46 protein-coding genes and 1 tRNA gene are annotated in these 46,574 nt (G+C 34.5%); 16 read left to right on the top strand and 31 right to left on the bottom strand.

The window, feature by feature from the left end:
• From H7U22_RS12445 to rpsU, 4 genes are all read right to left on the bottom strand, one after another.
• Positions 1-71: transfer RNA gene (locus H7U22_RS12445), tRNA-Thr, on the bottom strand.
• Between the two features lie 230 nt (positions 72-301).
• A complete protein-coding gene (gene hpf / locus H7U22_RS12440; RefSeq protein WP_187071689.1) occupies positions 302-649 on the bottom strand; it encodes a ribosome hibernation-promoting factor, HPF/YfiA family in 348 nt (115 codons plus the stop codon).
• 14 nt (positions 650-663) lie between these two features.
• Entirely contained in the window at positions 664-1,548 is an 885-nt protein-coding gene (locus H7U22_RS12435; RefSeq protein ID WP_187071688.1) for a tyrosine-type recombinase/integrase, read from the bottom strand.
• 157 nt (positions 1,549-1,705) lie between these two features.
• Positions 1,706-1,900, bottom strand: a complete 195-nt coding sequence (gene rpsU, locus H7U22_RS12430; RefSeq protein ID WP_123205457.1) for a 30S ribosomal protein S21 — start codon at positions 1,898-1,900, stop codon at positions 1,706-1,708.
• Positions 1,901-2,125: 225 nt separating this feature from the next.
• Here rpsU and H7U22_RS12425 point away from each other — a divergent pair, with 225 nt between their 5' ends.
• A complete protein-coding gene (locus H7U22_RS12425) occupies positions 2,126-2,512 on the top strand; it encodes a hypothetical protein (protein ID WP_187071687.1) in 387 nt (128 codons plus the stop codon).
• 182 nt (positions 2,513-2,694) lie between these two features.
• On the opposite strand, the gene H7U22_RS12420 is transcribed toward H7U22_RS12425, so the two are convergent.
• Both H7U22_RS12420 and H7U22_RS12415 read right to left on the bottom strand, forming a co-directional pair.
• On the bottom strand, positions 2,695-3,846 hold the full coding sequence (locus H7U22_RS12420; RefSeq protein ID WP_187071686.1) for an acyl-CoA dehydrogenase: 1,152 nt from the start codon (positions 3,844-3,846) through the stop codon (positions 2,695-2,697).
• 243 nt (positions 3,847-4,089) lie between these two features.
• Positions 4,090-4,989 carry a ComEA family DNA-binding protein gene (locus tag H7U22_RS12415; RefSeq protein WP_187071685.1) on the bottom strand — a complete coding sequence of 300 codons (900 nt, stop codon included), beginning with the start codon at positions 4,987-4,989 and terminating at the stop codon, positions 4,090-4,092.
• A gap of 97 nt (positions 4,990-5,086) precedes the next feature.
• On the opposite strand from H7U22_RS12415, the gene H7U22_RS12410 reads away from it, so the two are divergent.
• From H7U22_RS12410 to H7U22_RS12390, 5 genes are all read left to right on the top strand, one after another.
• Complete coding sequence (locus H7U22_RS12410; RefSeq protein ID WP_187071684.1) at positions 5,087-6,838, top strand: lysophospholipid acyltransferase family protein; 1,752 nt, start codon at positions 5,087-5,089, stop codon at positions 6,836-6,838.
• A gap of 301 nt (positions 6,839-7,139) precedes the next feature.
• Complete coding sequence (locus H7U22_RS12405) at positions 7,140-7,349, top strand: hypothetical protein (protein ID WP_187071683.1); 210 nt, start codon at positions 7,140-7,142, stop codon at positions 7,347-7,349.
• Positions 7,350-7,684: 335 nt separating this feature from the next.
• Entirely contained in the window at positions 7,685-8,512 is an 828-nt protein-coding gene (locus H7U22_RS12400) for a lysophospholipid acyltransferase family protein (protein ID WP_187071682.1), read from the top strand.
• A gap of 152 nt (positions 8,513-8,664) precedes the next feature.
• The gene (locus H7U22_RS12395) at positions 8,665-9,831 is read left to right on the top strand and encodes a hypothetical protein (protein ID WP_187071681.1); all 1,167 of its coding nucleotides are present in this window, start codon (positions 8,665-8,667) and stop codon (positions 9,829-9,831) included.
• Positions 9,832-9,969: 138 nt separating this feature from the next.
• Positions 9,970-10,245: a hypothetical protein gene (locus H7U22_RS12390; protein WP_187071680.1), complete on the top strand. Its 276-nt coding sequence runs from the start codon at positions 9,970-9,972 to the stop codon at positions 10,243-10,245.
• On the opposite strand, the gene H7U22_RS12385 is transcribed toward H7U22_RS12390, so the two are convergent.
• On the bottom strand, positions 10,242-10,400 hold the full coding sequence (locus H7U22_RS12385) for a hypothetical protein (RefSeq protein ID WP_187071679.1): 159 nt from the start codon (positions 10,398-10,400) through the stop codon (positions 10,242-10,244). The two genes, H7U22_RS12390 and H7U22_RS12385, sit on opposite strands and share 4 nt — an antisense overlap.
• 136 nt (positions 10,401-10,536) lie before the next feature.
• Here H7U22_RS12385 and H7U22_RS12380 point away from each other — a divergent pair, with 136 nt between their 5' ends.
• On the top strand, positions 10,537-10,833 hold the full coding sequence (locus tag H7U22_RS12380; protein WP_187071678.1) for a hypothetical protein: 297 nt from the start codon (positions 10,537-10,539) through the stop codon (positions 10,831-10,833).
• A gap of 58 nt (positions 10,834-10,891) precedes the next feature.
• On the opposite strand, the gene H7U22_RS12375 is transcribed toward H7U22_RS12380, so the two are convergent.
• The 15 genes from H7U22_RS12375 to rpsT form a co-directional block, all read right to left on the bottom strand.
• Positions 10,892-14,134 (bottom strand): TonB-dependent receptor, encoded by a 3,243-nt coding sequence (locus H7U22_RS12375; protein WP_187071677.1) that lies wholly within the window; start codon positions 14,132-14,134, stop codon positions 10,892-10,894.
• Positions 14,135-14,448: 314 nt separating this feature from the next.
• A complete protein-coding gene (locus H7U22_RS12370) occupies positions 14,449-15,951 on the bottom strand; it encodes an Ig-like domain repeat protein (RefSeq protein WP_187071676.1) in 1,503 nt (500 codons plus the stop codon).
• Between the two features lie 38 nt (positions 15,952-15,989).
• Positions 15,990-18,794, bottom strand: a complete 2,805-nt coding sequence (locus H7U22_RS12365) for a TonB-dependent receptor (protein ID WP_187071675.1) — start codon at positions 18,792-18,794, stop codon at positions 15,990-15,992.
• 111 nt (positions 18,795-18,905) lie between these two features.
• Complete coding sequence (locus H7U22_RS12360; RefSeq protein ID WP_248284740.1) at positions 18,906-19,406, bottom strand: Mpo1 family 2-hydroxy fatty acid dioxygenase; 501 nt, start codon at positions 19,404-19,406, stop codon at positions 18,906-18,908.
• Between the two features lie 154 nt (positions 19,407-19,560).
• A complete protein-coding gene (gene rny / locus H7U22_RS12355; RefSeq protein WP_187071673.1) occupies positions 19,561-21,132 on the bottom strand; it encodes a ribonuclease Y in 1,572 nt (523 codons plus the stop codon).
• A gap of 289 nt (positions 21,133-21,421) precedes the next feature.
• On the bottom strand, positions 21,422-21,712 hold the full coding sequence (locus H7U22_RS12350; protein WP_187071672.1) for a cell division protein ZapA: 291 nt from the start codon (positions 21,710-21,712) through the stop codon (positions 21,422-21,424).
• A gap of 34 nt (positions 21,713-21,746) precedes the next feature.
• Entirely contained in the window at positions 21,747-22,037 is a 291-nt protein-coding gene (locus H7U22_RS12345; RefSeq protein ID WP_187071671.1) for a hypothetical protein, read from the bottom strand.
• A gap of 31 nt (positions 22,038-22,068) precedes the next feature.
• Positions 22,069-24,468 carry a phenylalanine--tRNA ligase subunit beta gene (gene pheT / locus H7U22_RS12340; protein WP_187071670.1) on the bottom strand — a complete coding sequence of 800 codons (2,400 nt, stop codon included), beginning with the start codon at positions 24,466-24,468 and terminating at the stop codon, positions 22,069-22,071.
• Between the two features lie 132 nt (positions 24,469-24,600).
• Positions 24,601-24,795, bottom strand: a complete 195-nt coding sequence (locus tag H7U22_RS12335; RefSeq protein ID WP_187071669.1) for a hypothetical protein — start codon at positions 24,793-24,795, stop codon at positions 24,601-24,603.
• Between the two features lies 1 nt (position 24,796).
• Positions 24,797-24,985 (bottom strand): hypothetical protein, encoded by a 189-nt coding sequence (locus H7U22_RS12330; RefSeq protein WP_187071668.1) that lies wholly within the window; start codon positions 24,983-24,985, stop codon positions 24,797-24,799.
• Between the two features lies 1 nt (position 24,986).
• A complete protein-coding gene (locus tag H7U22_RS12325) occupies positions 24,987-26,381 on the bottom strand; it encodes a radical SAM protein (RefSeq protein ID WP_187071667.1) in 1,395 nt (464 codons plus the stop codon).
• Between the two features lie 8 nt (positions 26,382-26,389).
• On the bottom strand, positions 26,390-27,148 hold the full coding sequence (locus H7U22_RS12320) for a prolipoprotein diacylglyceryl transferase (RefSeq protein WP_187071666.1): 759 nt from the start codon (positions 27,146-27,148) through the stop codon (positions 26,390-26,392).
• 5 nt (positions 27,149-27,153) lie between these two features.
• Positions 27,154-27,993, bottom strand: a complete 840-nt coding sequence (locus H7U22_RS12315) for an endonuclease/exonuclease/phosphatase family protein (protein ID WP_187071665.1) — start codon at positions 27,991-27,993, stop codon at positions 27,154-27,156.
• A 68-nt stretch (positions 27,994-28,061) separates the two neighbouring features.
• Positions 28,062-28,760 carry a RadC family protein gene (gene radC / locus H7U22_RS12310; protein ID WP_187071664.1) on the bottom strand — a complete coding sequence of 233 codons (699 nt, stop codon included), beginning with the start codon at positions 28,758-28,760 and terminating at the stop codon, positions 28,062-28,064.
• A 71-nt stretch (positions 28,761-28,831) separates the two neighbouring features.
• Complete coding sequence (rpsT, locus tag H7U22_RS12305) at positions 28,832-29,086, bottom strand: 30S ribosomal protein S20 (RefSeq protein WP_187071663.1); 255 nt, start codon at positions 29,084-29,086, stop codon at positions 28,832-28,834.
• A gap of 241 nt (positions 29,087-29,327) precedes the next feature.
• Between rpsT and purN the strand changes: the two genes are divergently transcribed.
• Positions 29,328-29,906, top strand: a complete 579-nt coding sequence (gene purN, locus H7U22_RS12300; RefSeq protein WP_187071662.1) for a phosphoribosylglycinamide formyltransferase — start codon at positions 29,328-29,330, stop codon at positions 29,904-29,906.
• Between the two features lie 10 nt (positions 29,907-29,916).
• On the opposite strand, the gene H7U22_RS12295 is transcribed toward purN, so the two are convergent.
• Positions 29,917-30,564, bottom strand: coding sequence for a response regulator (locus tag H7U22_RS12295; RefSeq protein ID WP_187071661.1), 648 nt, complete (start codon positions 30,562-30,564; stop codon positions 29,917-29,919).
• A gap of 141 nt (positions 30,565-30,705) precedes the next feature.
• Complete coding sequence (locus H7U22_RS12290; RefSeq protein ID WP_187071660.1) at positions 30,706-31,338, bottom strand: response regulator transcription factor; 633 nt, start codon at positions 31,336-31,338, stop codon at positions 30,706-30,708.
• A gap of 173 nt (positions 31,339-31,511) precedes the next feature.
• Between H7U22_RS12290 and purH the strand changes: the two genes are divergently transcribed.
• From purH to rodA, 7 genes are all read left to right on the top strand, one after another.
• The gene (gene purH, locus H7U22_RS12285) at positions 31,512-33,038 is read left to right on the top strand and encodes a bifunctional phosphoribosylaminoimidazolecarboxamide formyltransferase/IMP cyclohydrolase (RefSeq protein ID WP_187071659.1); all 1,527 of its coding nucleotides are present in this window, start codon (positions 31,512-31,514) and stop codon (positions 33,036-33,038) included.
• Positions 33,039-33,420: 382 nt separating this feature from the next.
• Complete coding sequence (locus H7U22_RS12280; protein WP_109927103.1) at positions 33,421-34,443, top strand: rod shape-determining protein; 1,023 nt, start codon at positions 33,421-33,423, stop codon at positions 34,441-34,443.
• A gap of 36 nt (positions 34,444-34,479) precedes the next feature.
• Complete coding sequence (locus H7U22_RS12275) at positions 34,480-34,851, top strand: four helix bundle protein (RefSeq protein ID WP_187071658.1); 372 nt, start codon at positions 34,480-34,482, stop codon at positions 34,849-34,851.
• Positions 34,852-34,910: 59 nt separating this feature from the next.
• Complete coding sequence (mreC, locus tag H7U22_RS12270; protein ID WP_187071657.1) at positions 34,911-35,750, top strand: rod shape-determining protein MreC; 840 nt, start codon at positions 34,911-34,913, stop codon at positions 35,748-35,750.
• Positions 35,743-36,258 carry a rod shape-determining protein MreD gene (locus tag H7U22_RS12265; protein WP_187071656.1) on the top strand — a complete coding sequence of 172 codons (516 nt, stop codon included), beginning with the start codon at positions 35,743-35,745 and terminating at the stop codon, positions 36,256-36,258. The genes mreC and H7U22_RS12265 overlap by 8 nt, the downstream gene beginning before the upstream one ends.
• Positions 36,258-38,267, top strand: coding sequence for a penicillin-binding protein 2 (mrdA, locus tag H7U22_RS12260; RefSeq protein ID WP_187071655.1), 2,010 nt, complete (start codon positions 36,258-36,260; stop codon positions 38,265-38,267). The genes H7U22_RS12265 and mrdA overlap by 1 nt, the downstream gene beginning before the upstream one ends.
• Positions 38,268-38,272: 5 nt before the next feature.
• The gene (gene rodA / locus H7U22_RS12255; RefSeq protein WP_379017619.1) at positions 38,273-39,535 is read left to right on the top strand and encodes a rod shape-determining protein RodA; all 1,263 of its coding nucleotides are present in this window, start codon (positions 38,273-38,275) and stop codon (positions 39,533-39,535) included.
• Positions 39,536-40,069: 534 nt separating this feature from the next.
• On the opposite strand, the gene H7U22_RS12250 is transcribed toward rodA, so the two are convergent.
• The gene (locus tag H7U22_RS12250) at positions 40,070-41,239 is read right to left on the bottom strand and encodes a hypothetical protein (RefSeq protein ID WP_187071653.1); all 1,170 of its coding nucleotides are present in this window, start codon (positions 41,237-41,239) and stop codon (positions 40,070-40,072) included.
• A 248-nt stretch (positions 41,240-41,487) separates the two neighbouring features.
• On the opposite strand from H7U22_RS12250, the gene H7U22_RS12245 reads away from it, so the two are divergent.
• The gene (locus H7U22_RS12245) at positions 41,488-41,805 is read left to right on the top strand and encodes a hypothetical protein (RefSeq protein ID WP_187071652.1); all 318 of its coding nucleotides are present in this window, start codon (positions 41,488-41,490) and stop codon (positions 41,803-41,805) included.
• A gap of 487 nt (positions 41,806-42,292) precedes the next feature.
• Here the strand turns inward: H7U22_RS12245 and H7U22_RS12240 are convergent, their stop codons facing one another.
• From H7U22_RS12240 to H7U22_RS12215, 6 genes are all read right to left on the bottom strand, one after another.
• Positions 42,293-43,054 carry a TlpA family protein disulfide reductase gene (locus H7U22_RS12240; RefSeq protein ID WP_187071651.1) on the bottom strand — a complete coding sequence of 254 codons (762 nt, stop codon included), beginning with the start codon at positions 43,052-43,054 and terminating at the stop codon, positions 42,293-42,295.
• A gap of 97 nt (positions 43,055-43,151) precedes the next feature.
• Entirely contained in the window at positions 43,152-43,538 is a 387-nt protein-coding gene (locus H7U22_RS12235) for a DUF1573 domain-containing protein (protein WP_187071650.1), read from the bottom strand.
• Between the two features lie 9 nt (positions 43,539-43,547).
• The gene (locus H7U22_RS12230) at positions 43,548-44,156 is read right to left on the bottom strand and encodes a bacteriocin fulvocin C-related protein (protein ID WP_187071649.1); all 609 of its coding nucleotides are present in this window, start codon (positions 44,154-44,156) and stop codon (positions 43,548-43,550) included.
• Between the two features lie 164 nt (positions 44,157-44,320).
• Positions 44,321-44,743 (bottom strand): phage holin family protein, encoded by a 423-nt coding sequence (locus tag H7U22_RS12225; protein WP_187071648.1) that lies wholly within the window; start codon positions 44,741-44,743, stop codon positions 44,321-44,323.
• A complete protein-coding gene (locus tag H7U22_RS12220) occupies positions 44,743-45,186 on the bottom strand; it encodes a lysozyme (protein ID WP_187071647.1) in 444 nt (147 codons plus the stop codon). Before H7U22_RS12220 ends, H7U22_RS12225 begins: the two co-directional genes overlap by 1 nt.
• Positions 45,187-45,197: 11 nt before the next feature.
• On the bottom strand, positions 45,198-46,325 hold the full coding sequence (locus tag H7U22_RS12215; protein WP_187071646.1) for a hypothetical protein: 1,128 nt from the start codon (positions 46,323-46,325) through the stop codon (positions 45,198-45,200).
• Positions 46,326-46,574: the final 249 nt, after the last annotated feature.

Raw genomic sequence — 46,574 nt, 5'->3', positions numbered from 1 at the left:
CCTCCTATCGGAATCGAACCAATGACCTACTGATTACAAGTCAGTTGCTCTACCAGCTGAGCTAAGGAGGCTTTTAAATTTTGTGCAATGATACGAAAAATCTTCATTTTTCATATTATTAGCGTGTTTTTTAAAAACTTTAAACTTTTAAAAGAACTAACCTTTTCTTATTGGCATAACGCCGTTTCCGAAAGGGAATGCAAATCTACACAATTATATTTCACTTCAAAATAAATTTGAAAAAAAATAGCGGACATTGCTGTCCGCTACCTCTAAAATTATGTTTTAAACTAATATTTACTTAGTAATCAGTCGCTTCGCTCTCGCTTAAAATTGCTTTATGTTCAATTAATTTTGCACGAGTTTTATCTTTATGCTTAGTGATCTGCTTTCTTAGCGATTCAATTGCCAAATCTGTGGCTTCTTCAAATGATTTACATTGTTCTTTAGCGAACAGGGTTCCACCCGGGACAATGAGTTTTATCTCACTAACCTTATTGGCTTCATCTTCTACATTCTCTAATTTTAAATACACTTCACCGCTAATAATCTGGTCAAAAAACTGATCTAGCTTGTTTGCCTTCTTCTGTATAAAATCTAACAACTTACTGTCTGCACTGAAGTGGATTGATTGAACTCCGATTTTCATTTTTCCTCCTTTTTTTATGCCTTTGGATGGGCTTGTTTATAAATTGTTTTTAATCTTTCGATTGAATTGTGTGTGTAAACCTGGGTGGCCGCTAAACTAGCATGGCCTAAAAGTTCTTTAATTGCATTTAAATCTGCGCCAGCATTAAGTAATGTTGTAGCATAGCTATGGCGCAATACATGCGGGCTTTTTTTATTATTAGTAGATACGTGGTTTAAGTATGATGTTACCACTCGGTATATCAACTTAGGATAAGCCACTGCGCCCATATTTGTAACGATTAATATAGGCAAATTGTTATTAAAGTTTTGCAACTTTTTTAACTCAAGATAGTTATTTACTTGATTGATAAGCTGTTTATTTATAGGGATAATTCTCTCCTTATTCCTTTTACCCAAAACTTTAATTGTTCCTGAATATACATCCACGTCCAGCTCCTTTAATTGGAGCAATTCTGTTAAACGCATCCCCGTTCCAAAAAGAAGTTCTATTATTAAATGATCTCGAACAGAGGAAAAGCTATCATCAAAATAACGATCAGAATCTAGAAGTTGATTCATCTTTTGGTCATCGATAAAAACGGGAAGTCTTTTGGGGATTTTGGGTGCTTTAATTAAAACGGTGGGGTTTTGATCAATTTTTTCTTCTCTTAATAAGAATTTATAAAAACTCCTCAAAGCTGAGATCTTTCTATTAATTGTACTTTCTGATGTTTTCTTTTCCATCAAATCGACCATAAAACTCCGAAGATGGGTATGTTTAATTTCTTGAAAACTTAGTTCGAATGTGGTATTAATATATTCTTCAAACTGATCTAAATCGGTTTGATAAGAGGTTACGGTATGCGGAGAATAGCGCTTCTCGTGAGTTAAATATGTTATAAAACTTTTTAGCAACATTCAATATATTTTGCAAAGGCATTAATATGAAGTTACAAATAGTTTTGATATAAAGAAATCATTAATTAATTGTTTATTGTAAAGATTTCGATTGAGGCAAAAACAAAAAAGCCTTCAGAAAAATCCTGAAGGCTTTAATAAGTATATAGTAAACAACTTATACAGTTGTATCTAAATTCATGTTTTGAATATAAACAGCATGTTTAATTTCAGTACGACGAGCTACGGATTTTTTCTCGTATGCTTGGCGACTACGTAGTTCTCTCAATACACCAGTTTTTTCAAACTTTTTCTTGAAACGTTTTAGGGCTTTATCTAATGATTCGCCGTCTTTAATGTTAATAATGATCATAACGCTGAAATACCTCCTCTCGTGGTTTTTTAATTTCCCGTGTTATCGGGGATGCAAATGTAAGTAAATTATTGAAAATGAGAAAGGTTTTATAAAAGAAATTATTTGGTTGTCATAATCTTTAAACACCTTATATATACAGCATATATTCCCGTAAAATATTTATTCGATCTTGTAATTGTTTTATTCTATTCTTTCCCTACATTTATTTATAACATTAAATTTATGACTAAAGGCAAAAAAGTAATTTCAATCATCTCCGTAATCGTTTTATTAATATTGGTTGGCATCGGCTATTATCGTTATTTCTTTGTTTTTGGAGAAGGCGTGAAAGCTGGAGAATTAAATTACGTAGTAAGGAAAGGATATATATTTAAAACTTATGAAGGTAAATTAATTCAAAGTGGAATTAAATCACGCCAAACTGGAACATTACAAAATAACGAATTTGAATTTTCTATTGCCAATAAAGATATAGCCGATAAAATGATGGCCAACAGCGGGAAATTTTACGAGCTACATTATAAGGAGTATAAAAACACTTTGCCATGGAGAGGCTTTAGTGTGTATGTTGTAGATAGTATTTTAACCTCTAAAGATATACCGCAGTAAGTTGCAAATTAATTGGTTAATTGGTTAATTGGTTAATTGGTTAATTGAAAAACATTCGCTGAAAAAAATTGGTTTTAAAATTTGGCCAAAAAAAATCCGGAGGCGTGGTTACGCCTACCGGATTGCTCATAATATTTATTTGGTTTGTTGTTTCTAATCTGACAAAGCTTTTCTGCTTTGGTCTAATTTAATATTTCTCTAGCGATAACGATCTTCTGTATTTCGGATGTTCCCTCACCTATTGTGCATAATTTACTATCGCGATAGAATTTCTCTACCGGGAAATCTTTTGTGTAACCATAACCACCAAAAATCTGTACGGCTTCTGTTGCAACTCTCACCGAAACTTCTGAGGCAAAATATTTCGCCATTGCCGATTCTTTTGTCATTGGCAAATGCCTATTCTTTAAATCTGCAGCCTGACGAATTAATAACTCAGCCGCTTCAATTTCTGTCGCCATATCTGCCAATTTGAAACTGATTGCCTGAAAGCTTGATATTGGTTGTCCGAATTGCTGACGCTGTTTTGAATAAGCTACAGCAGCATCAAAAGCACCTTTAGCAATCCCCAATGCTAATGCCGCAATAGAAATTCTTCCTCCATCCAATACTTTCATAGCCTGTTTAAAGCCTTCCCCAACATTACCCAAGAGGTTGGCTTTTGGAACACGACAGTTATCAAAAATCATTTCAGTGGTTTCTGAAGCTCGCATTCCTAATTTATTTTCCTTTTTTCCTGCAGTAAAACCTGGCGTTCCTCGTTCTACAACAATTGCAGAAATCCCTTTTGAACTTCCCTGTTCTCCTGTTCTTATCATTACAACGGCAACATCTCCACTTTTGCCATGGGTAATCCAATTTTTTGCCCCATTAATAATGTAATCGTCGCCATCTTCAACAGCGGTTGTCATCATTCTCAAAGCATCCGAACCTGTATTTGCCTCAGTTAAACCCCAAGCGCCAATCCATTCTGCAGATGCCAATTTTGGTAACCATTTTTGCTTTTGTTCTTCTGTTCCGAAAGCCAAGATATGACCCGTACATAAAGAATTATGCGCTGCCAATGATAAACCGATTGAGCCACAAACTCTGGCTACTTCTACAATTACATCAACATATTCCTGATAACCCAAACCTGAGCCACCATATTCTTCGGGAACCAATACGCCCATTAAACCCAACTCTCCCAATTGTTTGAACAATTCTACCGGGAAATGCTGTGCCTCATCCCACTCCATTATATTTGGACGAATGTTTTTCTCTGCAAAATCGCGGACCATGGCCTTTACACTCTGCTGAGTTTCTGTTTCTGAAAAGTTAAAGCTTACGCTCATTAGTTTATATTTTAAGCTAGTTGAGGCAATTATAAACAATTATTTGATAGTTACTTACCATTAAATATTCGTTTAATTGTAGAATGAAATGGTATTTGGTTCAATAAGTTATTCGGTTAATTTTAAACCTTGAAATTGGCAGATGAAAGTTTTTTAATTTTTTTCTGCGTCTTTCGGCAAATAAACAAGGTTGGAGTAGAAAATGCCTGATCCCAACGCTTTCCAGAAAAAAGCTAGCTTCTATTAATAAGAAATGTATGGTGTAATTTTATCAATAATCTGTTGATTAAGGATGACGATCTTTTTTAAATCGGCAGGGCTTGAATAATTGCCGTGTTGTTTTCGATACTGAATTATAGCGCTAATTTGTTTGTAAGATAAATATGGATTAGATTTTAAATCGTTAAAAATCGCCGTATTAATATTTACAGTTTTAAGCTTTATTGGGCTAAGCGAAATTTGATTTTTGATTTCTTCATACTTAACAGAGTCTAAACCATAAACTTCCATTAGTTGTTCTTTTTTATAGAAACCACCCAAGCGCTCACGATATTTTAAAATTCGATTGGCGAAAGCACCTCCAACACCCTTGATTTCATCGAGCTGAGCAGAATCGGCCACGTTAATATCTATAATCGCCAAAGGTTTCTTAACATATTCTCTCTTTTCGAAATTAAAATCTTTTTTCGGATAATTAGATTGCTGATTTTCAATTTGAACGTAAGGCAAAAGCTTTTTGTACATTTCAGGCGAAATGGTGTACATTTTCTGTAAATCTTCCGCTTTATAAAATTTACCACCCTTATTCCTATAGTTAACAATAGAACTGGCTTGCTTTGGGGATAATCCTAAGGTTTGCCAGCCTTCTTCATCAATTTTATTGGGGTCGAATGTAAAAAGTTTACTTGTTTTGCTGGGGCTAGATTCTTCTATCCGATCTCTTGTATAATGAAAATTATTTTGATCCGTTACTTCTATTTTTTGAATTTGTGCTAAAAGGTCAGGGCTATCTTTTTCTAGAGATTTAAAGTGATCGTAAATATAGGGAACGGCTTTAAGTGCTATAATTATAAAGATAAGAAAGAGTAGCCCATTGAACTCGCCTTTACTGAAACCAAAATGTTTGTTAAGCCAAATTCTCATTAATACGATATGACATGTGTATTATAAATATAAATCTTATTTTTGGAATTGCGAAACTCAACGGGCTTTGCAAATCAACAACCTAACAATTATTTATATGAAGATCATTACGACCTCAGAATTTGCTAAGGCGACAAAGATTGATAAACTTGGTGTGCCTGGATTAGCAGGTTTGATGATGGAACTGATGAAATTGAACGACATTAACGATGTTTTCTCTCAAAATCAGCACTTTAAAGGTTTAGAGTTTGTAGATAAAATTTTAGAAACAATTGGCGTTTCAATAGATTTTGACGAGGATGATTTAAATAGTATTCCAAAAACAGGTCCTTTTATAGCCATTGCTAATCACCCTTACGGTGGTGTAGAAGGATTGGCGCTTGTAAAGCTTTTGTGTACAGTTAGACCGGATGCTAAGGTAATGGTTAACTTTATTTTGAAAAAAATCCCCAACCTGGATGAATTTTTCGTCGCTGTAAATCCTTTTGAAAATGTTCAGCATTCATCGAGCATTAGCGGTTTAAAAATGACTTTCGATTTGTTGAGAAGCGGTACACCGATAGGTATTTTTCCTGCTGGTGAGGTTTCTACCTTTAAATTAGATGCGCAACAAGTTACCGATAGAATGTGGCACCCTGTTGTTGGAAAACTAATTGCGAAGGCAAAAGTTCCAGTTGTACCCATTTATTTTCATGGCAATAATGGCGTATTCTTTAACATTTTAAGTTTTATTCACCCAACATTGCGCACTGCTAAATTACCTTCAGAATTTTTGAATAAGCAAGGTTTAACCATAAAAGTTAGGGTTGGCAAGCCGATTTCAATTTCGGAGATTTCGCACATGAACAGCACCAATAAGTTAATGGACTTTTTGCGTGCTCGTACTTATGCTTTGGGAATAGGTTTGGATAAAGAGAAAAAACTTTTTAACCCACTTAACCTATTTAAAATTAAGAAGAAACCTGTTGAAATTATTGAAGAAACACCTCGAACATTAATTAAACAAGAGGTTGAAACTTTAGAAGATTTTAAAGTTTGGACAGAGAAAAATTACGAAGTTTATATTGTACCGACCTTAAAAATACCGAATACGCTAAGGGAAATTGGTCGTTTGCGAGAAATTACTTTCCGTGAGGTTGGCGAAGGCACAAACAAAAAGATAGATTTAGACAATTACGATATTTATTATAATCACTTATTTATTTGGGATAGAGATCTTGAAAATATTGTAGGTGCTTATAGAATTGGCAAAGGAGATGAGATTTTAGAAAGCATGGGCAGACGCGGTTTCTACCTTTCTGAATTGTTTAAAATGAAAGATCAGTTTTACCCAATGTTAAGACAGGGAATAGAGCTTGGCCGATCGTGGATTAGAAAAGAATATCAGGGCAAACCACTTCCACTATTTTTACTGTGGAAAGGAATTTTGAAATACCTAATAGACAATCCACAATACCGTTATATGTTTGGTCCTGTGAGCATTAGCAACAATTTTTCTAAATTCAGTAAAGCGTTGATTGTAGATTACATTACCAAAAACCATTTCGATTATGAGATGGCTAAATATGTAAAACCCAAAAATAAATTCAAGGCAGATCTTTTACCTATTTCTACTGATACTCTGGTAGATAGCAGTGAATCTTTTAAAGATTTGGATAGCATTATTGGAGATATTGAAAATTCGCACATTAAGATTCCTGTATTATTAAGACAATATATGAACCTAAATGCAAAGATTATCTCATTTAATATCGATCCTAAATTCTCTGATTGTTTGGATGGATTTTTAGTGGTAGATACGCATAATATCCCACCAGAAATGCTCGAGAAACTCGGCAAGAACTTGTAATTTTTAAACATAAAAAAACCCAGACATCCATCTGGGTTTTTTATTATCAACTAACCTAAACTTTATAAATACTAACCAAATATTTATACGCAAATATGAGGTTATCATGTTAAATCTGTGTTAGCTAAAAGTTATTAATTCATTGTTTTTATTAGCTTAAAGGCTGTTTTTAGAAAACTAAGAAATTATTTGTAAACCTGTAAAAAAGAGATCATTCCGTAAATTTTCTACTTTTAATTTATAAAATACACCTACCAATTAATTATCTTTAATAAAAAATAAAGACTCAATAATTACTTCTATGATTGGAATACCAGAAATAATTGTAATAGTTCTTGGTTTATTAATATGCTCTATAATAGCATACCTTTATTGGGCTGTAGCAGATTACGGCAGGAATACTTCATTAGGATTTTATGGTTCATTTTTCTTGGCATTATTCACCAGTCCAATTATTGCCTACTTTATTTTATTATTGTTTTTCGAAAGAAATGATTCAGAAGATTACTAAATCAGGGAACATTTTCGTTAGTTCTTTAATCTTTTGCAATGCTTTTGGTTCATTTCCAATTTAACTAAATGTCGTCAAACTAACCCTGTTCTATTAAAGTTCATATTAATGAAATGTTATTTTATGAATCTTCTTTAACCAATTTCCTTAACAATAAGTTGTAATTAAATTACTTGCTTATTAACAATAATCTTTTATCTTTAGATACTCTGTATGAGCTACGACAAACATTTGATTTATGAGAATCGATTGTTTCCCACCTTGTATTTTGCTCAAAATATTTTAATCCCTTAAGCAGGTTGATTTTCATTTAATCAATTTTTGAATTACAATTTATGACAGTCATATCTAAAGAAAATTTTTCTAAGGCAACCGGTATATGTAATGTTCCTATTCCGGGTTTAGCTTCTTTTTTAATGAAGTTTTTAAAAATTAACGACTTTAATGGGATCATAAAAAACGCGAAGGAGTTGGAAGGGCAAGAATTTGCAACGCACTTACTCGAAACATTAGGCGTTCGCATCGAGTTGGATGAAAGAGATTTGATTAACATCCCGAAAGATGGATCTTTTATTGCAATTGCCAATCATCCTTATGGCGCTATAGAATCGCTCGCTTTACTAAGCACTTTAGCCAAACACAGACCAGACACCATGTTTATGGGAAATTTTTTACTGAAGAAAATCCCGAATTTAGAAAAATGCATCATTGCCGTTAATCCTTTCGAAAAGGTTATAGATGCATCAAGCATCAGCGGTTTAAAAACGACATTGAAAGCACTAAAAGATGGAACTCCAGTCGCCATTTTTCCTGCCGGGGAAGTTTCATCCTATAAAATAAAAACAAATCAAATTACCGATAGAGAATGGCATCCGGTAGTTGGGAAAATTATTTCGAAAGCCAACGTGCCAATTTTACCCGTTTACTTTCATGGCAATAACGGTATATTTTTCAGCTTATTAAAGTTGATTCACCCTTCGTTACAAACTGCAAAACTAATCTCAGAACTGTTTAACAAAAAAGGGCATGTTCTTAAAATTAGAATTGGAGAACCAATTTTAGTTAAAGATATAGACTGCAAAAACTGTAACATTTCTTTGCTGAAATATTTGAGAACATCATTATATGGACTTGCTAAAACAAAAAATCCTTTAGCCAATTAATTGCCTACAATGTTAAATTAAAGTTACCTTCTGCCCTTCTTCTTCACATAAAGAAATTGTTGTTTTTATCTTATTTATGGGTAAATTTATTTTAGCCAAATATTTAAGCGTTGATGAGCAGGGGTCGAAAATATTTTTTAAAAACATTTTTTATGATGTGCATTGCTGCAAGTTTTTTTACTGCAAATGCGCAGAACCATTCCTTTGATTTCTATAATGGAACTTTCAATTTCAATATAGACTCTTCATCCTTAATTTCTACTCCAAAAATTGCATCGGCCAATGCAGTATCCAAGTTTTATGATCAGATAAGCTTAAGCAATACCGCTTCAATAATTACTTCACTAAAAGATTATAAAAATAAGTACAATTTAAACGATTGGATTTATTACCAGCTCATTAGAAAAACAGCTGAGCAGATTAGCCCTAAGGCAGATAATTATTTTAGATATACGCTTTACAAATGGTATTTACTTAACAAATGCGGTTACGATGCAAGAATTGCGGTTGGGAACGAACAGATTATTTTTTATGTCCGCAATGATGAAGACATTAGTGATATTCCATTTTTTATGGTTGATGGCAAAAAATATATGTGTTTAAATTATCATGATTATGGAAAATTATTTATGCAGGCTGATACTTACAAACCCATAAAAATCCTTTTTCCTGAAGCAAAAAATCCATTTTCGTACAAAGTGACTAGAATGCCCGATTTTAAGCCAGATAGCTATGAAGAAAAAGATGTAGAGTTTAGTTACCGCCAAAAAATATATCATTTTAAATTGAAAGTAAACGAAAGTGTGCAGACGATATTCCAAAATTATCCCGTGGTTGATTTCGAAACTTACTTTAACATTCCTTTAAGTAGGGAAACTTATAGTTCTCTAATTCCTATTTTGAAGAACAATTTAAAGGGAATGGATCAAAAAAAGGGCGTAGATTATTTAATGAGATTTACACGTTACGCATTTCTTTATGAGAATGATGAACAGAATTTTGGTAAGGAAAAGCGCTTATCGCCAGAGCAAACTTTATTAAATAAGTATAGCGATTGCGACGACAGAGCTGGATTATTCTTTTTTTTGGTAAAGGAAATTTATAATCTCCCGATGATTGCGATCCTCTACCCTACTCATTTAACAATGGCTGTTCAGTTTGAAAAGCCTGTTGGCGAGTACATTATTTACAATGGCCGAAAGTATTCTTTCTGTGAACCCACACCACAAGTTGAAGATTTAAAAATCGGCGAGGTTTCTACAAGCCTTAAAAACATTAAATATGAAGTTGTTTATGCTTATGAGCCTATAAAAAAGTAAATTTCATCGGTTTGAACAGCTTAAAAATCGTGTTAAATTAATGTTACCAAAGTGTTATCTTATCAATAACACGTTCAATCGTAGTGGATAGCGAGTATATTTAACCACTTAATTGAAATTAATTTTAAAACGATCCTTATGTCAGCTGTTATTTATACAATCTTAAAAGAATATTTTGTTGAGATTCATAATCACCCGGTTAAAGCTAGAATTATGTCTCCAATTTCAGATGAAAATGTATTTGTTTTCCAAACCAGTTTATACTATAAAAGTAAAAGCCATTTAGATGCAAACCAACCGGCATCTACTTTTACATCATTTGCAAATGCAGAGAGACACCTACTTCAATATTTGGAAGAGTTTCAAAATACGCTAGATTTAGGTGGAGAAATTGCCCAAGGATCAAACTTTTAGGTACTTTCTTTATCGTCTTTTTCCGGTCCTAATTCAGATTCGATTACATCCTGCTCAAATTTCTTTTCATCTTTCTTATTTCTGAGGATAATGAAAATAATTAATGCTAAAACAATTGCAACAACAATAGCTAGGATTACATAATTTATATTCATAATTTCAGTATTAAAAATAAGACTTTCTTAAACTTACCTTAAATATTCTATATGTTAACTACACACAAGCTTGTTAACACAATCATAATATGGATTTAATTTTACGATAACATATCTTTGAGCACACAAAAGGTATATGAAAAAAAATAAGTCTAAATTAAAAAGCCAATCGGCAAATAAAAAGCAGAAAAAAGAGTTAGAATTAACTTTAACAGAGAAAATCAAAGAGGTGATTGCTCAGTTCGGAAAGGTTAAAAAATCAGAAAAAGCGATTGAAAGATTCTCTAAAAAAATGATCAAAAAGCTTTCTATTGAAATCAATAAAGATGTTGCTCCAATTGCAGAAGAAAAAGCTCCTCAAGTAGAAACCAAAACTAAAGTTACTAAGCCATTGGTTGCTAAAAAGCCAAAGGCTGTGGTTGAAACTAAATAACAAAAAACAAGGAAGCCCTGCTGGTTGAAACTAGCAGGGCTTTTCCTTGTGCTTAATATTAGAAACTGTATCTCAATCCTAATTGCATTTGATATCTTGAGGCGAAGAAATCTTTAGAATAAGAGGTTACATCTTTCTGTGCAAAAGTATAAACTGGATATGCCGTTGGTGTTCCAGCTGTTGCAACTTTTACGCCAACACTAGCCATTGAATTATAGGTATTTGGAGAAAAATACTGAATTCCCCAATCCTTATTAACCAAATTTGTAAGGTTTACAATATCGTAAGTTAATGTAAGCACGTGTGGATGTTTGCCTTTTGCTACCTGAATATCTTGTGAGAAACGGAAATCTGCCTGAACATTCCAAGGTGTACGAGCACCATTACGCTCCGTAAAATCTCCTCGGCGAGTACTTAAATATTTATCTCCGTTAATATAAGCATCAAACGCTGCAGCTTGTGCAATTCCATCTGGTGTATTTGCAAAAAACTTAGTTGTTTCGCCCGCATTTGGAATATACAATAAGCTAACGGTTTGTCCTGTTCCATTGATTCTGGTATTAACTAAACCCAAAGAATATGGAGAACCCGATTGACCGCTGAAGAATAAGGAGAAGTTAGAAACGTATTTTCCGTTTTTAGCCCAATCCAATCTATAGTTGATGGTCGAAATAATACGGTTACGAATATCAAAATTGGAATAAGCAATCCCTGGATTATTTGGGCTCAAAGCTTGATTTAACTGCCAGTTAGATTCCATTGAGTTACGGATTCCGTTTGCAATATCTTTCGATTTTCCATAAGTATAAGCAACCATCACATCCAATCCGATAGGAAGTGATTTGCTAACCTGAGCCGTTAAGCTGTATTTATAGCCCTTATCTGTATTTGATAAAAGGTAAGCATTAGTGTACAAAGGATTAATTTTTGTTCCAGAATAAATTGGTTGTTGTTTCTGTGTATCGTAAATCATGTATTTAGGATTATCCACATAGTTGATTTGCTGAAACTGAACATCCTTAATTACTTGACTGAAAATCCCTTCTAAAGTAAATTTCCATTGATCATCAGTTTTATAATCTAAAGCCAAATTACTTCTCCATGCTTTCGGCATTTTAAAGTTATTATCAACTAAATCTACCTGGGTTGCACCTGATGCATCTTTAACATTTACACCCTGATTGGTTACAAAACCAGCTTCACCATTACCAGTTAAAGCATCTTTAATTGGATCTGAACCCACTGCCGGAACTACTGGAGTTGTACCAGTGTAAGTGTAGCTCTTATCAAAAGCGCCATAATTTACGCCATTATTATAGTAGGCATAACCAATCCAGGCGAAAGGAACACGACTCGTAAATAATCCAGTTCCACCGCGAACAATTAAACTTTGATTGCCAAGTGCATCAAAATTAAATCCTAATCGTGGCGAAATTTGAATTTTGTTTAAGAATTTCCCTGTAATTGATGATGGTTGAGTATACGTATAAGTTGTACCATAATTAGCATCAACAGGAGAATTTGTTGTTTTACTGCTTAAGGTTGGCATATCTGGTAAATTAGCCATATCGAAACGCAATCCCGGTGTTAACTTTAAACGATCGCCAACTCTAATCTCGTCCTGGCCATAAACGCTGTACATATTTACGTTAAATTCTGCCGTTGGATTTGCAATAATATTATCGCGACTGTTATTATCGTAATTGTAACTCGTACGAACTCTGTTAGGTCTGTTGTTTAAAAAATCTGCAACGCTTCCATAGGCAACACGACCGTTCCAAGAGTTTACAAAACCATAATTAATGTTGTAAAACTCGTTGTGTGTACCAAAGGTAAACGTGTGGTTGCCTTTGCTGAAGCTGTAGTTATCTGTAAATTCAAAAGTATTTTGCTTCATATTGAAGATACTGGCCTCACGATCTGTACCTAAAAATAATGTTCCACCATTCGAAGCAATTTCGATTTGTGGCAAAGCCGGATTAGAAGTTGGATCACGGAAATCGTGAACTGTAGAATAACCAATAATTAAATTGTTTGTCGCCGAATTGCCGAAACGAGTTTTTAAATCGAGCACTGTTGATGACTGATTGTTGTTTTGTTTAAAATCAATGCCACCAAATCTAAAGTTAGATTGATCTCTTTCTAAATTTGTAGCTTTTGAAATAATCGTATTGTTTCTAATCGTTAATTGATTATTCTCGTTGATGTTCCAATCTAAACGATTAAAGAATTTATTAGATTGAGAATAAATGTTGTAATTATCAAATGAGCCAGCATCGATGCCATAAGCTGTTTTCATACGATCTGAAATCTGTTGAGCCTCAGTTAAGGTAAGTAATTTCATATCAGAAGAACCAGCTCCCAAAATTACGGGATCTTGACGACGGGTAATTTCCTCATTGGTGAAAAAGAATAGTTTATCCTTTATAATTGGGAAACCAACACGGAAACCTGTTTGGTAATCGTGAAATGCAGATGGTTCTTTAGAGTTATCACCAATTTTATTTCTACCGATTAAGGCAGCATTACGGCCATAACCATAAACTGAACCCGTTACATCATTAGTACCGCCACGAGTTACCGCATTAATACTTCCACCCAAAAAGTTACCTACCTTAACATCATAAGGAGAAAGTAAAACGGTTACATCCTGGATTGCGTCTAAAGATACCGGATTGGTACGTGTACTACTTCCGGGCATACCGGAACTTCCACTTTGACCACCTAGTGATGGACTAAAGCCAATTGCATCGTTATTAATTGCACCATCAATCGTTACGTTATTGTATCTAAAGTTGGTTCCACCGAAGGTATTGTCTTTACTTCCTTGAGGCGTAACACGAGTTACATCCTGCAAACTGCGATTCATGGTTGGCAAAGTTTTAATCTGACCTTCGCCAATACTTGTACCTGCACCAGATTTTGTTCCACCTTTTTGGCCTTTAACACTTACCTCCGCCAGTTGGTTACCTTGTTCTTTTATATCGATATCCAGTTTTTGATCTGAACCAAGAGTTAAATAGATGTTTTCTTTAACAATTGGACTGTAACCAACATAGGTTACGGTAATTTTGTATGGTCCGCCAGGATTTAAGTTTCCTATACGGTAAAGACCTGTTTCATTTGATGATGCTTTGGATACAGTACCTGTTGGAACATGCACCATAACAATGGTTGCACCAGGAATAATGCCTTTTTCATCCTTTATTTTTCCATTGATACTAGATGTGGTTACCTGAGCCTGAACTGTGGTAATCAGTAACACTAAAATACTAAATAGGGATAGTACGCGTGATTTCATTTTAAGTTGTTTTATTTTGATACAAAACAACAGCCTTAATGTTAATTCAATATTAACAGTAAATTAAGTTTAACTATATTTTAACAAAAAAGACATAAAGAGAAAACATTGAGAATATAGCATCTTAACACCCGTTTTGGATGACCAGAAATAATGCTTACAGATTCTCCAAAGATGCTTTTGAAACATGAAGATTTGATGAAGATTTAAAATCATTAAACAAGAAAAAGCTAGAGATGCTCTAGCTTTCCAAAATTTTATCCAAAAAAAAACCGGAATTTACATTCCGGCTTAATATTATTTAGAGATTTCTTCTAATAAACATTTTGCTGTGGAGTAAAACTTGCCCAACCTGTAGTCCAATCTGTAGTACCAAATGCACCACGATAAGTAACAGTTTCGAAACCAGTTAAACCTGTAAAGCTTGCGCCAGAAAGTAATATTGATCCTGTGTTTGGTACCAATTTAGGTGTTGACCCTACATCAAATATAGAACCATCGATACCGATATCCTGCCATTTTGGATAAACCTGATTACCAAAAGCAGCAGTTTTAAACCAAACATCTACAGCTTCTGCACCAACATTACCTGTTCCTTTAATTTCTACACCAATTGGATTTGGAAATGCAGGCGTGCTTCCTGTTCCGTAACCGTTAGTTCCCCAACCATCTACACCGGCAAGAACGTTATTTTTCAAAACCAATTCTCCTGCAGCTGCATTAGCCAAAGTTACTGCTCCATCGATAAATAATCCGTTTGGATAAGCGGTAAATACTGAGTTATAAATTTTAATTTTATTGCTTCTTCTCAAGTGCATTGCATTTTGAAATTGAACAGAAACAGTTTTGTTTTTATCTTTCTTAGGACCGATGATGGTAACGTTTGAAAACTGAGGAGCAGTAAAAGGTGTATTTGTTGTACCATTTCCATCATTATCAACTTCGAAGCCATTCGATCCTGATTGATCTGCAGAGTTTGCATCACGGATCCCGATCGCGAATTGAACTGTTCCGCGGAAACCAAAATCAACATCAAAATCATCATCCAAACCACGATAAGCAATTAAGTGTTTAGCATTTACAGTACCACCGAACCATTCGAAAGCATCATCCAAACCATAAGAACATTGAACATAATCTATAACGGTTCCACTTCCTACCGAACCCATGGTTAAAGAGTTAACTTCTTGATTAGGATTAATTGGGGTACCAGCATAATCAATTCTAACATATTTAAGTACGCCAGAATTATCTGCATCATTTGTACCACCATGCCATCCATCATAACCACCTTCTAATTGTGCTTCGCCACCAACTTGGTTGTTTACAGCTTTACCACACAATACAACACCACCCCAATCTCCAGGCTCACGGAAACCAGCAGCTCTTTCTGATGTGAAAATAATTGGTGCAGAAGCTGTACCCTCAGCGATAATTTTATTACCACGTTGAACAACCAAAGTGCCCTGAGTTTCTCTATCACCAATAATTACTGTACCTGCTTCAATTTCTAAAGTTACTCCTTCTACCGCAGCTAATCCTCCTGTGTTTTTTGGATCTCTACCTACTCTAACAAATCCATTTAAACGGTAAATATTTCCTTTAGTCCATTTGGTATTGGCTGTAATACTTCCAGCAGCAACTTCTACAATAGGTTTTGTAGGTGTAGTAGTTGGAGGTGTAACTGTTCCGCCAGCTTCGATATATTCGATAACTGTTGTTTTTTTACATGAGGTAACAATTAATGTTCCCGCTAAAATTACAGTCATGATTTTGAATGATACAGAACCAAATTTTAGATTGTAAAGCTTTTGCATGTTCATATTTTTTTTATTTAGATTTTGCATTTTTTGATTTAAAATAATTTGTATGATAAGGTTAGGCCGATTTGGCGACCGCTTTTAAATTGAGAAAAGATTTGATCCGTATTTCTGTCAAAATTACCATCGCCATTTCCATCCTGTAGAAGCGTAGTATTTTGATTTAACAGATCGTTAAAGTTTGCCTTTAAGGAGATTTTGTTTGAGAAAGTTTTAGTGATCACTAGATCGATTACACTTTTAGGCATTTCATAAATATCTGGCACATCAACCGTTCCAACGTACGCAATTCGTTTACCTGCAACATTATACAATAGATTTACCTGAATTTTCGATTTTACATTATTATAAAAAACTGCTGCATTAACGATATAAGGAGATTGCCCCTGCATTGGCCTGTTATCTGATTGCCCTGTAGTATTGTCGCGGAGTTTAACTTTACTGTTAATGTAAGAAGCATTAATTAATAAGGTTAAATCGTTTAAGAATTTGGAACCGGTTAAACCAGCCAATGTTTTACGCAACTCTAGCTCAACCCCCAAGTTTTTAACAGATTCCGCATTTTGAAAACTGAAAGATTTAGCTCCAGTTCCCGGAACAATAGTCGTTTCTATTGCGTTGGTGAAATATTTGTAAAAAGTTGATACACTTATTAACTCTGAAGTGGTAGGATAAAATTCATACTTCAAATCATAATTATCGATTTTTGCAGTTTGTAAACCTTGATTTCCAGTATTTGTTAAGTTTAAATCGAAATCATAAAAAGTAAAAGGAGCCAATTCTCTAAACTCTGGACGGTTTAAAGTTTTTCCATAAGCCAAGCGAAATAACGATTTTTCACTTATGTTGTAGGATAAATTTGCAGACGGCAATACTCTGGTAATATCGTTAGCCAAATTAATCGGGCCAACATCATCTGCACTGTTTAGTTTCTGTAAATTATTTTCAACACGTACACCTGCAACCAATGTTAACTTATCCTTATAGGGTAAAATGAAATTGGCATAACCTGCAAATAACCTATTAGATGCATCATAGTTATCGCTCGGCTTTGATTTCTCATCAAGCTTAATACCATTTGTTAGATTAATATTTTCCCATTGGAAAAGTTGATCAATAGTCCCATTAAGCAAATTTGTATCAAACAAAGATGAATTTGCCCTAACGTAACCAATGTTTCGAGAATTAAATGTTCTTTGTTTATCTTCATAATACCCGCCAACTTTAACACTCGGTTTAAACGTTTCCGATTTAGGATTTAAATTCTGTTCAACGTTAAAAGCTCCAGTTTTTGCATTTTCATCCATTCTAGAATAAAAACGACCCAAAAATTCTGGTTGCGCACCACCTATTGGTACAAATAAGCTATAAGCCCCGTTGCCAGTAGCATCAGTTCTGTATCGCTTATAATCTGGTTGATCTCTATAAGATTTACTATAACCTAGAACCCAATCAAATTTGGTATTTTCGTTATTAAATTTATGTGTTCCAGTTAATTGACCAGAGTAAATCCCTCTATATAAAACGCTAGATGCATAATTAGAGTAATTAGCTTGATCTTCGCTACCGATTCTGTTGATATATTGAGAAGTACTTAACTGATTGTAAAGATTTTTAAACTCGAAAGTGTTGTTGTTATCTAATTTAAAAGCCCAGTTGTGCACAATTCCTAAACGCACATTGTAATTGTACTGATCATCATTATAGTTATAAACTTCTCTAGCAGATTGTGAAACAGGATCATACTTATCATAATTACCTCTAAAAACTGCATTATGCGTTTTGCTATTACTATAACTGATGGCCGTAATATTACCCAATAACTTGTTATTGATATTAAAGCGCTTACTTCCGTAAATATTTAGTTTCTGATCAACATTGGCGATATTGGTAACCGGCTGCCAATTATTGTTGAATGAATGACCGGCAGCATTTAACCTACTATCGGTTATACCTTTAAGTGTTGAAGGGAAATTAACAGCAAGATCATTGTCTCCACTATTAAATCCCGTAAAATATAAATCGCCAGATGATGGGCGTTTAAAATCTTTAAAGCTTGCGTTTTCACGATAATTTACACCATAATCTATGGTTAACTTATCCTCATCTGGTACGCTTTTTAAAAAAACCTTAACTACACCACCTGCAAAATCTGCTGGTAAATCTGCCGAAGGACTTTTATAAACCAAAACACGATCAATTTGGTTACTAGGAATTAAATCGAAAGAGAAAGACCGAACATCTGTTTCCAAACTAGGGGCAACAACATTGTTAAGTAAAACACTACTATAACGTTCTGATAACCCACGAATGTTGATGAAACGATTATCTACAATGGTAATACCAGGCACACGTTTAACCACTTGGGCTGCATCCGAATCTCCCGATCTTTGGATCGTTTGACTAGAAACTCCATTTGCAATAGATTGAGATTTTTTAAGTTCTCCCAAAAGCGAGGCCTCGGTTCCAGTTAATCTCTTGCCAGATACTACAACATCATTAAGCGTAGATTGGTCATCTTCCATAACCACATCAACAGTTGTTACTTTGCCTGCGGTTACTTTTACATTTGGTATGGTTTGCTTTTTAAATGAAATAAAAGAATATACAACCTTATAAGTACCTGCTTTTACAGTGTTTAAGGTGTAATTTCCCTCGGCATCACTCGTTGTTCCGATGGAAGTTCCCTCGATAAGTACCGATAAGCCCACCAGGGTTTGTCCTGTTGTTTTGTCGGTTATTTTACCGGAGATTTTCCCCGTTTGAGCATAAGAATATATGCTAATAGAAAGAGTTAGCACAGTAAGCGCCACTCTTTTAATAGTGTTTAGTAAATCCAATTTTGCCTTTATTTGATGCAGGCAAAGCTATTACCAGAGTATTAACTACAGGTTAGGTGTTAATTAATTTTAAAACACCTTAAGGTTAATACTATGTTAATGGATTAAGGTTTAATATTTTATTCCCGCTTTCTGGCAGATGAAGTGCAATAGCCAGATCGGACCTATTAACAGGAATTTAACATCATCTAAAAACGATGGTTTTTTACCTTCTATTTTATGACCGATAAATTGACCAATCCAAGCCAGTACGAAAATGATTAATGAAACTTGCCATAAAGCAGGTCCACCAACTTTTTCCCACGATTCGATTGATACAATCCCCCAACTCATTAAAAAAACCAATAACAACATCATATATGATAATACAGGAGAAAGTCGATAATAATAATAAATAGAAAACGCGATAAGAAAAGAAGCCCAGTTTACGAAGCCATTATATCTTCCAAGAAAATCAAAATGTGGAAAAGGGATAGACCAAACTAAGCCCAACAAACTAAAGATAATTAATGGTACACAAATCCAATGGATTGCTTCATTGGTTTGGTTGTTATGGCTTTCCTGGTATTTATCAAAATAAATATCTACAGGACGTTTGATTTCAGTTTTCATTTTTTGATTGCTCATCTACTGTAAAAATAAAAAAAGCGATGGAATATCCATCGCTTTTAATTTTGTTTATCACAATCGTCATGCTGATCCGATAGTCATCGGATTTAATTCAGCACCTTTTTAAGACTCTGAAACGTTCAGATTGACGGAAAACTTATTTAGCAAAAGCTACAGAACGAGTTTCTCTAATTACCGTAACTTTAATTTGACCTGGATAAGTCATTTCGGTTTGAATCCGAGTTGAAATATCTGCAGCAAGTAATTCTGCCTGAGCATCAGTAATGCGTTCACTTTCTACAATTACACGCAATTCTCTACCTGCCTGAATGGCAAAAGTTTTTTCAACACCAGGATAAGAAAGTGCTAACTCTTCCAAATCTTTTAAACGCTTAATATAACTTTCTACAACCTCACGACGAGCACCTGGGCGAGCACCAGAAATTGCATCACAAGCCTGAATAATTGGAGAAATCATTGATGTCATTTCGATTTCATCGTGGTGAGCTCCAATTGCATTACAAATTTCAGGATGTTCTTTATATTTTTCTGCCAACTGCATTCCTAAAATTGCGTGAGGCAATTCTGGATTATCATCGGGCACTTTACCTATATCATGTAATAAACCTGCACGTTTAGCCATCTTCGCATTTAAGCCTAATTCTGCAGCCATTGTAGCACAGAAATTGGCAACCTCACGCGAGTGATGCAAAAGATTCTGTCCATAAGATGAACGGTAACGCATACGGCCAACCATACGAATTAACTCTGGATGCAAACCATGAATGCCTAAATCGATCACCGTACGCTCACCAATTTCTACAATTTCATCTTCAATTTGCTTTTTCGTTTTAGCTACAACCTCTTCAATACGAGCTGGGTGAATACGACCATCTGTTACCAAGCGGTGTAAAGCCAAACGGGCAATCTCTCTTCTTACCGGATCGAAACCAGATAAAATAATTGCCTCTGGAGTATCGTCAACAATAATTTCAATTCCAGTTGCTGCTTCTAAAGCACGAATATTTCTACCTTCTCTACCAATCACACGACCTTTAATCTCATCGCTTTCGATGTGAAATATAGATACTGAGTTTTCTATCGCTGCTTCTGTAGCGGTACGTTGGATGGTTTGAATAACAACTTTCTTAGCTTCTTTACTTGCCGTTAGTTTTGCTTCATCTACAATATCCTTAATCTGGATCATTGCCTGCGTCCGAGCAACTTCTTTTAGGTTTTCAACCAATTGGTTCTTAGCTTCTTCTGCAGATAAACCCGCAATAGATTCCAGCTGAGACAAATGTTGATTTTTAAGCACCTCAACTTCTTCTTGCTTTTTAACAGCAATTTCAGTTTGTTTCTCTAAAAGCGATTTTTGCTTATCTAAATCTTGTTCTTTTTTATTGAAGTTTTCCATGCGTTGATTAACAGATTGTTCTTTCTGTTTCATCGTGTTTTCACGCTGGTTGATGTTGTTATTTTTAGCATTTACTTCTTGTTCATGCTCTGCTTTCATCTGCAAAAATTTCTCTTTTGCTTCTAAAAGTTTGTTCTTTTTTAAAATCTCAGCGTTGTTCTCTGCGTCTTTTAAAATCTTCTTCACTTTGTTTTGAGCAGCAACTTCTTGTTGCTTAAGCAAGTTACGCAGGAGGAATCTTCCTACCACTACTCCGATAGCTAAACCTGCTATTACGGCAAATACGTATCCTAATATTTCAACTATTTCCATTTTGTTTTTTAAGTAAAAAAAAACCGCAACTAATTTTTTTAAGTCTCATACATTTTAAACCTCAACTAAGCATAATTAGGGTTTAAGCCATTTTCAGGTGCCATAGCAGATGAAATACGCCCTCTTAACCCTATAGATATTGAAGTGTTAAGTTTTATAAAATTTGAAACTCAAAAAACTAGCTGCGGCTATATTTTTGTGCTAATGTTGTATTGTCTTCATTATAATTAAGCGGGATAAATTCATCCGGCGTAAATAATTATTAGACAAAAAATATAAAGAACGTACCTTATTTTGTAAAGAAATCGTTTAATAAAACATCCAATTCTTCAACTTTATCAGCAACGGCAGAATCTTGGTTTTGCACTTTATTTTCCGTTCTTAATACGGCCGTTGCATAGTGCAATACTGCCATAGAAAGTAGATCCTGTTTATCTCTAACCGCATAATTTTCTTGGTAGTCTTTTATGCGCTCATTGATCATTTTTGCTGCCCGTCTCACAATTTCTTCCTCTTCCATATTAACCTTTAATGGGTAAATACGGTCGGAAATGGTTATTTTAATCGAGATTTCTCCCATTTGTTTAGCTTAGTTTCTGATTCTTTTGCATTACTTATTTCTTAAGCATTGCAATACTCTTATCAATCTCCCGCACAAAATCGTTAATTTTTTGTTTAATGTCAATAGACTTTTCACTTGTTCCTTCAATACTTTTAGCCAATTTTGTAACCCTTAGTTTTTCATCTAATTCTACATTTTTGCCTTTCGCAGTATCAAGCGCAACTTTTAACGATTGATTTTCAAGCTTTAATAAATCATTTTCTTCTTGTAAAGCATTACATAACTCAATTACTTGAGCCGTTTTTTGTATTACCTTATCTAATTGATCTGCAACAGAAGTCATGAATTTATTTCTAAAAATACGAATTTATATTTTATTTCCTAATTTCTGCCCCTGCTTGTTGGGTTAAATTGGTTATTAATTTCTGCATGGTTTGCTCAATCTGCTTATCTGTAAGGGTTTGCTCCTCATCTTGTAGAATGAAGTTTAACGCATAAGATTTTTTACCCTCTGGCAATTTGTCTCCAACGTAAACATCAAACACGCCAACTTCTTTAATCAGCTTTTTATCGGTTTTAAAAGCAATTCCTTTTAAGGTATCAAAAGTTACGTTTTGATCGATCAATAAAGAAAGATCGCGACGTACCTGCGGATATCTAGAAACCTCTTTATTTATAATTTTATTCTTCTTAACGATATCCAACAATCCTGCCCAATCAAAATCAGCATAAAAAACTTCAGCATTAACATCAGCCAATTTACGATCTGCTTTCGTAGCCGCTCCAAAGCTTACCAATGTTTTATCTCCACGGAAATATTTTATTCCATAAGCGAAATTTTCATCGCTTAAAGTATCCGTTTGATAACTTGAAATACCCAAACGAGTAATTATGGCATCAACCGCAGATTTCAAATTATAAAAACTCGCAGATTTAGAATTCTGATTCCATTGCTCGCTTTGTTTTGCACCAGAAATAACCAAAAGTAATCTTGGTCGCTCTACATACTTCCCGTTAATTAAATGATATGTTTTTCCATATTCATAAAACTTAACATCAGCATTTTTACGATTTTGATTATACGCCACACTCTCCAAAGCTGGCATTAGCATGCTTTGGCGCATTACATTTAAATCGCTACTTAAAGGATTTAAAATCCGAACGGCTTCATCTAGATTTTTAGAATAAGCCATCTTGGTTAAGGAATTGCACCAAATTTCCGCATAACCATTGGCGGTTAACATATCCGCAATTACGTTTTGGGTATTTTCCTTTTCAGGCTTAATACTGTAAGAAAGTGACGCATTTACTTTAGCCGGAATCTCGATATTATTGTATCCATAAATCCGTAAAACCTCTTCAGTAATGTCACATTCGCGAGTTACATCTACTTTATAAGCTGGAACCTTTAAAGATAAACCTTCAGCTCTTTCTGCTGTTGCCTCAATGCCTAAAGCTAAAATAATTTCTTTTATCTCTTTTGCAGGAATATCCGCACCTATTAATTTGGTAATCCCATTATAAGTTACATCAAACTCAAATGGCTTAATCGGATTTGGATAAATATCAGAAACTGATGAAGAAATTTCTCCACCTGCCAATTCCTTAATCAACAGTGCTGCATATTTTAAAGCAACCACTGTAATTTCTGGATCGGTACCACGTTCAAAACGGAACGAAGCATCGGTTTTTAATCCGTGTCTTTTCGAAGTTTTCCGTACCGAAACCGAATTAAAATAAGCACTTTCTAGAAATATATTTTTGGTTTCTGCAGATACGCCAGAAGTTTTACCTCCGAAAACACCTGCAATACACATTGGCGCTTCAGTATTGCAGATCATTAAATCTTCTGCACTCAGCTTACGCTCTACATCATCAAGCGTTAAAAATGGAGTGCCTTCTGCAACTTTCTTAACAATTACCTGCCCGCCAACAATTTTATCAGCATCAAAAGCATGCAACGGCTGACCGAAACCGTGAAGAACATAATTTGTAACATCAACAATATTATTAATTGGGCGTAAGCCAATTACCTTCAATTTATCTTTTAACCAATCTGGAGATTCAGCAACGGTAACACCAGAAATTGTTAAGCTACTGTAACGTGGGCAAGCCTCTAAATCTTCAACCTTAACAGGAATAACCAAATTTTCGTTGTCTATTTTAAAAGCTGAAAGATCTGGCATTTCATATTTACTGCGGAAATATCCAGCCAAATCTCTAGCAACGCCTAAATGCGAAGCTGCATCAGCACGGTTTGGTGTTAGTCCAATTTCGAAAACAAAATCATCTTCCATTTTGAAATGCTCCTTAGCCAAAATACCAACCTGAGTATCTTCAGCCAAAATCATAATTCCATCGTGAGATTTTCCCAAACCAATTTCATCCTCTGCACAGATCATCCCTTGAGAAACTTCTCCCCTAATTTTTGATTCCTTAATTTTAAAAGGTTCACCCTCTAAAGGATAAACGGTTGTGCCAACTGTAGCAACCACAACTTTTTGACCGGCACCTACATTTGGTGCGCCACAAACAATTTGAAGATTTTCTGTTCCGCCAACATTTACGGTTGTTACTCGTAAGCGATCGGCATTGGGATGTTGTACACAGGTTAAAACTTCGCCAATTACTAAGCCTTCCAAACCACCAATAACGGGCTGAACTTGATCTACACTTTCTACTTCTAAACCAACATTGGTCAGAATTAACGAAAGTTCTGAAGGGGTTTTATCTATCTGTACGAATTGTTTTAACCAGTTATATGATATTTTCATTGTTAAAGTATCAAGTAATGAGTATTGTGTATCGAGATAATCTCGACAAATACTCAAATTTTATAAAATGCAAAGATATTATTAAAACCGCAAAGCAGGAAGCTTAACGAACAATCTTAATGAATAAATTAACTAATGACCAATATGAAGATTTGAAAGGATAACGGCACATGCTCCAGCACCGATTACAAGCATAACCACAGAGATGATAACTAAATTTAAACCAGGCTTTAAAGGTTTATTATTTGCTGCCTTAATGATAATTTGAATAATTCCGACTACAAACAATATTGCAACGATAATCCAATATAAAATAAAAATTTCCATACTAAGATTGGCTAAGAATTACTGCACAGGCACCAAAACCTATCACAACCATAATTACAGATATGATAATTAATTTCAAACCTGGTTTAACCGGTTCGTTATTAGTCGATTTCATAATTACCTGAATAACTCCAACAATAAAAAGAACAATTGCGGTTAAGGCATAAAGAAACAAAAGGACTATAAGCATATCAATTCATATTTAATTTCTCTCTTATTGCATCTATTTTGTTATCGCGATAAAAAATATTCATGGTTTCAAAAGGTACAATTTTGTATTTATCGCTCACAATATGCACACAGGATTTTTTCACCCCACGCACGTCAAAATCCAGCGGATCCATAAAGTTCATTATAATAATACGAAAAAGATTATCATAACTCAAGTTATCAGATTTAACTCTGGGTAAACAGCACATCAATTCTCCAAAGGTATCTTCGGCACAATCTACAGAAACACCGGTACTAAATAAATTGAGCATGTGCTCTTTCAGCTTCTCATCGTGCTCGAAAACAATGGTGTTTTTTGAATTGTTCAACAAATCTTCAGGATTGATCAAATGCGTCATTGGAATTACCTCATCGCCAATTTTTAGCGCATAAGCCATACAAAGAGCATCTGGATTGCATGGAACTGGAATTAAATCTTGAGGCGTAAATACTGGGTATTGCTCGTAAATTTTACGTCTTACTTCGGTTAAGGTAATTCTTCCTTTTTGATCATTATAATCGTCGTTTCTTCCAGCAACCTGCGTTGGCTGAAAAGTTACTCCCCGAACACATTTTTGCTTCAGTGCATAATCCAGAATATCGCCAATTTCATGATCATTCAATCCATTTTGAAGCGTAACCACTAAGGTTGTTGAAACATTGAATTGATTTAAATGATCTATGGCTTTTTTTCTAACCTCCGTTAGATCTTCACCTCTGAGCTTGGTTAAAACCTCGGGGCTGAAACTATCAAACTGTAGATAAATCTCAAAATCGGGCATATAGCTGGCCAACTTCTCCACAAAGTGGATATCCTTTGCAATTCTGATTCCATTAGTGTTGACCATTAAATGTTTAATGGGCTTTGTTTTGGCCAAATCTAGAATTGCAAAAAAATCAGGGTGAACGGTTGGTTCTCCGCCAGAAAGCTGAACAACATCCGGTTCGCCCTCATTAGCCACTACCACATCCATCATTTTATTAATTTCCTCAAGTGTTCTATGCCTTCCATAACTCGGAGAAGACATGGCATAGCAGGTTGGGCAAGCCAAGTTGCATCGATCAGTAACTTCGATTACTGTTAAGCAAGAATGCTGCTCGTGATCGGTACACAAACCGCAATCGTATGGGCAACCATAATGCACCTTGGTATTAAATTTTAGGGGCATTTCAGATTGCTTGTTGTAATTTCTGATCTGCTTGTAATATTCTACATCATCAGCAATCATAACCTTGCTATCGCCATGCGTTCTGCAGTTTTTCAGCATAAAAACCTTAGCATCCTGAAATACAATTTTGGCATCACAAAGCTGTAAACATTCAGGGCAAAGGCTTTTTGTATAATCGTAGTAAATATAATCTCGGGTATTTGCCATAAAGTTGATTAGCTAAAACTGACCTTAGTTATTCTAATTATAAACTTATAGTAATATATAAAAATAAAAATTGCAGACCAATGAATACTGCTTAAATTTAAGAATAATGGATGATATGGCTTAATGAATTCAATTAGAAACCGAAATAAAAAGTACAAAACCATAAAGAGTTTAAAACGATCGCCGTTGATTAAATGCTTCATTTTGATGCTTTGAAATAGCAGGAATAGCATTATCAAAAATATCATTTCGTAAAGCATGATCGGATGCCTCAGTTTACCATCTCCCAAATCCATCCTCATAATAAAGGTTGTTTCGATCCCATAAGTGGGCTCATCAATCCCCATAGAAAAGCACCCTATCCGACCAATAAACAGCGCAACCAAAATCGGAACAATGTATATATCGCCAGAAGCGATTTTAACACCAATTATTTTTTTGATAAGCTCTACCCCAAATAAACCGCCGAGTAAACCACCAATAATGGTTTTACTTTGGTAAAGCATTAAAAAGGTTAGATGTTTTAAAACTTCTGGTGTTTCTAAAATTGCGATAACTCTCGAACCGATTAATGCACCAAGCATGGCACCCAACATAATCCACAATCGGTTTTCATCGGATATTGGATCGATGATACCCTTTTTTAAATAGTAATATACGCGAACACCGATTATAAAGGCTAAGGTTTCAAAAATGTAATGCCAATGGTAAAACTGACCAAAAAGCTCAAACTGAAAGGGAAAATATGATGAATGAGCTGTTTCCAAATGCCTTATTTAAAGAAAAGTTTAACGAAGACAGGAAGATGATCAGAAAAATATCTTTTGTCTTTACTATCTGTAAGTACGGCAAATTTTTGCACTTTGAAGTCTTTATTTACAAAAATGTAGTCAATTCTATTTTTTAAGTCGCTGTTAAAATCAAAAGAATTAAAAGTACCAGATGGCCCATAAGGAGGCTCAACAGTAATATCCTTAGCATCAGTTAAAAAAGATTTTATGGTAGAAATGGCTTCGGTTTCTGGGGTAACATTTAAATCGCCAGTAAAAACCACGGGCAAAGTTGGTGCAATTTCCTGAATTTTCTTTTTGATCAATTTAGCAGATTCAATCCTTGCTTGAACGCCAATATGATCGTAATGGGTATTAAAAACAATGAATTCTTTTTTGTTTAGTTTATCGTATAATTTCGCCCAACTACAAACTCGATTTAAAGCTGCATCCCAACCTTTTGATGGAACATCTGGTATTGGAGAGAGCCAAAAAGTGCCTCCATCCTTTTTGGTAAATCGAGATTTATCGAAATAAACAGCAGAAAACTCCCCCTTTCTTTTGCCATCATCTCTACCTACGCCGACAACATCGAAATTTGAATTTTCTAAAAGCGCATCAAACTGTTCGGGTAAAGCTTCTTGCACACACAGAATATCTGCATCGTGAAACTTTACCAAGGCCTTAACGTTTTCTTTGCGATTTGGCCAAGCATTTATTCCATCAGAAGCTACATTTAAACGAATATTATAAGTGATAATATTAATCGCAACATTTCCTTTTTGAGCCATTGATATTGACGCCAGAGATAAAAAAATCAATAAAAATTTAAGTGTTTTCATTGGAGCAATTTACAAAAATGAATATAAAGCAGGTTCAATAATTGTTAATTAAACATTAAGAATCATCTCTAAATCATATCAGCATCCTTATAGCTGTAATATTTATTGTTGGCAAATATGAGATGATCAACAACAAAAAGACCCAAAAAATTACCTGAAGCAACAAGTTGCTTGGTTAATTTATTATCACTATCGCTTGGCTTTAAATTGCCTGAAGGATGGTTATGCGCCAAGACAATATTAGCGGCATTATTTTCTAAGGCTACTTTAAAAATTATTTTTGGATCGGCTATTGTACCCGCTTGTCCGCCTTTACTAATAAGATATTTGCCTATGATATTGTTGGATCTATTGAGCAAAAGAATCCAAAATTCTTCATGATTAAGATCTGCGAATGTTTGATGAAGATATTTATAAACATCGTTTGATGTAGTGATTTGGAAAATTTCATCTTCTACATTTTCCTTCCGCCTTAATCCAAGTTCTAACGCCGCAACAATAGAAATTGCCTTGGCCTCGCCAATACCTTTAAATTTTGAAAGGTCGCCAATAGATGCTTTGCCGAGTTTGGTTAGGTTATTTTCGTAAAAGGCTAAAATTCTCTTACTTAAATCTACCGCCGTTTCGGCTCTATTTCCAGAACCGATTAAAATGGCTATAAGTTCGGCATCGGTTAAATGCCTTCTACCATGTTGCAAAAGCTTTTCTCGTGGACGATCTTCTTCAGCCCAAAGCTTAATACCTAATTTTTGTTCGTAATCTGCCATTTTTTTTAAAATAAAAAAAGCATCCCAACTTTTGGTTGAGATGCCTTTTTAAATATCGTAAAAAAATTGACTTATTTTAAACCGTTAACGAATTTCGTTAATTTTGATTTATTGTTAGCCGCTTTATTTTTGTGAATAATGCTTTTTTTAGCTAAACGATCCAACATAGAGATTACTTTAGGCAATAAATCAGAAGCAGATTTTTTATCTTCTGCTGCACGTAGTCTTTTAATGAAAGTACGTGTAGTTTTTGCCTGATATCTATTACGTAAACGTTTTGTTGCGTTTGCTCTAATTCTTTTTAATGAAGATTTATGATTTGCCATTTCTATTTAGCCTTTTATTTTTTCTAATCGTTTCCTATAATTCGGGTTGCAAATATAGGATTTATGTTTTTAAAATACAAACACTTTTAATTTTTTTATTAACTAAAATTAAACCCCATTTCTGTTGTGCAAAAGTACGTCATTTTGAGCAATAAAAATATAAATTATTTAATTTAATAAAAATCAGTTTCTATTATGAATACACGCTTAAAATACTATTTTTGGGGAAAACGAATTTCGAGTGAAAAAACGAATAGCCATATTTGCATCAGGTTCTGGCTCCAACGCCCAAAAGCTGATGGAGCATTTTAAGCGCAGTAATGATATTGAAATCTCTTTAGTTTTAACCAACAATTCGGACGCCTATGTTTTGCAAAGGGCAGACAACTTCGAAATACCAAGTCATATTTTTGATAAACACGAACTTTATAAAACAGATAATATAATTGATTTATTAAAAAATCTAGATATTGATTTTATTGTTCTTGCGGGTTTTTTATGGCTGGTTCCACAAAATTTAATTGCAGCTTACCCTGGTCGGATTATAAATATACACCCAGCCATTTTACCAAAATTCGGTGGAAAAGGCATGTACGGTGATCATGTTCATAATGCAGTTATGGCATCAGGAGATAATGAAGGTGGAATTACCATTCATTATGTTGATGAGAACTATGATGAGGGAGAATATATTTATCAAGCAAAATATAAGATTGACAAAAACGATAACCTCGAAATGGTTAAGTTTAAAGGCCAGCAATTAGAACATTTACATTATCCAAGAATAATCGAAGGAATAGTAAAAAAAATTAAAAAATAAGATAAATAATCTAGGCTAAATATTGCGGGTGATGCATACCGTACTTGATGGCTTTCAAAATAAGATCTGGAGTTCGTTTCACTTCCATTTTCCGCATTAACTGCTTCATGTAGCTTTGAACGGTGTTTAAACTAAGCGCTAAATCCGTTGATATTTCCTTTGCAGTTTTACCAACGCACACATTATTTAAAAGTTCTTTTTCTCTTGGAGACAGATTAAATTTGAATGAATCGTAAAGCGGGCATTCTGGCAAAACACTTTTCAAACCTTCTCCCACATAAGATCTGTTAATTTCTGCATCAACAAATTTTATGGCCTTAATAAGTTCTTTTATACTTACATCTTTACCCAAATAACCATTTGCTCCAATAGCAAATGCATCATTTATTATTACGGCATCAGCCACGGTAGAAAGAACCAAAATTTTAAGTTCTGCCTTAGTTTGTAAGCCCCTGCACTTATTAATCACATCAACGCCATTCATTTTAGGCATTAACATATCCGTTATTAATAAATTAGTTTGCCAAAAATCAGCATGTTCGAAAAATTGCTCAGCATCATTAAATATGTTTATCGATTCGATAAAATCGAATTGAGAGAGAGAAAGCTTGAGTAGTTGGGATACAAGCTTGTGATCGTCGATAATAGAGATGTTCATTAACAGCATGGTTACAAAAACAGAACCATGCTAAAAAACAATGCCTTATGTTATTTTAAGGCTATTTTTTAAATATATCCTTTTTAAAACAGTAGAGATAAATCCCCAAATTTCCCCAATGTAGTTCCCAAATTTCCCCAATTATGAAATTAAACCTTGCTCTTTTGCCTTGTTTCGCAACTGATTAAGATCCTCCACCTTAAATTTTCGGATAATCTGATTAATATAAAATTGAACAGTTTCAAAACTCAAATCCATATCTAAAGCTATTTCATCAATAGTTTTGAATCCATCTATCTGCTTAATTAAACGCAACTCTATTGGAGAAAGGTGTATGTTAGTTTTGTTTTCAACTTTCCGCAAAGGAGCAATTTGCATTAGGCCCTCGCCTAGATATGTATCTAAAGGACTATTGTGTATTGATTTGATCAGTTTAGAAAGCTCATCTAGCGAAATGTCTTTCGGAAAAAACCCATTAGCGCCAAGCTCAAAAGCTTTAGAAATTAGACCTTGATCAATTACAGATGAAAACATTACGATCCTTAAATCGGATTTTGCTTTGGTTTTTCTGAGCTCCAAAACCAAATCTAAACCATTAATATCAGGCAGATAAACATCTAAAATAAGCAAGTCTGTTTTAAGTAAATCTAAATTTTGAAGAAAATCTGAACCTGTACTATAAACCCTAACCGATTCTACAAAATTCAACTGGAGTAATGATGTTTTTAAAAACTGGGCAACAAGCTTATGATCTTCTACAATTGAGATATCCATTATTTAACGGTTTTGGCATAAAAACTAGCACTAAGCATTAGCAATTTATAAAATTTTGTTGCACATTAAAGCTTTGAAGATTTATTTTTGAAAAATCTCCATTTTTTAGGGAGATAACATAATAAAAAAACCATCGTGTTTTACTACCTTTGCGGCTCAAAATTTACAGCAGAATGAGTCAATCCATTAAGATTAAAAACGCTTTAATTTCAGTATATTATAAAGATGGTTTAGAGCCGTTGGTAAAATTGTTGGCCGCTCAAGGCGTACAATTATTTTCTACCGGAGGAACAGAACAATTTATTAAAGACTTAAATCTTCCGGTAACCGCGGTTGAGGATTTAACGGGTTATCCTTCTATATTAGGTGGTCGAGTTAAAACTTTGCATCCGAAAGTTTTCGGTGGAATTTTAAATCGTAGAGCCTTAGCGGGAGATCAGGAGCAGATTGCTGAATATGAGATTCCTGAAATTGACTTGGTTATTGTTGATTTATATCCATTTGAAGAAACGGTTAAAGCTGGCGGAACACCAGAAGAAATTATCGAGAAAATTGATATTGGCGGAATTTCTTTAATTCGTGCTGCCGGTAAAAACTTTAACGATGTTGTAATTATCGCATCTAAAAACGACTACCCTACTTTACAAGCACAATTAGAGGAGCAAAACGGAGAAACTACTTTAGCACAACGTAAAACTTTTGCCAAAATCGCTTTCCATACCTCTTCTCATTATGATACGGCTATTTTTAATTACTTCAATGCTGAAGAGCCACTTGATGTTTTTAAACAGAGTATAAATACAGCTAAAACTTTACGTTACGGAGAAAACCCACACCAAGGTGGTGTATTTTATGGCGATTTAGATGCCATGTTTACAAAACTTAACGGTAAAGAACTTTCCTACAACAACTTGGTTGATGTTGATGCTGCTGTGGCATTAATTGATGAATTTGAAGATCCAACTTTTGCCATATTAAAACATACAAATGCTTGTGGTATAGCCTCTCGCGCTACTGTTAAACAGGCTTGGATTGATGCTTTGGCATGTGATCCGGTTTCTGCTTTTGGTGGTGTACTAATTACCAATGTAGAGGTTGATTTGGAAACGGCTCAAGAAATAAACAATCTGTTTTTTGAAGTTTTAATTGCGCCATCTTATCAGCCTGAAGCGATTGAGTTATTTAGCAAAAAGAAAAACCGTGTTATTTTACAACGCAATAATGTTGAATTAAGCAAAAAGCAATTCAAAACATTATTAAATGGTGTAATTGAGCAAGATAAAGATTTAATTATCGAAGGTCCTGAGCAAATGACAACAGTTACCGATAAAGCTCCAACAGCTCAAGAACTAAAAGATTTACACTTCGCAAATAAAATTGTAAAACACACCAAATCGAATACCATTGTTTTGGTTAAGGATGATGTTTTGATTGCAAGTGGTGTTGGTCAAACTTCTCGTGTTGATGCTTTGAAACAGGCAATTGAGAAAGCTGCATCTTTTGGTTTCAGCATTAAAGGAAGTTCAATGGCATCTGATGCTTTCTTCCCTTTTCCTGATTGCGTGGAGATTGCTGCAGAAGCTGGAATTACTGCTGTTCTTCAACCTGGTGGCTCTATTAAAGATGCTGATTCTGTTGCGAAAGCAAATGAGATGGGCATTGCAATGGTAACTACAGGCGTAAGACACTTTAAACACTAGTTTGAGGTAGAGGATAAACGGTTTAGGGTTAACCCACATGTCGTCATTGCGAGGCACGAAGCAATCTCACTACGTTTGTTTTTTTTTGTTGCACTATCCCAATTAAATAAACCCGATAGAAGTGATAATATTTTGTAGTACAGATAAAGAAACCTCGTAGGTTTTTAAAACCTACGAGGTTTGGGTACAAAATTAACAAAATATTTTAACGTATAGCGGGACTGATTAAAACGAAGAATTACAGGTTTTGCTTTTCAAAAGATTTTAATTGTCTTAAAAACAATGTAATGACTGAAGAAAATAAAACTTAAAACAATAAAAAAGCTATTTTTACATTAGGAATAGTATAGATTTGATAAAATAAAGAAAACACACCTTATACATGGGATTATTCAATTGGTTTACGCAAGAAGTTGCCATCGATTTAGGCACAGCGAACACCCTAATTATACATAACGACAAAGTAGTTGTAGATGAGCCATCTATCGTTGCTTTTGATCGGACTACAAACAAAGTCATCGCTATAGGTCGTCAGGCGATGCAAATGGAAGGAAAAACCCATGACAATATTAAAACCGTTCGCCCTTTAAAAGATGGTGTAATTGCCGATTTCAACGCTGCAGAGGCAATGATTAAAGGTATGATCAGAATGTTGAATGGCGGTAAAGGCTGGATGTTTCCATCTTTACGTATGGTGATCTGTATTCCTTCTGGTATTACCGAGGTAGAAAAACGTGCCGTGCGTGACTCTGCTGAAATTGCTGGTGCAAAAGAAGTTTATTTAATTCATGAGCCAATGGCTGCAGCCGTAGGTATTGGAATTGATGTTGAAGAGCCAATGGGAAATATGATTATCGATATTGGCGGTGGTACTACGGAAATTGCGGTTATCGCATTATCAGGGATTGTTTGCGATCAATCTATCCGCGTTGCGGGAGATAACTTCGACTCTGATATTGTAAACTACATCCGTCGCCAGCACAATATTATGATTGGTGACCGTACGGCTGAAAAAATTAAAATTGAAGTTGGTGCCGCTTTACCTGAATTACAGGATGCGCCTGCTGATTTTGCAGTTCAAGGTCGTGATTTAATGACTGGCGTACCAAAACAGATTACAGTTTCTTACACTGAAATAGCACATTGTTTAGATAAATCGATTTCTAAAATTGAGGAAGCAATTTTAAAAGCTTTGGAGATTACACCACCAGAACTTTCTGCAGATATTTACCAAACCGGTATTTATTTAACAGGCGGAGGTGCTTTATTAAGAGGCTTGGATAAACGTGTTGCAGCGAAAACTAAATTACCTGTTCACGTTGCGGAAGATCCTTTGCGTGCAGTTGTGCGTGGAACTGGTATTGCGCTTAAAAATATTGGAAGCTATAAATTCTTAATGCAATAAGCATAATTACGAATGTAGATTTTAGATTGACGATTGATGAATAGCGAAACGTTAAAAATAAGAACCAAAACCTGTTCTATCTCAATCGGAAAACTAATCTCTACATTACCTTTCAACGTGCTGAATAAAAATGATTCAAATCAGCTTGTTAGATGTTCAAGTTCTGTTGGTGCAAAGTACAGAGCAGCATGCAGGGCAAAATCGACAGCAGATTTTTTGAATAAGCCCAAAATAGTTGAGGAAGAATTGGGTGAATCCATGTTTTTTCTAGAGTTATTGGAAGAATTTAATCCAGATTTGAAAGTTGATATTTCAAACAACTGGAAAGAAGGAAACGAATTACTCTCAATTATGGTTTCTTCCATTATCAGGATTGGAAAAAACGAACAGAATCGTAAAACATCTTAAATGTTGATTTGAAACTATGCAATCAATCGTAAACCGTAAATCTAAAACCGTAAATTAGTATGCGTAACCTTTGGATTTTCATAAGCAGATACAACGCATTTTTCTTGTTTATTATCTTTTTTACAATTGGGGTTTTCCTAACGGTGAAAAACAATGCTTATCAGCGGAGTGCTACTTTAAACTCTACTAATGAGATTGTTGGAACGGCTTACGAAAGGCTGAACGTTTTTAAGAGATACATGAACTTGGGAATGGTTAATGATAGCCTTGCAGCCGAAAATGCCAAACTCAAAACTCAATTACTTAGAGTAACAACCGTAGATTCTGCCAAAAATGTAACTGTTATTGATACCGTTACCAATCAGCAATATACTTACTTACCAGCCAAAGTGGTAAAAAACTCGGTTACCTTACGCAATAATGTAATGACGGTTAATAAAGGAACGGTTGATGGAATTGAAACCGGCATGGCTGTAATTTCTCCTCAAAAGGGAGTTGTTGGTTTTATCCGCGATGTTTCTGCACATTTAGCCACCATTCAATCACTTTTACATAAAGACACGAAAATTAGTGTCGTAATCAAAAAAAATAATGCTTTGGGTTCTTTAGTTTGGGGCGATAACAATTTCGATATTAGAAAAGCCTTTATCAAGGAAGTTCCAAATCACATTAAAATGAATGTTGGTGATACTGTTGTTACATCAGGTTTGGCAAAGTTTCCAGCAGGAATTTTAGTGGGTAAGCTTAGTAAAACAAATGTTGCAACAAATGACAATTTCTTATCTGCTGAGCTAAATTTATTTAACGATTTTAGCACTTTGCAATATGTTTACATTGTAAAGGATAAATTGGCAAAAGAACAACAAACTTTAGAAAATCCTGTTAAGCCTAATGAATAGCAGAATTATAATTATTAACATTATTAGATGGTTTCTACTGCTTTTTGTGCAAATATTTTTGCTCAAAAACATGGGCTTTTACGATCTTTCTACACCGTTTATTTACGTACTGTTTTTACTTCTCCTCCCCTTCGGGATGCCGAATATACTTTTGTACCTATTGGCATTTGGAACAGGATTAACGATGGATGCTTTTTACGATACCATGGGTGTGCATGCTACAGCTTGCGTGGTTTTGGCTTTTGTAAGAATCTCCTTTATATCCATCAGTTTAAATAAGGATGCTATTGATGATCCTGAACCTTCTTTAAGTTACATGGGTTTTCAATGGTTTTCGTTATATGCTTTTCTTTGCGTTTTAACGCATCATCTTGTGCTCTTTTTTTTAGAAACATTTAGGTTAACAGAAATTGGTTATACCTTAATGAGATGCGGCTTAAGTTGTATCTTTACGCTACTTATTATTTTACTGGTAGAGTTTATATTCTATAAAAGAACATCCCGCTAATGGAGCAATTATTTAATCGAAAATACATTATTCAAGGTTTATTTCTAGTTGTGGCCATAATTTTATTGGCTAAACTATTTTATATTCAAATTGTTAGCGACGCTGCTTTCGTTGCAGCCGAGAGTAATGTGCTAAAGAAGAAATTCAAATACCCAGCTCGTGGCGCCATTTTGGATCGAAACATGAAGGTTATTGTACAGAATGAACCTGTTTACGATTTAATGGTTATCCCAAACGAAGTTAAATCTTTTGATACCCTCGCCCTAGCAAATGCACTGGAAATTTCTTTTGATGAGGTGCGCAAAAACTTAAAAAAGGCGAAAGCAAAATCTAATTATCAGTCTACCCCATTTTCAAAACAAATTTCCGTTCAGAGTTATGCTCGGCTTCAGGAAATTATGTATCGTTTTCCTGGCTTTTCTACTCAAGATAGAACTATTCGCCACTACCCCGACAGTGTGGCTGGACAGTTGTTTGGTTATGTTAAAGAAGTTAGTCAAGCAGATATAGATAAATCTGAAGGTTATTACAGATCTGGTGATTACATTGGTAAAAGTGGCTTGGAGCGATCTTATGAGGATGTTTTGCGTGGTGAAAAAGGCGTTGTAAATACTGTTTACGATGCACGAAATACACCTCAGGGAAGTTATGCAAATGGCAAATACGATGTAAATGCGGTTTCTGGCGAACGCTTAATTTCGGGAATTGATATCGACGTACAGAAACTTGGTGAAGAATTGATGCTGAATAAAGTAGGTGCTGTTGTAGCAATTGAGCCTGCAACCGGAGAAATTATAGCTTTGGTAAGCAGTCCGGGTTACGATCCAAATATCTTAGTAGGAAAGGGATTCGGCAATAATTACATGGACTTTATTGTGGGTAATCCATATCGCCCATCGCTAGTAAGACCAATTCAGGGTTATTATCCACCGGGATCATCTTTTAAACCGATTGATGCTTTAATTGCCTTGCAGGAAGGTGTTGTTGATCCCAATACAACTTTTAACTGCCCAGGTTATTACATGGCAGGAAACCATAAGGTAAAGTGTGAGCACGTGGATGGAAACATCAGTATGCGTAGAGGAATTGCGAGAAGTTGTAACACTTATTTTTGTCACGTATTCCAGAATCTGATTACCAAAAACGGCATGAAAAACCAGCGTCAAACTTATCAAGATTGGCGTGATAAAGTTGCGAAATTTGGTTTCGGCACCAAACTAGATATTGATATGCCTTTTGAACGCAAAGGCTATTTTTATAACGCAGATCATTACGATAAAATTTACGGCAACAGATGGGGATATACAACCGTAATTTCTCAAGCAATCGGCCAAGGTGAAATTACAGCTACTCCACTTCAAATAGCAAATGCCATGGCTATTATTGCTAACCGAGGTTATTATATAAAGCCACACTTAATTAAAGGAATGGGCGACAAAAAATTGGTTAAAAAGGAATATGTAACGAAAAATTATGTTGGGGTAGACGCAAAATATTTTGAGCCTGTAATTGATGGGATGCAAGATGCGGTTAATAGTGCTTGGGGAACTGCAACTCTTTCTCGGATTCCTGATATTATTATGTGTGGAAAAACTGGAACGGTACAGAATCCACATGGAAAAAATCACTCGGTTTTTATTGGCTTTGCACCAAGGGATAATCCGAAAATTGCCATTGCCGTTATTGTAGAAAACGCAGGATATGGTAGTACCTATGCTGCACCAATTGCAAGTTATATGGTAGAAAAATATTTAAAGAGAGCGGTAACTGGCGCAAGGGCTAATCAGGTAGAATGGATGAAAGGACAAAATCTGCTCCCACCACTTATTGACCCGAACAAAAAACCAAAATTAACTAAAGCAGATAGCTTATCCATTAAAAAAACAGATTCAGTAAAAAGAGTTAAAGACAGTTTGAAAATAAAATCTGCTGTAATTAAACAATCTGTTTCCACCAAGCCTGTAGCAAATAAGCCCGCTATTTTAAATACCAAACCCGAAACCAAATAAATATGATGCAACAACAAGGTAACCGGTTTTTTTTCAATGTAGATTGGATTACAGTATTAATCTACATTGCGCTTTGTGCAATTGGTTTCACAAATATTTATGCATCTATATACAATCCCGATAAATCTGTCGGTTTTGATTTTGCCAGCAGTTATGGTAAGCAATTAATCTATGTAATTACCGGATTAATTTTAGGATTATCAATCCTGTTATTTGATGGTAGATTATTTAACGTGTTTGCGCCATTTATTTATGGCGTAACGCTAGTGTTGCTTGTCATTGTACTTTTTGTAGGAAGAAACGTGGGCGGAAACCAAGCTTGGATTCCAATTGGATCGTTTAGGTTACAACCTTCGGAGTTTGCTAAGTTTGGAACAGCCTTACTTTTAGCCCGTTATGTAAGTACTTTTAACCCTAAATTTCAGGACATAAAATCTATATTTATCGCCGCTGCTATTGTATTAGCTCCACTTTTACTAATTATGCTTCAACCCGATACGGGCTCGGCTTTGGTATTTTTAGCTTTTATGTTTCCCTTGTATAGAGAAGGTTTATCGGGTTATTTCCTTTTAATTTTCCTCGGAATGATTGTTCTTTTTGTGGCAGATTTCTTGGTTCCAACCTATATTTTGATTTTAATTTTAACCACCATTGGAGCCTTGTTTATTTATGCAAACAAGCGGAAACAGAAGTTAATCATTACCACCGTCTTCGTTACCTTAATTGCTATTGGATATTTATTCTTGGTAAAAGTTGCTTACACGAAAGTTTTAGAACCACATCAAAGAAGTAGGATTGAACTGATGCTGGGTTTAAAAACCGATAATAAAGGTGCAGGTTATAATGTAATTCAATCTCAAATTGCCATAGGATCTGGGCAGGCAACGGGCCGAGGTTTTTTACAAGGCACTCAAACCAAATATGGTTATGTACCCGAACAAAGTACCGATTTTATATTTTCTACAATTGGGGAAGAATGGGGATTTATGGGATGCTCAGTTGTTATCGGTTTGTATATTTTCTTGCTGTTGAGGCTGATCAACCTTGCCGAGCGACAAAGATCTACTTTCTCCAGAGTGTATGGTTATAGCGTGGCTTGTATCTTATTCTTCCACGTGTTTATCAATATCGGGATGACCATTGGGATCATTCCAGTGATTGGAATTCCGCTACCATTAATTAGTTATGGTGGATCTTCCCTATGGAGCTTCACGATTTTACTTTTTATATTCCTGAAGTTGGATTCTAATAGAATGGGCTTTATTTAAAGGCTTCGTGATTTTCAGCTTAATCCGAAAGTTATTGGATGAATCCCTCCGCGGGAGAGTCCCTTCGGGATAACTCGTTCGTTATATTTATTTAGTAGTAAGATTCCCGCCTGCGCGGGAAAGACGTGGTGGCTGGGCGATGTTGCTTTACCACTTCCGTACTATGCACTTCGCATATTAAGCGTTCCGTCATTCTCAGCTTGACTGGGAATCGTAATGCTTTCGCTATCCTGTTATTTCGCATTGACATTCCTGCCTGCGCGGGAAGGACGTGGTGGCCATCATTCTCAGCTTGACTGAGAATCGTAATGCTTTCGCTATCCTGTTATTTCGCATTAAGATTCATGCCTGCGCGGGAAAGACCACAGGGCCGTCATTCTCAGCTTGACTGGGAATCGTAATGCTTTCGCTATCCTGTTATTTCGCATTAAGATTCCCGCCTGCGCGGGAAGGACGCGGTGGCCATCATTCTCAGCTTGACTGGCAATCGCTCCGCAGGAGTACATTTGGAATAATGCTTTCGCTATCCTTTTATTACTTACTAAACCTTCTATTTAACAATTCATAAAACTGATCAACGGTAGCCTGTTTGCTTGCCCAATTATTTTTTACAGCATAATTATTCTGAAGGAAACCATCTGCGGTTTCGAAATTGTTCATTTTGTTTACAATGTCTATCGCTTCAGAATAAGCCAAATTATAACCATTGAATAAATCTTTAATGAAAAGCAATTTCTCATTAAGGTTTATGGCCTGTTTTAAATCAGAAATCGGAGCTTTTACGATTTCAGAATTATGATTTGTTTTTGCTAGCAAATCATTTAAACTTGGTGCTGGTTTAGATGAAATGGGTTCAACAATTGGTTTTACTGGAACTGCTTCAGGAATAAAAATTGGACGCTCTTCTACCATTGGAGGAGATATAACAGGTTCATCAAAATCTACATCTTTCAGCGCCTCAATCGGTTCTGTAATTTCTTCGGCCGTTGGAAATTCCAATTCAGGTTCTTGGGTTATTACTTCTTCTTCATGAGATATTAAGAATGGTTCAGGACCAATCTCGTCATCTACAGAATTTTCAGTCTCTTCCGGAGCTTCAGCCTGCAATTCATCCTTCTCATGAATTCTTTTCTTTTGAGCTAAAATTTCTTCTTCGGCTTTGCTTAAAGGTCTATCGAAAATTTCTTCGACCGCTTTTGCCTCATAATCAAATTGATCATTCTCATCATGGTTTCCCAAAACAAACTCGAATGTTTTATCGCTTTGATCAGGCTTAAAAAAATCTTGCTCTCTTACCTTCTCTGCTATTTCCTCTTGAATTTTTTCATCATCAAGAACTTCCTGCTCCTGCTTTACATCTACACGCTCTTCTTCTTCTTCCGCAGTCGCCACATCAGCAAGTTCTTCTAAATCTGATAAACCCTCTTCCACTTGATTGGACAATTCCTGGGCAGGAACTTCAACAAGTTCTTCATCTTTTTTAAAATTGGAAGGTTCAGTTTTTGGTGTTTTATCCTGTGTATTAATGGTATTTAACTTCTTTACAATTTGAACATGATCGGATAGAAAGTTGGCATTTGCCAGAAAAAGCTCTACTTCCAAATCATTTAATTGATGGGGATTTTGAGCGAGGAACTGATATTGCTCATTTAATTCTGTTAATATATTACCTATTTTCCTGAAAATATCTTGCTGGTTCATCATAAAGTTTAAACGAATTTTTGGTCGATTTATGTTGGTAACTATGTATCCAAAAATAACACATAATTCTCATATTTAATTTTAATATAAAAAATTACTCAATCTGCCTTTAAATATACTATAAGGCACTTTTTATTTTTAAAAAAAGTGATAATTTATTGATTTTGTCACTTTTTTAGGGTGATTTTGTCACTTTAAATATCACATCATTTTGCTAAAATACACCATTTTACAACACAAACTAAATAAATATGTTCTGTGAATCAGATTATTATTCTAGTTTTAAAGTTCTAAATATTCTCAATATGCAAAGTAAAAAACAATGTCCAAACTGTAAAAGCTATTATACCAAATCAGATTCCCAAAAAAGCAGGAAAATGATGATGTTCATTATGGCAGTCTGGACATTAATTTGTGTTTCTGTTTTAATGAAATATTTTGATGGATTTGTAGCATTTATTGGCATTTCTACAGGTATTGCAACTTTATATTATGCTTTTAAATATTTCTTTATTAAAGTCCAATATGGACATTGTAAAACTTGCAATCACAAATGGTCTTATGCTTAAATAAAAAAGGGGTGCAACATTTGTTACTACCCCTTATCTATTTCTTTAAGAATTTAAATTATACTGTTTTGCTTCGATTAATCATAAATATTTCTTGAATAGTTTTGCAAATAAAATAACCTATCAATAGAGCAAATACAACGTTTTCTGGTGTGAAGTAGTTGGAACTATTAAATGTTATAAATCTGCTAAACAGGATGAAAAAGAGTATAGCAGATAAAACATTTAATATTACTTTTTTCCACAAAAATTTATCAAGATATTTTGTCCTCAAAAAGTTAAATAGAAGATATAATAATATAACTGTTGCTATGATAATTACTGTTTCCATATTTTTAGGTTTATTATTGTACCCAATATTAGGTCTTATAATTAAAGATAGTTAATAAAAGAAGTCGTGTGTGCTAACTATACATCCGTTAACGCAAATCAACGCTCTCAGACGTTAACGCCAAGATAACAACTTCATTTTATCGATATCGACACATTATAGTTTTTCAAGTTGTGTAATTAAACCTTCGATATCTCCCTTGTAAATTATATTCCCATTTTTGTCAAGAAGGAATGTGGTGGGATAAACAGTTATCGCAAGCTTATTGGCTTCTAGATTATCGGTCATTTGAAGTACGGGAAAACTATATTTTCTTTCAGCAATCATTCTAAATGATGTGATACCTACTTTATCAGAAGGCATAGGTGTATTAACTGCATAAAACATAATATCTTTTCTGGTTTTATATTTTTTATAGAGATTTTCAAATTGTGGAAATTCTTTAAAACAAGCACCGCAGGAAGAAAACCAGAAATCTAATACAACATATTTACCCTTATTTACTATCACTGGTTTATTATTTTTATCAAAACCAGTGATAGTAAAGTCCTTTTGGATGTTAACTTTCCCAACAAACGTACCGTAGTTAACCTTATTTAACCAAAGGTCATAACCTTTTAGGAAGACAAAGAGGTTAAATAATATATAAATGCAAAGCCAACTAATCTTCATAATCTGAGTTTTACACCTAATGTAGACCAAGCCAGCAAACACACCTAGGATATGGCAAATTCCTTCAAGTAAAGAAATTCTAGAATGTTGAAAGTCGTATAATCTTGTAGGAACTTGCAGAATCAGAATACCGAATATCAGACTGAACACTATTGCGTTCGTACTTAAAATAGTTTTGAATCTATAATTAAAAAAAACTGTAATAGTTAAAAATAATGCAAACCCAATTACTGATGCAAGGTTCATTGTGAATAATGCTCTAAATGGAGAAATCAGAACCTCTCCTATTAATGCGACAGTTACAAATAGTAATATGTATCTGACCCTCACTTTCGAGGAATATTTATTTTTTAACAAGGTAGCTTACACTTAATGAGGTGAACGGGGTATCTGTATTAGCCAAAAACATTATCTTCTTTACAGTCAAGATAGAATCAGTTACTTTAGGTATCAAAGCTACTTTAATAATCGCAAAATCATTTGGTTCTACTATTTTACTTTTAGGTTTAACTATCATACAATCACAAGATGCAACAATGCTATCTATTTTCATAGCATTTTTACCTATATTTTTTATTCTATAGGCTAGTTCGACTGTATCGACATTCTTTAATTCACCTAGCTTGATATCTTTATTTTGAACTTCAATTATAGTATTGTGGTCTTCTTTACAAGACGACAATATTAGAACAAGAACAGCAATCAACGATAAGTTTACTTTTACTCTCATTGTAAGAATCTAAAATTTGTAGCAGATATTATTACAATCGTACTGACCTAAAAACCCACACCCATTTCCAGTTTTACAGGATGCACCTTTAGTTGGACACAAACTTTCCGAATCACAAGTAAACCAAGAATTCATATTGCAATTACAAGAGGGCTTATCGTCTATCGGGTCTGGTCCAATACCATTGGTTGTAGAACCACCATCTGTAAAAACATATGCCATTTCTCTAATTTCTTCTGACGAAAAAGATGATTGGGCTTGAACTAACCAAGGGTCTCTTAGCTTTGTCAGTTCTGTTTGTTTTCCACTTACGAACAGTTCTGAATTTAATGTGGTAATCAAGTCAATAACTATTGCTTTTTGTTTTTCATTCAATTTTTTTGTTGCTAAAATTGATTTTAAATGATTTGTCCATAAGGTATACTTATCATTTTGGTCTAAAAGGTTATAAGCCAATTTGCGTTCCTCGACATTAGAAAGGTTTAAGACATTCTCAATTTTTGAATTTGTTTTTTGTAGTCCCAAAGTCTCATTCAGTGCTGAATCAGAAGATTTTTTACAAGAAAACAATAAACACAGTAATACAATCTGTGTGAGTAGCATTAATTTTTTTTTCATATACTTTTTATTTTTGATTATTAATTTCCTTATTGGAGATTATTTGAATTAAATATATGTAATAAAATAAGTTGCAAAACTATGATTATTTAGAACACCTATAATCCTTGATGAATGAGCATTTTACCGTGACAAATACTAAAAAAATTTCACAATGAATATAGTTAGTTAGAATTTTTGTTGCTGTTTATCCCTGCTAGCTTCTCTTTAATAAAAGTCCAAAAGTCTAATCCAGTTATCTCACCCAGATTTTCATAAATAGATTTAATTTCTGCACTCGCTATAAAGAATGCAACCATTCGCATAAATGGTAAAGCTGATGCAAAGGTCAGTTCAAAAAGGTGGGCTATTAAAATGGCTATCATATAAGCTACAGCCTTTCCAATCGATACCCTCATCATTTTTGAGGTAACATCTTGCTTATTTCTTCGGGCTTTCCACACACCAGTAATGAAATCAATTATTACAAAAATTGTAATCACCAACAACGATGAATGTGTTGGCGAAAAATAAAGATAAACAAAGAAGCCAAATTTATAGGCATACGGAATTGCCTTTGAGATAAGATTTAATAGGTCGTGCCACATTAGCTTTTATATAATTCAATTTCTCTTTTGCGCCTATTAACCAACACATCAATAATCACCTTGCCAGCGTGAACCCATTTCTTAAATTCAATAAATATTTCTGGTAGAGATGCTTTAGAATTCACTTTCTTCAATAATGTAGATGAAGCAAACGCAAACATCCCAACGTTATAGCAAAAACTCACCAATGCATTGAAAGCATTTTGGGTTAAAGTAACTTTAACATTTTTGTTAACTGCACTTTCATAAAGCTTAATCTTATTCTCAAAAAGTGAGACTGCTTCATCTTTAGTTATAACCTGACCTTCTTTTACTGGCGTGTTGTTAAGGTTATAAGTATTACCCCATCCAATAGTCCAAACACCAGCAGGACATTTGTAAGCTTTGAGCCTTAGCCCTTCTTCATTCTGGATAAATTCTAATCCATTCTTATCTAATTTCAATTTACCAAGGTTTATGTGTACACCCTTTGTGGACGTGGTCTGTTGGTATCAACAGCTGATTTAGGTGTAATCGTATTATAGTCTGCTGTACCAAGATTAGCTTTCTTACTGAAAGTATATGTGGATTCTATTGTATCCGATTCATTAAGCAGCTCAAACATTTCGATTGATGATATATCACTTTTCAGATTTAGTGTAGCCTTAAAGGGCATAAACCGACCTGCGAGGTTATTGATATTGTAAACCTTTCCAAAATCAAAATCACCCCTTACACTTGAAGTAAACTGTATATAAGGGCTACGATACTGATTTAAAATAGACCTGCTTGCAATTTCTAAAAGTGATTTGCTTTCCGTTTTTCCCTCCCTATACCAATTTTGCGTATAAATGTAACCAGTAGATGTATTGAAAATTAATTGGTTCGTATTACCGATATTTCCAAATTCACCAAAGGTTGGAACTAAATCATCGTAGGTCTCAGTGTAATTTTTGTCGGTACTAACTTTATAAATTTCGCCCTCATAATTATTGGTATTATTTACGCTTAACGAGACAGAAAATTCTCTCAATAGTCCACCAAATTGATAACCATTAGGATTATCATAGCTTGGATAAACAAACAGTTCCAACTTGTTAAAAGTTGTATCAGCAATTGCAGGTGAAGAAATCTCGGAGGTGTACCAAAAATCTGCTCTCCAATCACCGCTCCTATTAAGTCTATCTTGAACGTACACATCATCTGGAACTTGAAAATTCAAAAACTTGAAGGTAGTAGACCAAATATAATTGTCACCAGATTTGGTTAAAAAGTAGGTTAAAACAGGACTACTAACCTTTATACAGACTCTAACATTACCGAAATAAGCCAGCTTAACTTTAAACTTATCACCAGTAAAAAGCATATTGCTAAAATTGTAAACTGGTAAAGTTATGTTAGGAGATGTAGATACAATCGATGCATCTGAGTTATTTTTGCTTCCAATGTATAAGACCGCATCACTCCTAGTGTTTCCTGTTCTGCTTATATTCAAACCATTTGAATTCCAATATTTTGGTAATGTGTTTGCACTATCCCACTGCAAGAACTGAGAATTAAGTGTTAACACTGATGGAATGTTATTTTTATTCTCAATATTCAAATATTTATACGGTGTTTGATAAGTTAATGTAGCATCTGAATTAACAAATCTTAAATTTGATACTCCACCGATTGAACCTAAAATATTTGAAGTTGAAGATGTATTTACCGTTGAAGATGGAACAGTAAAATCAATATTATAAGTTCTTCTTAAAATCGTATTGCTTAACTTATTGCATATACCAATAAATTTGACCCCCTTTCGCCAATTTTAAATTGACCCCCAGAGTTGTTGCTTGAAAAAAGCAGA

This window comes from Pedobacter fastidiosus (genome assembly GCF_014306625.1).
GTDB lineage: Bacteria > Bacteroidota > Bacteroidia > Sphingobacteriales > Sphingobacteriaceae > Pedobacter > Pedobacter fastidiosus.
The sequence above is the reverse complement of the archived record's forward strand: the minus strand, read 5'-3'. Positions and strand labels throughout refer to the sequence as shown.

Excerpts from the sequence above, each read along its gene's own strand:
- hpf (WP_187071689.1), bottom strand. The coding sequence starts at position 649 with ATGAAAATCGGAGTTCAATCAATCCACTTCAGTGCAGACAGTAAGTTG.
- H7U22_RS12435 (WP_187071688.1), bottom strand. The coding sequence starts at position 1,548 with ATGTTGCTAAAAAGTTTTATAACATATTTAACTCACGAGAAGCGCTAT.
- rpsU (WP_123205457.1), bottom strand. The coding sequence starts at position 1,900 with ATGATCATTATTAACATTAAAGACGGCGAATCATTAGATAAAGCCCTA.
- H7U22_RS12425 (WP_187071687.1), top strand. The coding sequence starts at position 2,126 with ATGACTAAAGGCAAAAAAGTAATTTCAATCATCTCCGTAATCGTTTTA.
- H7U22_RS12420 (WP_187071686.1), bottom strand. The coding sequence starts at position 3,846 with ATGAGCGTAAGCTTTAACTTTTCAGAAACAGAAACTCAGCAGAGTGTA.
- H7U22_RS12415 (WP_187071685.1), bottom strand. The coding sequence starts at position 4,989 with ATGAGAATTTGGCTTAACAAACATTTTGGTTTCAGTAAAGGCGAGTTC.
- H7U22_RS12410 (WP_187071684.1), top strand. The coding sequence starts at position 5,087 with ATGAAGATCATTACGACCTCAGAATTTGCTAAGGCGACAAAGATTGAT.
- H7U22_RS12405 (WP_187071683.1), top strand. The coding sequence starts at position 7,140 with ATGATTGGAATACCAGAAATAATTGTAATAGTTCTTGGTTTATTAATA.
- H7U22_RS12400 (WP_187071682.1), top strand. The coding sequence starts at position 7,685 with ATGACAGTCATATCTAAAGAAAATTTTTCTAAGGCAACCGGTATATGT.
- H7U22_RS12395 (WP_187071681.1), top strand. The coding sequence starts at position 8,665 with ATGATGTGCATTGCTGCAAGTTTTTTTACTGCAAATGCGCAGAACCAT.
- H7U22_RS12390 (WP_187071680.1), top strand. The coding sequence starts at position 9,970 with ATGTCAGCTGTTATTTATACAATCTTAAAAGAATATTTTGTTGAGATT.
- H7U22_RS12385 (WP_187071679.1), bottom strand. The coding sequence starts at position 10,400 with ATGAATATAAATTATGTAATCCTAGCTATTGTTGTTGCAATTGTTTTA.
- H7U22_RS12380 (WP_187071678.1), top strand. The coding sequence starts at position 10,537 with ATGAAAAAAAATAAGTCTAAATTAAAAAGCCAATCGGCAAATAAAAAG.
- H7U22_RS12375 (WP_187071677.1), bottom strand. The coding sequence starts at position 14,134 with ATGAAATCACGCGTACTATCCCTATTTAGTATTTTAGTGTTACTGATT.
- H7U22_RS12370 (WP_187071676.1), bottom strand. The coding sequence starts at position 15,951 with ATGCAAAAGCTTTACAATCTAAAATTTGGTTCTGTATCATTCAAAATC.
- H7U22_RS12360 (WP_248284740.1), bottom strand. The coding sequence starts at position 19,406 with ATGAAAACTGAAATCAAACGTCCTGTAGATATTTATTTTGATAAATAC.
- rny (WP_187071673.1), bottom strand. The coding sequence starts at position 21,132 with ATGGAAATAGTTGAAATATTAGGATACGTATTTGCCGTAATAGCAGGT.
- H7U22_RS12350 (WP_187071672.1), bottom strand. The coding sequence starts at position 21,712 with ATGGGAGAAATCTCGATTAAAATAACCATTTCCGACCGTATTTACCCA.
- H7U22_RS12345 (WP_187071671.1), bottom strand. The coding sequence starts at position 22,037 with ATGACTTCTGTTGCAGATCAATTAGATAAGGTAATACAAAAAACGGCT.
- pheT (WP_187071670.1), bottom strand. The coding sequence starts at position 24,468 with ATGAAAATATCATATAACTGGTTAAAACAATTCGTACAGATAGATAAA.
- H7U22_RS12335 (WP_187071669.1), bottom strand. The coding sequence starts at position 24,795 with ATGGAAATTTTTATTTTATATTGGATTATCGTTGCAATATTGTTTGTA.
- H7U22_RS12330 (WP_187071668.1), bottom strand. The coding sequence starts at position 24,985 with ATGCTTATAGTCCTTTTGTTTCTTTATGCCTTAACCGCAATTGTTCTT.
- H7U22_RS12325 (WP_187071667.1), bottom strand. The coding sequence starts at position 26,381 with ATGGCAAATACCCGAGATTATATTTACTACGATTATACAAAAAGCCTT.
- H7U22_RS12315 (WP_187071665.1), bottom strand. The coding sequence starts at position 27,993 with ATGAAAACACTTAAATTTTTATTGATTTTTTTATCTCTGGCGTCAATA.
- radC (WP_187071664.1), bottom strand. The coding sequence starts at position 28,760 with ATGGCAGATTACGAACAAAAATTAGGTATTAAGCTTTGGGCTGAAGAA.
- rpsT (WP_187071663.1), bottom strand. The coding sequence starts at position 29,086 with ATGGCAAATCATAAATCTTCATTAAAAAGAATTAGAGCAAACGCAACA.
- H7U22_RS12295 (WP_187071661.1), bottom strand. The coding sequence starts at position 30,564 with ATGAACATCTCTATTATCGACGATCACAAGCTTGTATCCCAACTACTC.
- H7U22_RS12290 (WP_187071660.1), bottom strand. The coding sequence starts at position 31,338 with ATGGATATCTCAATTGTAGAAGATCATAAGCTTGTTGCCCAGTTTTTA.
- purH (WP_187071659.1), top strand. The coding sequence starts at position 31,512 with ATGAGTCAATCCATTAAGATTAAAAACGCTTTAATTTCAGTATATTAT.
- H7U22_RS12280 (WP_109927103.1), top strand. The coding sequence starts at position 33,421 with ATGGGATTATTCAATTGGTTTACGCAAGAAGTTGCCATCGATTTAGGC.
- H7U22_RS12275 (WP_187071658.1), top strand. The coding sequence starts at position 34,480 with ATGAATAGCGAAACGTTAAAAATAAGAACCAAAACCTGTTCTATCTCA.
- mreC (WP_187071657.1), top strand. The coding sequence starts at position 34,911 with ATGCGTAACCTTTGGATTTTCATAAGCAGATACAACGCATTTTTCTTG.
- H7U22_RS12265 (WP_187071656.1), top strand. The coding sequence starts at position 35,743 with ATGAATAGCAGAATTATAATTATTAACATTATTAGATGGTTTCTACTG.
- mrdA (WP_187071655.1), top strand. The coding sequence starts at position 36,258 with ATGGAGCAATTATTTAATCGAAAATACATTATTCAAGGTTTATTTCTA.
- rodA (WP_379017619.1), top strand. The coding sequence starts at position 38,273 with ATGCAACAACAAGGTAACCGGTTTTTTTTCAATGTAGATTGGATTACA.
- H7U22_RS12250 (WP_187071653.1), bottom strand. The coding sequence starts at position 41,239 with ATGATGAACCAGCAAGATATTTTCAGGAAAATAGGTAATATATTAACA.
- H7U22_RS12245 (WP_187071652.1), top strand. The coding sequence starts at position 41,488 with ATGTTCTGTGAATCAGATTATTATTCTAGTTTTAAAGTTCTAAATATT.
- H7U22_RS12240 (WP_187071651.1), bottom strand. The coding sequence starts at position 43,054 with ATGAACCTTGCATCAGTAATTGGGTTTGCATTATTTTTAACTATTACA.
- H7U22_RS12235 (WP_187071650.1), bottom strand. The coding sequence starts at position 43,538 with ATGAGAGTAAAAGTAAACTTATCGTTGATTGCTGTTCTTGTTCTAATA.
- H7U22_RS12230 (WP_187071649.1), bottom strand. The coding sequence starts at position 44,156 with ATGAAAAAAAAATTAATGCTACTCACACAGATTGTATTACTGTGTTTA.
- H7U22_RS12225 (WP_187071648.1), bottom strand. The coding sequence starts at position 44,743 with ATGTGGCACGACCTATTAAATCTTATCTCAAAGGCAATTCCGTATGCC.